The organism is Amycolatopsis echigonensis, assembly GCF_014174495.1.
GTDB classification, from domain to species: Bacteria; Actinomycetota; Actinomycetes; order Mycobacteriales; family Pseudonocardiaceae; genus Amycolatopsis; species Amycolatopsis echigonensis.
Window position 1 is genome coordinate 1 of record NZ_JACJHR010000061.1, and the last position, 55,689, is coordinate 55,689.

Annotated in this window: 55 protein-coding genes; 42 read left to right on the forward strand and 13 right to left on the reverse strand. The window is 70.0% G+C overall.

Translation table 11 applies throughout. From position 1 onward, the window contains the following. Together H5411_RS32380 and H5411_RS32385 are read right to left on the reverse strand one after the other, a co-directional pair. The coding region (locus H5411_RS32380; RefSeq protein ID WP_183126014.1) for a transposase at nucleotides 1–261 on the reverse strand (261 nt) is incomplete at its 3' end. A gap of 305 nt (nucleotides 262–566) precedes the next feature. Next, a complete protein-coding gene (locus H5411_RS32385; protein WP_183126015.1) occupies nucleotides 567–1,316 on the reverse strand; it encodes an IclR family transcriptional regulator domain-containing protein in 750 nt (249 codons plus the stop codon). Nucleotides 1,317–1,413: 97 nt separating this feature from the next. Between H5411_RS32385 and H5411_RS32390 the strand changes: the two genes are divergently transcribed. The 9 genes from H5411_RS32390 (at nucleotide 1,414) to H5411_RS32430 (ending at nucleotide 10,745) form a co-directional block, all read left to right on the forward strand. After that, the gene (locus tag H5411_RS32390) at nucleotides 1,414–2,670 is read left to right on the forward strand and encodes an aromatic ring-hydroxylating dioxygenase subunit alpha (protein ID WP_101438435.1); all 1,257 of its coding nucleotides are present in this window, start codon (nucleotides 1,414–1,416) and stop codon (nucleotides 2,668–2,670) included. After that, nucleotides 2,670–3,134: an aromatic-ring-hydroxylating dioxygenase subunit beta gene (locus tag H5411_RS32395; RefSeq protein WP_101438436.1), complete on the forward strand. Its 465-nt coding sequence runs from the start codon at nucleotides 2,670–2,672 to the stop codon at nucleotides 3,132–3,134. Before H5411_RS32390 ends, H5411_RS32395 begins: the two co-directional genes overlap by 1 nt. After that, a complete protein-coding gene (locus tag H5411_RS32400; protein ID WP_101438437.1) occupies nucleotides 3,131–4,102 on the forward strand; it encodes a PdxA family dehydrogenase in 972 nt (323 codons plus the stop codon). The genes H5411_RS32395 and H5411_RS32400 overlap by 4 nt, the downstream gene beginning before the upstream one ends. After that, nucleotides 4,099–5,106, forward strand: a complete 1,008-nt coding sequence (locus H5411_RS32405) for a 2Fe-2S iron-sulfur cluster-binding protein (RefSeq protein WP_101438438.1) — start codon at nucleotides 4,099–4,101, stop codon at nucleotides 5,104–5,106. Before H5411_RS32400 ends, H5411_RS32405 begins: the two co-directional genes overlap by 4 nt. Nucleotides 5,107–5,150: 44 nt before the next feature. Next, entirely contained in the window at nucleotides 5,151–6,497 is a 1,347-nt protein-coding gene (locus H5411_RS32410) for an MFS transporter (protein ID WP_101438439.1), read from the forward strand. 299 nt (nucleotides 6,498–6,796) lie between these two features. Beyond that, nucleotides 6,797–7,906 carry a coiled-coil domain-containing protein gene (locus tag H5411_RS32415; RefSeq protein WP_101438440.1) on the forward strand — a complete coding sequence of 370 codons (1,110 nt, stop codon included), beginning with the start codon at nucleotides 6,797–6,799 and terminating at the stop codon, nucleotides 7,904–7,906. A gap of 334 nt (nucleotides 7,907–8,240) precedes the next feature. Continuing rightward, the gene (locus H5411_RS47930; RefSeq protein WP_158242514.1) at nucleotides 8,241–8,504 is read left to right on the forward strand and encodes a multiubiquitin domain-containing protein; all 264 of its coding nucleotides are present in this window, start codon (nucleotides 8,241–8,243) and stop codon (nucleotides 8,502–8,504) included. A gap of 461 nt (nucleotides 8,505–8,965) precedes the next feature. Continuing rightward, the gene (locus H5411_RS49080) at nucleotides 8,966–9,754 is read left to right on the forward strand and encodes an IclR family transcriptional regulator (protein ID WP_101438442.1); all 789 of its coding nucleotides are present in this window, start codon (nucleotides 8,966–8,968) and stop codon (nucleotides 9,752–9,754) included. Nucleotides 9,755–9,863: 109 nt separating this feature from the next. Then, complete coding sequence (locus H5411_RS32430) at nucleotides 9,864–10,745, forward strand: fumarylacetoacetate hydrolase family protein (RefSeq protein ID WP_101438443.1); 882 nt, start codon at nucleotides 9,864–9,866, stop codon at nucleotides 10,743–10,745. On the opposite strand, the gene H5411_RS32435 is transcribed toward H5411_RS32430, so the two are convergent. Beyond that, nucleotides 10,732–11,910, reverse strand: coding sequence for a glycoside hydrolase family 88 protein (locus H5411_RS32435; protein ID WP_101438444.1), 1,179 nt, complete (start codon nucleotides 11,908–11,910; stop codon nucleotides 10,732–10,734). The genes H5411_RS32430 and H5411_RS32435 overlap by 14 nt on opposite strands. A gap of 265 nt (nucleotides 11,911–12,175) precedes the next feature. Here H5411_RS32435 and H5411_RS32440 point away from each other — a divergent pair, with 265 nt between their 5' ends. The 10 genes from H5411_RS32440 to H5411_RS32485 all read left to right on the forward strand — a co-directional run bounded on the left by H5411_RS32440 (nucleotide 12,176) and on the right by H5411_RS32485 (nucleotide 21,741). Next, the gene (locus H5411_RS32440; RefSeq protein WP_158242515.1) at nucleotides 12,176–13,099 is read left to right on the forward strand and encodes a dihydrodipicolinate synthase family protein; all 924 of its coding nucleotides are present in this window, start codon (nucleotides 12,176–12,178) and stop codon (nucleotides 13,097–13,099) included. After that, nucleotides 13,096–14,103: a LacI family DNA-binding transcriptional regulator gene (locus tag H5411_RS32445; RefSeq protein WP_101438446.1), complete on the forward strand. Its 1,008-nt coding sequence runs from the start codon at nucleotides 13,096–13,098 to the stop codon at nucleotides 14,101–14,103. Before H5411_RS32440 ends, H5411_RS32445 begins: the two co-directional genes overlap by 4 nt. A gap of 83 nt (nucleotides 14,104–14,186) precedes the next feature. Further along, nucleotides 14,187–15,503 carry an MFS transporter gene (locus H5411_RS32450; RefSeq protein ID WP_101438447.1) on the forward strand — a complete coding sequence of 439 codons (1,317 nt, stop codon included), beginning with the start codon at nucleotides 14,187–14,189 and terminating at the stop codon, nucleotides 15,501–15,503. Next, a complete protein-coding gene (locus H5411_RS32455; protein WP_101438448.1) occupies nucleotides 15,496–15,960 on the forward strand; it encodes a MaoC family dehydratase in 465 nt (154 codons plus the stop codon). The genes H5411_RS32450 and H5411_RS32455 overlap by 8 nt, the downstream gene beginning before the upstream one ends. Before the next feature lie 3 nt (nucleotides 15,961–15,963). Beyond that, nucleotides 15,964–17,154, forward strand: coding sequence for an acyl-CoA dehydrogenase family protein (locus tag H5411_RS32460; protein WP_101438449.1), 1,191 nt, complete (start codon nucleotides 15,964–15,966; stop codon nucleotides 17,152–17,154). Beyond that, nucleotides 17,151–17,900, forward strand: coding sequence for an enoyl-CoA hydratase/isomerase family protein (locus H5411_RS32465; protein ID WP_101438450.1), 750 nt, complete (start codon nucleotides 17,151–17,153; stop codon nucleotides 17,898–17,900). The genes H5411_RS32460 and H5411_RS32465 overlap by 4 nt, the downstream gene beginning before the upstream one ends. Next, nucleotides 17,897–19,087, forward strand: coding sequence for a CaiB/BaiF CoA transferase family protein (locus H5411_RS32470; protein ID WP_220817791.1), 1,191 nt, complete (start codon nucleotides 17,897–17,899; stop codon nucleotides 19,085–19,087). Before H5411_RS32465 ends, H5411_RS32470 begins: the two co-directional genes overlap by 4 nt. Further along, nucleotides 19,080–19,844: an SDR family NAD(P)-dependent oxidoreductase gene (locus H5411_RS32475; RefSeq protein WP_158242516.1), complete on the forward strand. Its 765-nt coding sequence runs from the start codon at nucleotides 19,080–19,082 to the stop codon at nucleotides 19,842–19,844. Before H5411_RS32470 ends, H5411_RS32475 begins: the two co-directional genes overlap by 8 nt. A gap of 138 nt (nucleotides 19,845–19,982) precedes the next feature. After that, the gene (locus H5411_RS32480; protein ID WP_183126016.1) at nucleotides 19,983–20,210 is read left to right on the forward strand and encodes a hypothetical protein; all 228 of its coding nucleotides are present in this window, start codon (nucleotides 19,983–19,985) and stop codon (nucleotides 20,208–20,210) included. 16 nt (nucleotides 20,211–20,226) lie between these two features. Beyond that, on the forward strand, nucleotides 20,227–21,741 hold the full coding sequence (locus H5411_RS32485) for an aldehyde dehydrogenase family protein (protein ID WP_101438452.1): 1,515 nt from the start codon (nucleotides 20,227–20,229) through the stop codon (nucleotides 21,739–21,741). 23 nt (nucleotides 21,742–21,764) lie between these two features. On the opposite strand, the gene H5411_RS32490 is transcribed toward H5411_RS32485, so the two are convergent. From H5411_RS32490 to H5411_RS32500, 3 genes are all read right to left on the reverse strand, one after another. Beyond that, nucleotides 21,765–22,022 carry a hypothetical protein gene (locus H5411_RS32490; RefSeq protein WP_143271451.1) on the reverse strand — a complete coding sequence of 86 codons (258 nt, stop codon included), beginning with the start codon at nucleotides 22,020–22,022 and terminating at the stop codon, nucleotides 21,765–21,767. A gap of 146 nt (nucleotides 22,023–22,168) precedes the next feature. Further along, complete coding sequence (locus H5411_RS32495) at nucleotides 22,169–23,326, reverse strand: acyl-CoA dehydrogenase family protein (RefSeq protein ID WP_101438453.1); 1,158 nt, start codon at nucleotides 23,324–23,326, stop codon at nucleotides 22,169–22,171. Between the two features lie 64 nt (nucleotides 23,327–23,390). Further along, a complete protein-coding gene (locus H5411_RS32500) occupies nucleotides 23,391–24,449 on the reverse strand; it encodes an alcohol dehydrogenase catalytic domain-containing protein (protein ID WP_244194784.1) in 1,059 nt (352 codons plus the stop codon). A gap of 116 nt (nucleotides 24,450–24,565) precedes the next feature. On the opposite strand from H5411_RS32500, the gene H5411_RS32505 reads away from it, so the two are divergent. Further along, nucleotides 24,566–26,554 carry an alpha-ketoacid dehydrogenase subunit alpha/beta gene (locus H5411_RS32505; RefSeq protein ID WP_101441159.1) on the forward strand — a complete coding sequence of 663 codons (1,989 nt, stop codon included), beginning with the start codon at nucleotides 24,566–24,568 and terminating at the stop codon, nucleotides 26,552–26,554. 12 nt (nucleotides 26,555–26,566) lie between these two features. Here the strand turns inward: H5411_RS32505 and H5411_RS32510 are convergent, their stop codons facing one another. Both H5411_RS32510 and H5411_RS32515 read right to left on the reverse strand, forming a co-directional pair. Beyond that, nucleotides 26,567–27,226 carry a TetR/AcrR family transcriptional regulator gene (locus tag H5411_RS32510; RefSeq protein WP_101438454.1) on the reverse strand — a complete coding sequence of 220 codons (660 nt, stop codon included), beginning with the start codon at nucleotides 27,224–27,226 and terminating at the stop codon, nucleotides 26,567–26,569. A 32-nt stretch (nucleotides 27,227–27,258) separates the two neighbouring features. Next, nucleotides 27,259–28,035 carry an enoyl-CoA hydratase/isomerase family protein gene (locus tag H5411_RS32515; protein ID WP_101438455.1) on the reverse strand — a complete coding sequence of 259 codons (777 nt, stop codon included), beginning with the start codon at nucleotides 28,033–28,035 and terminating at the stop codon, nucleotides 27,259–27,261. 136 nt (nucleotides 28,036–28,171) lie between these two features. On the opposite strand from H5411_RS32515, the gene H5411_RS32520 reads away from it, so the two are divergent. Genes H5411_RS32520 through H5411_RS32560 form a run of 9 tightly spaced genes read left to right on the forward strand, consistent with a single transcriptional unit; the run spans nucleotide 28,172 to nucleotide 37,214 of the window. Then, a complete protein-coding gene (locus tag H5411_RS32520; RefSeq protein WP_101438456.1) occupies nucleotides 28,172–28,438 on the forward strand; it encodes a hypothetical protein in 267 nt (88 codons plus the stop codon). Between the two features lie 28 nt (nucleotides 28,439–28,466). Then, a complete protein-coding gene (locus tag H5411_RS32525; RefSeq protein WP_101438457.1) occupies nucleotides 28,467–30,497 on the forward strand; it encodes a hydantoinase/oxoprolinase family protein in 2,031 nt (676 codons plus the stop codon). A 3-nt stretch (nucleotides 30,498–30,500) separates the two neighbouring features. After that, nucleotides 30,501–32,429, forward strand: a complete 1,929-nt coding sequence (locus tag H5411_RS32530) for a hydantoinase B/oxoprolinase family protein (RefSeq protein ID WP_101438458.1) — start codon at nucleotides 30,501–30,503, stop codon at nucleotides 32,427–32,429. 10 nt (nucleotides 32,430–32,439) lie between these two features. Beyond that, on the forward strand, nucleotides 32,440–32,838 hold the full coding sequence (locus H5411_RS32535; RefSeq protein ID WP_101438459.1) for a carboxymuconolactone decarboxylase family protein: 399 nt from the start codon (nucleotides 32,440–32,442) through the stop codon (nucleotides 32,836–32,838). Next, complete coding sequence (locus H5411_RS32540) at nucleotides 32,835–33,593, forward strand: SDR family NAD(P)-dependent oxidoreductase (protein WP_244194785.1); 759 nt, start codon at nucleotides 32,835–32,837, stop codon at nucleotides 33,591–33,593. The genes H5411_RS32535 and H5411_RS32540 overlap by 4 nt, the downstream gene beginning before the upstream one ends. A gap of 24 nt (nucleotides 33,594–33,617) precedes the next feature. Beyond that, nucleotides 33,618–34,403 carry an SDR family NAD(P)-dependent oxidoreductase gene (locus H5411_RS32545; protein WP_101438460.1) on the forward strand — a complete coding sequence of 262 codons (786 nt, stop codon included), beginning with the start codon at nucleotides 33,618–33,620 and terminating at the stop codon, nucleotides 34,401–34,403. Then, entirely contained in the window at nucleotides 34,403–35,908 is a 1,506-nt protein-coding gene (locus tag H5411_RS32550; protein ID WP_183126017.1) for an acyl-CoA synthetase, read from the forward strand. Before H5411_RS32545 ends, H5411_RS32550 begins: the two co-directional genes overlap by 1 nt. Next, complete coding sequence (locus H5411_RS32555) at nucleotides 35,905–36,648, forward strand: SDR family NAD(P)-dependent oxidoreductase (protein WP_101438462.1); 744 nt, start codon at nucleotides 35,905–35,907, stop codon at nucleotides 36,646–36,648. The genes H5411_RS32550 and H5411_RS32555 overlap by 4 nt, the downstream gene beginning before the upstream one ends. Nucleotides 36,649–36,662: 14 nt before the next feature. Continuing rightward, entirely contained in the window at nucleotides 36,663–37,214 is a 552-nt protein-coding gene (locus H5411_RS32560; protein WP_143271452.1) for a helix-turn-helix domain-containing protein, read from the forward strand. Here the strand turns inward: H5411_RS32560 and H5411_RS32565 are convergent. Next, complete coding sequence (locus H5411_RS32565; protein WP_101438463.1) at nucleotides 37,097–38,581, reverse strand: aldehyde dehydrogenase (NADP(+)); 1,485 nt, start codon at nucleotides 38,579–38,581, stop codon at nucleotides 37,097–37,099. The genes H5411_RS32560 and H5411_RS32565 overlap by 118 nt on opposite strands. Nucleotides 38,582–38,806: 225 nt before the next feature. On the opposite strand from H5411_RS32565, the gene H5411_RS32570 reads away from it, so the two are divergent. The 11 genes from H5411_RS32570 to H5411_RS32620 all read left to right on the forward strand — a co-directional run bounded on the left by H5411_RS32570 (nucleotide 38,807) and on the right by H5411_RS32620 (nucleotide 50,288). Beyond that, a complete protein-coding gene (locus H5411_RS32570; protein WP_101438464.1) occupies nucleotides 38,807–39,949 on the forward strand; it encodes a CaiB/BaiF CoA transferase family protein in 1,143 nt (380 codons plus the stop codon). Between the two features lie 37 nt (nucleotides 39,950–39,986). Next, nucleotides 39,987–41,117: an acyl-CoA dehydrogenase family protein gene (locus H5411_RS32575; RefSeq protein WP_101438465.1), complete on the forward strand. Its 1,131-nt coding sequence runs from the start codon at nucleotides 39,987–39,989 to the stop codon at nucleotides 41,115–41,117. Beyond that, nucleotides 41,114–42,298, forward strand: coding sequence for a CaiB/BaiF CoA transferase family protein (locus H5411_RS32580; RefSeq protein WP_101438466.1), 1,185 nt, complete (start codon nucleotides 41,114–41,116; stop codon nucleotides 42,296–42,298). Before H5411_RS32575 ends, H5411_RS32580 begins: the two co-directional genes overlap by 4 nt. A 34-nt stretch (nucleotides 42,299–42,332) precedes the next feature. Further along, entirely contained in the window at nucleotides 42,333–43,448 is a 1,116-nt protein-coding gene (locus H5411_RS32585; protein WP_101438467.1) for a zinc-binding dehydrogenase, read from the forward strand. Beyond that, nucleotides 43,445–44,560 carry a glycoside hydrolase family 88 protein gene (locus H5411_RS32590; protein ID WP_244194786.1) on the forward strand — a complete coding sequence of 372 codons (1,116 nt, stop codon included), beginning with the start codon at nucleotides 43,445–43,447 and terminating at the stop codon, nucleotides 44,558–44,560. Before H5411_RS32585 ends, H5411_RS32590 begins: the two co-directional genes overlap by 4 nt. A 45-nt stretch (nucleotides 44,561–44,605) precedes the next feature. Next, nucleotides 44,606–45,763 (forward strand): GAF domain-containing sensor histidine kinase, encoded by a 1,158-nt coding sequence (locus H5411_RS32595; protein WP_101438468.1) that lies wholly within the window; start codon nucleotides 44,606–44,608, stop codon nucleotides 45,761–45,763. Continuing rightward, nucleotides 45,756–46,391 carry a response regulator transcription factor gene (locus tag H5411_RS32600; protein ID WP_101438469.1) on the forward strand — a complete coding sequence of 212 codons (636 nt, stop codon included), beginning with the start codon at nucleotides 45,756–45,758 and terminating at the stop codon, nucleotides 46,389–46,391. Before H5411_RS32595 ends, H5411_RS32600 begins: the two co-directional genes overlap by 8 nt. Nucleotides 46,392–46,481: 90 nt before the next feature. Beyond that, nucleotides 46,482–47,411: an AMP-binding protein gene (locus H5411_RS32605; protein WP_101438470.1), complete on the forward strand. Its 930-nt coding sequence runs from the start codon at nucleotides 46,482–46,484 to the stop codon at nucleotides 47,409–47,411. 76 nt (nucleotides 47,412–47,487) lie between these two features. Continuing rightward, nucleotides 47,488–48,810, forward strand: coding sequence for an MFS transporter (locus tag H5411_RS32610; RefSeq protein ID WP_101438471.1), 1,323 nt, complete (start codon nucleotides 47,488–47,490; stop codon nucleotides 48,808–48,810). Between the two features lie 402 nt (nucleotides 48,811–49,212). Then, nucleotides 49,213–49,734 (forward strand): hypothetical protein, encoded by a 522-nt coding sequence (locus H5411_RS32615; protein ID WP_101438472.1) that lies wholly within the window; start codon nucleotides 49,213–49,215, stop codon nucleotides 49,732–49,734. 188 nt (nucleotides 49,735–49,922) lie between these two features. Next, entirely contained in the window at nucleotides 49,923–50,288 is a 366-nt protein-coding gene (locus H5411_RS32620; protein WP_183126018.1) for a hypothetical protein, read from the forward strand. A 384-nt stretch (nucleotides 50,289–50,672) separates the two neighbouring features. Here H5411_RS32620 and H5411_RS32625 read toward each other — a convergent pair whose 3' ends face one another. The 4 genes from H5411_RS32625 to H5411_RS32640 form a co-directional block, all read right to left on the reverse strand. Further along, a complete protein-coding gene (locus H5411_RS32625; protein ID WP_183126019.1) occupies nucleotides 50,673–51,374 on the reverse strand; it encodes a TetR/AcrR family transcriptional regulator in 702 nt (233 codons plus the stop codon). A gap of 35 nt (nucleotides 51,375–51,409) precedes the next feature. Continuing rightward, on the reverse strand, nucleotides 51,410–52,441 hold the full coding sequence (locus H5411_RS32630; protein WP_101438473.1) for an MBL fold metallo-hydrolase: 1,032 nt from the start codon (nucleotides 52,439–52,441) through the stop codon (nucleotides 51,410–51,412). Nucleotides 52,442–52,542: 101 nt separating this feature from the next. Next, complete coding sequence (locus H5411_RS32635; RefSeq protein ID WP_101438474.1) at nucleotides 52,543–53,490, reverse strand: esterase/lipase family protein; 948 nt, start codon at nucleotides 53,488–53,490, stop codon at nucleotides 52,543–52,545. Nucleotides 53,491–53,515: 25 nt separating this feature from the next. Continuing rightward, nucleotides 53,516–54,301: an alpha/beta fold hydrolase gene (locus tag H5411_RS32640; protein WP_208637458.1), complete on the reverse strand. Its 786-nt coding sequence runs from the start codon at nucleotides 54,299–54,301 to the stop codon at nucleotides 53,516–53,518. Nucleotides 54,302–54,554: 253 nt separating this feature from the next. Between H5411_RS32640 and H5411_RS32645 the strand changes: the two genes are divergently transcribed. Next, nucleotides 54,555–55,274 carry a hypothetical protein gene (locus H5411_RS32645; protein WP_208637459.1) on the forward strand — a complete coding sequence of 240 codons (720 nt, stop codon included), beginning with the start codon at nucleotides 54,555–54,557 and terminating at the stop codon, nucleotides 55,272–55,274. Further along, nucleotides 55,271–55,689 (forward strand): cytochrome c oxidase subunit 3 family protein (locus H5411_RS32650; RefSeq protein ID WP_220817792.1); only part of this gene is annotated, 419 nt, incomplete at its 3' end. The genes H5411_RS32645 and H5411_RS32650, both read left to right, overlap by 4 nt.

Sequence of the window (55,689 nt, forward strand, 5' to 3'; positions counted from 1 at the left end):
CCGGCGGTTCTCCCGCCGCAACCGGGCCAGCTCCTCCCGCTCGTCGCTGGTCAGCCCGTCGGTGCGGGTTCCCGCATCCAACTCGGCCTGGGCGACCCACTGCCGCACAGCTGTCTCGGTCAGGTCGAAATCCTTCGCGACCTGACCCACCGAACGGTCGCCGCGCTGGCACAGCTCGACGATCTCGGCCTTGAACTCCCGCGTGAACGAACGACGAGGTCGAGGCTTCTTCTTGCCCATGGTCTCCATGATGAGGGACATCCTTCCCGGAGGCTCGCGCCCCCTGATCTCCGATGTCCGTCAAAACGGGTCACGCCCACCTTGCGCGAGAATCCGGCTCCGATGTGTCGAGAGGCGGGCAGGGCCCGTCGTGCCAGTCGGCCGTCGTGGCGTGCACAGGGCAGGACCTGGACGAGCTGCAGCGACGCGTTTGCAGCGACCGTCCGGAAACCCGCCGGTTGGCCGTTGTGTCGCAGGCCGGCTGCCGCGGAATCCGCCGGCCAGGCTGTCCCGTCACTGCAGCACAGGACGTGACTCGGTTTGGTGGCGGTGCACCCGAAGCGACCTCAGAGCTGGCGGCCGAGCAGGCTCGCGTGCTGCTTCATGATCGGCCCGAACCGGGTTCGCAGCTCTTCGGCTGACGCTCGGGCGGCGGAGGTGCTCACCGACATCGCGGCGACCACGTGGCCGGCCGGGTCGGTGACTGGCACCGCGATGGAGAGCAGTCCCAGCTCGAGCTCCTCGTCGCTGATGGCCAAGCCTTCGGTGCGTGCGTGCTCGACGCGTCGTTTGATGTCCTCCGCGGTCACCGGCGTTTTCGGTGTGCGCGCGGGGAAGTCGCCTGAGTCGAGGTAATCGCTCAGCTCGTCGTCGGAGAGGCCCGCGAGCAGGACGCGCCCGGTAGCTGAGGCGTAGAGCGGCACCCGGGCCCCGACGCGTACGCCCGCGTTGACGATGCGCGTGCCCTCGCTTCGCGCGACAAAGAGCGATTCGCCCGCCGAGAGGACCGCGAGGGAGGCCGACTCGTCCACGGCGTCGCGCACGGCGGCGAGGTGCGGCCGCGCGAGCTGTGGCAGCTGGACGGACTCGTCGTAGGTCGCGCCGAGGCGCAGGACCCGTGGCGTGGGGGAGAAGAACTTGCCGTCGAAGGTGACGTACCCGAGCTCTGTCAGGGTCGTCAGGCAGCGGCGGGCGGCGGCCCGGCTCAGGCCGGTGGCGCGGGCGGCGTCGCTGATCGTCAGCCGCGGCGACGACGCTCCGAACGCCTCCAGTACAGCGAGCCCCTTAGCCAGTCCTGCCATTACCTCTGCGGTCATGCGCACATCTTTCCTTGACATCCGGGACAGCGGCGATTCTACTACATGGTGTTCGGATGATAGACACGTGTTCGGTATGCGAACAAGAAGGAGTGCGATGACTGTCACGACACCGTCCCGGCGAAGCTGGCCCAGGTCGCTGACCGAGGTGCCTTACTGGGTGTTCCAAGACGAAGACGTCTATGAGGCTGAGCAGGAGAAGATCTTCCACGGCCCGTTCTGGAGCTACCTGTGCCTCGAGGCCGAGCTGGCCGAGCCGGGCGATTTCTGCGCCACCTTCATCGGTGAACAGCCGGTGCTCGTGACCCGCGACGTCGACGACCAGATCTACGCCTTCGAGAACCGTTGCGCCCACCGCGGCTCGCTGATCGCCATGGAGCACTACGGACACGCCAAGGACTTCACCTGCGTCTACCACGCCTGGACCTACAACCTCCAGGGCGACCTCACCGGGGTCGCGTTCGAGGAGGGCATCAACGGCAAGGGTGGCATGGGCAAGGACTTCTGCAAGGCCGCGCACAGCCCACGCAGGCTGCGCCTGGCGAACGTCCACGGCCTGATCTTCGGAAGCCTGGACAACGACGTCGCCGAGATCGAGGAGTACCTCGGGCAGGAGATCCTCGACCGGATCGAACGAGTCCTCGGTGGACGGAGCCCCGTTGTGCTCGGACGCTTCACCCAGACGTTGCCGAACAACTGGAAGCTCTACATGGAGAACGTCAAGGACTCCTACCACGCCAGCATCCTGCACCTGTTCTTCACCACGTTCGGGCTCAACAAGCTGAACCAGAAGGGCGGCATCATCGTCTCCGAGAACGGTGGCCACCACGTGAGCTGGTCGGCGATCAACCGCGACGCGGAGAGCGGCGAACACTACAAGAGCCAGAAGATCCGCTCCGACAGCGAATACCAGCTCGAAGACCCGTCCCTGGTCGACAGCTTCAGCGAGGTCGGCGACGACATCACCTTGCAGATCCTCTCGGTCTCACCGGGCTTCGTGCTGCAGCAGATCCAGAACGCCATCGCTGTCCGCCAGGTGCTGCCGACCGGAGTCGACTCGACCAGCCTGAACTGGACCTACCTCGGGTTCGCCGACGACACCGAGCAGCAGCGGCTCATCCGGATGAAACAGTCCAATCTGGTCGGTCCGGCCGGGTACGTCTCGATGGAAGACGGTGCCATCGGCGGATTCGTCCAGCGGGGCATCGCCGGTGCGGGCAGCGAGTTCGCCACCGTCCAGATGGGGGGTGACCAGGCGGTCTCCAGCGAGAGCCGGGTCACCGAGGCGTCGATCCGCGGCTTCTGGAAGGTCTACCGCGAGGCGATGGGCTTCACCGTCGAGGAGGGCGCGTGATGGACCCGTTCACCATGATCACCCGGGCGCAGGGCAGCTATGTCCGCGCGATCGACGACGGCCCGATCGAAGACTGGCCGGAACACTTCACCGACGACGCCTTCTACAAGGTGACCACCGCGGACAACCACCGCCGCGGTCTGCCGGCCGGGATCATCTGGGCCGACAACAAGGCGATGCTCAAGGACCGGATCTCCGCGCTCAAGGAAGCCAACATCTACGAGCCACACTCCTATCGCCACCTGCTCGGCCAGCCCGCGCTCCTCGACGAGCGCGCGGACGGGGCGACCAGCGAGACCTCGTTCCTGGTCGTGCGGATCACCGGCAACGGACCCACCGACGTCTTCGCCAGCGGGCGTTACCTCGACGAGTACGTCTTCTCCGACGGCAAGGCACTGCTCACGAAACGGGTCGTGGTCTGCGACAGCTCCCGCACCGACACCTTGCTGGTGCTCCCGCTGTGAGCCGTCTTCTCCTCAGCACCGGTGACCCGAACGGCATCGGGCCCGAAATCGCCGCGAAAGCGGTGGCGCGACTCGGCACCGCCGCACCGGTGATCGTGGGGGACCGGTGTGCCGTTGAGGGGCCCGCCGAGGCCTGCGGGCTGCGGGTGCGCGAAGCCGAGCCTGGAGCGATCGCCGAGGCCGGGGTGTGCGACGTGATCGACATCGGCGTGCTCTCGGCCGGTGAGCTGCGCGTCGGGCAAGTCCGAGCCGAGGCCGGCGCCGCGACCATCGCCTACGCCAGGGCCGCCGTTCGGCTCGCGAGTGGCGGCGGCTTTCGCGGCATCGTCGCGGGCCCGCACTCGGAAACCGCCGTGCGCGACGCCGGCATCTCCTTCGCCGGATACCCGCCGCTGATCGCCGAGCTCACCGGCGTCCCCGAGGAGCGTGTCTTTCTCATGCTGGTCGGCGGCGGCCTGCGCGTCGCCCACGTCACGCTGCACGTCTCGATGGCAGAGTCCTTGCGGCGGTTGAGTGTCGAGCTGGTCACCGACGCCGGCCTCGCATTGCACCGCGCACTCGAATCGATGGGCATCTCAGCTCCCCGGCTCGGCATGTTCGGGATCAACTGCCATGCGAGCGAAGGCGGCCTGTTCGGCGAGGACGATCGCCGGATCACGACCCCGGCCGCCGGACGGTTGCGAGCCGCGGGCGTCGACATCTCCGACCCGGTCGGTGCGGACGTCCTGCTCGGCGCTCCGGATCGCGACGGCTACCTGGCGATGTACCACGACCAGGGCCACATCCCGGTCAAGCTGCTGGCCGGCCGTGGCGCGGTCGCGATCACCATCGGCGCCGGTGTCCCGTTTTCCAGCGTCGGCCACGGCCCGGCCTTCGACATCGCCGGCCAGGGCACCGCCGATCCGAGCGCCTTGCTGTCCGCACTGAGTTTGTTCGAGAACACACCGCAGGAGGCCGCGACGCGATGAACACCATCACCGTCACTGACACCGACATCGCATTCCCGTGCGAGCCAGGACAGACCGTGCTCGACGCCGCGGAGGCGGCCGGTTGGGCGATCCCGTACTCCTGCCGCAAAGGCGTGTGCGACACCTGCCTCGGTGGCATCACCGCCGGTCCGATCACCGTCCCCGGCACGGGCACGGTTCGTGGCCCCGTCGATGGCATCCGGCTGTGCCGGGCCAGCCCGGCCGGCGATGTCGAAATCAGCCCACGCCGCATCACGGCGAGCACGCCACCGATGCGGAAGCGCTTGACGACCACCGTTCACCGCAGGCGTCAGGTCGCTCCCGGTGTGACAATCCTCGACCTGCGCTACCCGATCGGGCGGCGAACCCCGTTCCGCGCCGGACAGTTCCTCAACATCATCCTCGACGACGGCGACACCCGGTCGTACTCGCTGGCCAACGTCCCGCACCACAACGACATGGCTCAACTGCATGTCCGCCACGAGCCGGGTGGTGTGTTCTCAGCGAAGATCCTGAGCCAGCTGGAATTCCACGACACCGTGGAGATCGAGGCGCCGTTCGGCGAGTTCGTCGTCGAGGACTCCGCCGAACCGATCCTGCTGCTGGCGACCGGAACCGGCTTCGCCCCCATGCGCTCCGTCATCCTCGACCGCATCGCCCGGCGGCTGACGACCCCGGTCCATTTGTACTGGGGCGGCCGGACCCCCCACGACCTCTACCTCGCCGACACGGTGGCGGAGTGGACCCGGCGTCATCCCTGGCTGCGCTTCACCCCCGTGCTCTCCCGCGCCGACGCCGGCTGGACCGGTGCCGCCGGCTGGGTGCAGGACGCGGTCCTGGCCGACTACGCCGAGCTGGGACAGCACCACGTCTACGCCTGCGGCAGCGAAAGCATGACTGTCACGGCTCTGGACACGTTGACGCGGGAACGCGGTCTCGATCCCGGACGATTCCACGCCGACGCTTTCGTCCCTGCCACCGGCGCCCGCGTGGCCGGCCGGTAAGCCACCGAGCTCGTCTCCCACTCCCACCCGCCGTGGAGGTTTCCATGTCAGCAAGTACCACCGGCCGGTCGCAGACGTTGCGGCTGCCCGGGTTCATCGACGAACGACGGTCAAGCTGGTTCCAGCGAGGCATCGTGCTGCTTTGCGGCTTGGTGATGTTCCTGGACGGATTCGATACCCAGGCGATCAACTACATGGCGCCGGCGATCACCAAGGAATGGGCGCTCAGCAAGGCCGACATGGGGCCGATCTTTTCCGCCGCACTGGTCGGCCTGATGGTCGGCTACCTGGTGATCGCGCCGCTCTCGGACAAGTTCGGGCACAAACGGCTCGTCGTCGCCGGAACACTGCTGTTCGCGCTCAGCACGCTCGCCTCGGTCTGGGTGCAGAACCCCGAGCAACTCCTGACACTGCGGTTCGTCACCGGCATCGGGCTGGGCGCGACCACCCCGAGCACGATCGCGCTCACCGCCGAGTACAGTCCCAAACGATTGCGGGCCAGTTTCGTGCTCGCGATCTACGTCGGTTTCTCGATCGGCTTCGTCGTGGCCAACTATGCGGCAGACTGGCTGATCCCCGGCTACGGCTGGCGTTCGGTTTTCGCGGTCGGCGCGGCGCTTCCGCTGCTTTTGGTGGTCGCGTTGGTGGCGTGGTTACCCGAGTCGCTGTCCTTCCTGATTCGCCGCGGCCGGCAGGCGGCGGCGTACCAGGTGTTCCGCAGGATCGATCATTCGCTGCCAGTGCTCAGCGACCCACAGATCGAGGCCGGGAACTTCACCGAGGGGAAACGGGTGAAGCTGCGTCAGCTCGTTTCGCGCGGGCAGCTGGTCGGCACCGTGCTGTTGTGGATCGTTTTCGCGCTGAACCTGGCGATGTTCTACGGCTTGCAAAGCTGGGTACCGACCATCCTCGCCGAGCACGGCTACTCCAGCGGAACGTTGGCGACCGCTTCATCGATGACCACGATCGGCGGCATCGCGGTGGCGTTCGCGGTCGGGCCCGCCATGGACCGGCTCGGCGCTTTCGGCAGTTTGGCGACGCTCTACTTCGCGGGCTGCGGCTTCCTGGCGCTGATGACTGTCGCACTGGGCGCGCCGGTGTGGGTGCTGCTGATCGCCATCTTCCTGATCGGGTGCGGCGTCAGCGGCGGGCAGAAGAGCGTGATCGCGCTGGCCACGGTCTTCTATCCGGTCGAGGTGCGTTCCACCGGCGTCGGCTGGGCGCTGGGCATCGGCCGGGTCGGCGGCATCCTCGGGCCGCTGATCATCGGCGCGGCACTCGGCGGTGGCTGGAGCGCCCAGCAGGTGTTCCTCGCGCTCGTGGTGCCCTCGGCGGTCTGCGGGGCGTTGGTGCTCTACCTCGGTCGGAGCAACAAAGCCGCCGCCCGCTGACCGGTCTCGACCGATGATCGCGCGGTTCACCGGACGTGCTGTGTACGCGCATCAGCTCGCACGCAAGGCGAGGAGCCGCGGAGGGTGGTCGCTGGTAGGTTCGTTGCGAGCCGCAGTGTTCCCGGAGGTGCGCTCTACGTCCCGTTCGTGGTCGGCACCGTGGCGGTCGCGTTGGGAATCGTCAGCCTGGCGACCGCTCACCGCCTGCTGCGTGACGCTCATCCCTGCTGGGCCGGCCTTACGGTCCAGCAGGGTGCGGCCAGCTCGGCCTCGACCTGCCCGGGTATCCCGATTTGCAGGTGACGCGAACTCTGAAACGAACCGGAGGCGCCACTTTCGCCGCGACTGTCGGCGGCGCCGCGATCGACGAGCCTCAGTACGAAGCGATTCTGCGTGAAGCTTGGTCGGCGCGGCCGAGCCTGCTGGATGCCCTCATCTTCGGCACCAGAACGGCGGGGAAAGACAGCGGGTTTCCCATCCGCGACCACCTCGCGGACGTCTTCGGTGTTCAGCCGCTTCTCGATGCCGCTTCACAGCTCAAAGAACGACGCGGCGCTTTGACTGCGAAGATCAAGTCGATCCGCGACGATCTCGTAGCGACCGACGAGGCCGTCGCCGAAGCCGACCGAGAGGTGGCCGCCCTCGAGCGCGGAGTCGAGGCTGCAGCTGCGGAACGAAACGTCATTGAAGCCCGGATTGGTGATCTCGAAGCCACTGCGGCGTGCGCCGCAGCGTGGGAGCGATATCGTCGCGACGCACAGGCCTACGGCGATCGGGTGCGCGAGCCGGTTGCGCAGATGACCGACGTGCTGGATGTCGGCACGCACGATCCGGCGCGCGCATTGGCCGACGGTGAGCGTGAAGCTGCCGCAGCTCTGCAGGAGAGTCCGGATGCCCGGCCGGCTGCCGAAGTCGCGTCGGCCGCAGCCGCGAACGCCTCCGATCTCCTCGGTGCCGCGACCACCGAGTGCCCAACCTGCCTGCGGCCACTCAGCGCGGCCGAGCGCGACGCCGCACTCGCCTCGCACGGCGACCTCGGCGTTCACGCACGCACCGAAGTCGAACGCCGGCAACGGGAAACCGCATCCGTCCGACAGCGGCTCGAAACGATCGCGGACTTCGGGCGAACCCTGAACGGCCTGCACACTCCGATCGAACCCGACAACGAGGACCCGGGCCCGGACGCAACCGTCGAGCTGGCCGAGGCACGCCGGCTGGCGTCCGAGCTCGCCGAGAAACACGGCGCACTCGGCGCTCGGCTGCCGGAAGCAAAGCGGAAGGCTGCGAACCTCCGCCGGGCCGGAAATGAGCAGAACGACCTTCTGACAGCGGCGCGCGAGGAAGCCGTCGCCGAGGTCACGGCCTCGGTGACCTCAGCGGAGGCGAACGCGCGACTGCCCTATTGGTGACCAGATTGCTCCTGACGAGGACGTTGGCGCGCGCATCGACGATCTGGTTCGACGAACCCCTCGAGCACCTCGACCCCCGCCGCCGTGCCACCATCGCACGAACGCTCCTGCTCGCCGCCGAAGCGGGTGCTGTCGACCAGGTGGTGGTCACGACCTACGAGGAAGGGCTTGCCCGCCGGTTGGCTGCGATCGCGCCGCGCACCGTCGAGCTCACGTACGCGCGAATGAGCAAAGAGTTGCAAGATCTTCCCGAAGAGGGGGTGTGGAACCGACGGGGCCGACGACCTCTTAGTGAAAGCCCGCAAACGGCGGGCCGATCAGAGGAGGCGACGACGTGTCAGCCACCCACACCGGTGCCGACATCGACGACACCCCGGGACGTCACCCTGGGGAACAGCGGACCGGGTTCGTGTTCGACGTCGACGGTACGACCTGCGAGCACAAGCATCCCACCATCACCGGCGCGGAGATCATGGTCCTCGCCGGAATCAGCTCGAGCGACGGACTGATCCAGATCCTGCCGGACGGGACCCGCAAGACCGTCGCACCCGATGAGACGGTTCACCTGGTGCCCGGAGCGCAGTTCAAGCGGGGCTGATGATGACGGAGCCGAATCGGCTCGCGGTGCGCCTGGCGCAGGAGGAAACCCTGCTGCGCCGGGCATACCCCGGAGCCCGCATCGATCGGCACCCAGGTCGGCCCCCGGCAAGTCGCCGGCCCGCGCGAAGGCTGTATCGATTGCGGCGGAATTCGCCGGCGGGCCGGCCGCCGGTCTTATTCGGCGGCCTGACTGGTCAGCGGCTGAGGGGCCTTGGACAACGCCGGCCGGAGAACGGCGCAGTGCCCGGTGGGGGAGTGATGCCCAGCACGCAGCCCTCAGTCAGGTGGACTTGATGATGCAGGCCGGCCTGGAAGGGAACTCGTCGACCGGGTGGTCCTGTCGGGCCCGCTCGGCTTGGGCCTTGAGCACGCCGATCTCCGCTGTTGTCCACGGACTGAACCGCGGCGGCTGCGTCCAGCTATACTGAATGCCATTCAGCAGCACAGGAAGGACCGGACGTGGCGGAATCACCGGTGCGCAGCGTGGACAAGGCGCTCGCCGTACTGCAGCTGCTCGGCGAGAAGGGACCGGACGGTCTGTCCCTTGTGGACATCGCGCAGGCACTCGGCAGTCCCAAGAGCGGGGCCCACCTCACCCTGTCCGCGTTGCGGCACCGCGGTTTCGTCACGCAGGACCGGGAAAGCGGCCGGTACCGGCTCGGCGGCGAGACGTTGCGGGTCGCCGCGTCCTACGAGGAAAAGCTGAGCTTCCGCACCAGCCTGCTGCCCTTGATCAGACGGTTGTCCGAGGAGATCCGGCAGGTGTGCCACGTCGGCATCCTGGACGGCGCGGACATCATCTACCTGGAGAAGGTCGATGCCGACCGGTCGGTGACGGTGGGCTCGAAGATCGGCGGCCGCAACCCGGCGGCGAGCACCGCGCTCGGTCGCGCGGTGCTCGCCTGCCACGAATGGAACAGCGGGGCGTTGCGAGCCCAGCTGGGGGGCACGAAGGCAGGTCCGCTGCCCGGACTCAGCTGGACCCACCTGCAGGACGCGCTGGAGCAGGCGCGGGCTCGCGGCTACGCGCTCGACCTCGAGGAGAACGAGCCAGGGATCGCCTGTGTCGCGGTTCCGGTGCTGCTCAACGGAGTTCCGTGCTGCGCGATCTCGATCTCCACTCTCGCCGGGGAAACCGGTCCCGCCACTCTCGCGGGCTACGTGGAGCGGCTGCATGCTCTCGCGGCGCAGTACCTCGTGCCTCCGCTCCAGCTCCCGCCCCGCCCGGTGGGCGCCCGGCCCCGCTGACCCGCCCCCTGCGTTGACGGGTTGCTCGTGGGCCCGTAGTGTCTGACTGATACTGAACGGCGTTCAGTATCGCTGAACTCCGAAGATGCTGAAGCATAAGGGGAAAAGCGTGACCCATCTTGTTCGATTCGCCGAGCCCGGCCATCCGGCGGACATCCGCGTCGGGGTGCTGGACGATGAAGGTGAGCGCCTGCGCGCCCTTCCCGTAGGCAGCATGAGCGAGCTGCTCGGCCGGCCGCTGACGGAAATCCGGGAGCTGGTCGCCGCGGCCGCCGGCGCACCGGCCGTGCCCGCGTCCGGTGCGCAGTTGCTGCCGCCCCTCGACGGGCGAATGGAGGTGTGGGCGGCCGGCGTGACCTACCGCCGGTCGGAGGAGGCCCGCCGCGAGGAAAGCGCGGACGAGGACATCTATGCCCGCGTCTACCACGCCCAGCGGCCCGAGCTGTTCTTCAAGTCTGCGGCCTGGCGGGTGGTCACCGAAGGCCAGCCGATCGTCATCCGGGCCGACTCGCCCAACAACGTGCCGGAGCCCGAACTCGGCCTGCTGCTGACGAGCCGCGGCGAAATCGCGGGCTACCTGGTGGTCGACGACGTCAGCTCGCGCAGCATCGAGGGCGAGAACCCGCTGTACCTGCCGCAGGCGAAGATCTACCAGGGCTCCTGCGCGGTGTCGGCCGGAGTGCGGCCGGTCTGGGAGATCGACGACCCGCTGAAGCTGGACCTGAGCATGCGGATCCTGCGCGACGGGCGGGAGGTGTTCAGCGGGCGCGCCAACACCGGTGAGATGAACCGCAAGCCGGCTGAGCTGGTCGAGTACCTCTTGCAGGACAACACCTACCCGGACGGCGTGGTGCTCTCCACCGGCACCTCGATCGTGCCCGAGCTCGATCTCGGCCTGGCCGAAGGGGACGTGGTCGAGATCGAGATCGGCGAGGTGGGCACCCTGCGCACCCCGGTGGTACGAGGTGCGGGCAAGCTCAATCGGGATTGATCGCCCGCTCCGGGACGAGGTCGGCCACACCGCGCACCAGCGCCAGCGCGGCGAGGTAGTAGTAGTCGCCGTACGGCAGGGGTCCGTCCATCCCGAGCCGGTGGGGCGCCGAATAGCAGGCGTGGGCGAGCACGCCGACCTCGTCCTGGAAAAGCGCGTCGCGCCGCAGCGCGCGCAACATGCGGGTCAGCCGGTCTTCCGCACCCACCAGACGAGCCAGGTCCGCGTCCCGCCGCAAGGTGAGAGCGAGGCCGTAGCAGACGATCGCGGCGGCCGACGAGTCCTGGATGCCGGTGTCCACCACCAGGTCGTACGGGGTCAGCGAGTCGATGTCGTGGCTTCCGCAGTAGAAGTCGAGCAGCCGCGCCGCGATCCGGCCGTACTCCGCCGAACCGGTTTCGCAGGCCATGGTGAGGTAGCCGGCGATTCCCCACGCCTGACCGCGGGCCCAGCAGGAGTCGTCGGCCGCGCCCTGGAACGTGCCCTGCCAGAACGCTTCGCCGTCGTCGCCGATCCGCGCCAGGTGGTAGGTGGAGCCGTCCGGGCGCAGCAGGCTCCGGGCGGTCCGATCGGCGTGCGCGCGGGCGATTTCGGCCCATCCCGGTGCCCCGGTGTGGTGGTGCGCCCACCACAGCAGCGGCAGGTTCATCATCGTGTCGATCGTGCTGGTGGGCCGGGACCGGTCCTCGCCGACCGCGCCGAACGCCTGCAGGTGGCCCGAACCGGGTACCCGTCGCTTCGCCAGGACCTCGGCGGCGCGCAACGCCGAGGACGCCGCGGCCGGATCGCCGAACAGCCGGGCGACCAGTGCCGCGCTCGGCCAGAAGATGAACCCGATGTCGTGCGTGCCGTGATCGTCCACCCGGCAGTCCAGCTTGGCCGACAGCGTCCGGGCTCGCTCGACGAGGCCGTCGTCGGCGCAGCCGAGCTGAGCGAGGTGCAGCATCGCCCCCGCCCAGAACCCGGTGGTCCAGTTGCCGTGGTCGTAGTCCGTGCCGACCCACCGGCTGGCCTCGTCGATGGGGCGGTAGACCCAACGGCCGTGCTCGGCGTAGTGCGCGGCCCGGTCGGCGCCACCACCGAGCACCGCGCCGGTCACCCGCCTGCCCATTTCCTCGATTTCTTCCCGGGTCGGCAGGAATTCGCCGGTGAATTGACTGTCCATGACTCTCCTGTGGCTGAAGCGAGGTCGACGAAGCGACGGATGTCGCTTTTCGGGAAAGGGCGGCCGCGATCAGGACGGTTCAGCAATGCTGAACGGTATTCGGCCGTGATGATCAAAGGTTAGGCACCCCCCTGCGTCCGAGTCAACCCGCTCGGCGGTCGCCGGGCAGGCGTCGAGTGAAGGTCGAACTGCCTCTTGACAACTTCAGTGTTCGTCAAGGTATGGTCCACGCAATCCATTGCGCAACCGATTGCGGAGAGAGTCAGTGGACCTCAACGGAGTAATTCCGGCCAACATCCTCCCCCTCGACGACGACCTCTCGATCGACGTCGAGGCCTACCGCAGGCACGTACGGCACCTGGCCGGCGTCGCCGGCGTCGTGGCCATCACCTGCAACGGACACGCCGCCGAAGTGAGCAGTCTGGACCGGGCGGAACGGCGGAAAGCCGTCGCGCTCGCCGCGGAGACAATCAACGGAAAAGTGCCGCTGATTTCCGGCGTCTACGCGGACAACCACATCCAGGCGGTCGAGTACGCCCGGGACGCGAAAGACGAGGGCGCGGACGCGCTGCTCGTCTTTCCGCTGCCGGCACTGGCGCTGGGTGGCAGCCAGGAGATGGCCTATCGGCACGTGGCCGAGCTCGCCGGCGCGACCGGCCTGCCGCTCGTGCTGTTCTCCTACCCCGAGTTCACGGGGATGCACTACGGCTTGGACACCCTGGCGCGCATCTGCTCGCTCGAGCAGGTCGTCGCGGTGAAGGAGTGGAGCCTCGACCTGCGCAAGCACGAGGAGACCCGCCGCGTGCTGCGCGAGCTGGACCGGCCGGTCTCGCTGCTCACCAGCTTCAGCACGAACCTGCTACCGGCACTGGTCTCGGGCGCGGACGGTATCCTGTCCGGGCACGGTAGCGTGATCGCCGACCTGCAGGTCCGCCTGCTGGCCGCGGTCCGGGCGCACGACCTCGCCGAGGCCGAGCGGCAGTACGCCCGCATCCAGGCGCTCACCAGGGTGATCTACCGGGCGCCGATGGCGAACATGTACGCCAGGATGAAGGAGCACCTGATCATGCTCGGGCACGAGCTCACCCCCGCGGTGCGTCCGCCGCTGGAACGGGTGAGCGAGGCCGAGCGCGGGCAACTGAGGCAGGCGCTCGCCGAGGCCGGGCTGCTTCCGACAGGCGCACGATGACCGGAGCCGCTCGACCGGGCACCGCAAAGGCGGTCGCCGAACTGGCCGGGGTCTCGGTGACCACCGTCTCCCGGGTGCTCAGCGGCCAGGCCTCGGCGATCCCGCAGGAGACGCAGGACCGGGTGTTCGCCGCCGCGCGCCAGCTCCGCTACCGGCCGAACTCCCTGGCGCGCGCCCTGCGCAAGGGGACGACGCAAAGCATCGGCCTGATCGTGCCGGACATCTCCGACGCCTACTTCCACCAGGTGGCCCGCGGGGTCGAGGACGTCGCGCAGGCCGCGGGCTGCGTGGTCATCCTGACCAACACCGATCGCGTGCCCGCCCGCGAGGAAGCCTGCGTGAACCTGCTGCTGGACAAGCGGGTCGACGGCATCGTGTTCGCCGGCGGCGGGATCGACGACGACACCCACCTCGACGGCTTCGACTGGAGCTCGACCAGGGTGGTCACGATCGGGCCGCACCAGCTGCCCTTCCCGTCGATCACCGTGGACGACTCCGCCGCCATCTCCGACGCCGTGCACCACCTGGCGGAGATCTCGTGCCGCCGCATCCTGTGCCTCGCCGGGCAGCCCAACTGGCTGGTCACCCAGCGGCGGCTCGCGGGCTACCGGCAGGCGGTCGCGGAACTGGGCCTCGACACCGACCCGGATCTCGTCGTCTACGGCGATTTCACCGAGTCGGCCGGCGAAGAGCTCACCGCCAAGGCGCTCGCCGCCGGCTCGTTCGACGGCGTCATCGCGTTCAACGACTACACCGCCATCGGCGCGATGCACGCGCTGGCGTCGGCCGGCGTCCGGGTGCCGGACGACGTCGCCGTCATCGGCTGCGACGACATCCCGGTGGCCCGGATGGTGCACCCGGCGCTGACCAGCGTCAGCTTCTCCCAGTACGAATTCGGCCGCAACGCCGCGGAGATGATCCTGGGCTCGGTCCCGCTCCCGGCCGGCCAGCGCATCACGTTCCCGCACGAACTCCTGCGGCGGCACAGCACAGCCCGCCGCTGACCGGTCCGTTCCGGACCGTTCCGTCACCTCCGACCCCCGATCCACACCGACACTGCCCTTCAGTGTGGAAGGAGCACGCCCTCATGTCCTTGCAGACAGCCATGTCCAATCGCCGGTACCGGGTGGCCATCGCCATCTCCTTCGCGTTCTTCGTCGCCTACTTCGACCGGACCAACGTGTCGGTCCTCATCGCGAACCAGGAGTTCACCGACAGCCTCGGCATCACCGGCAACAAATTCGCCCAGGGCCTGCTGATCACCGGGTTCCTGTTCCCCTACGGCCTGTGCAACTTCTTCACCGGACCGCTCGGCGACAAGATCGGCGGCCGGCGCGGGGTGATCTGGTCGATCATCGCCTGGACCGTCCTGATGTGCGCGATGGGCCTGGTCTCGAACTTCGTCGTGATGCTCGTCCTGCGCATCGTGCTCGGGCTCGGCGAGTCCATCATGACCCCGTCCTGCAACATGATCGTCGCCGAATGGTTCCCGGACCGGGAACGCGCCCGGGCGAACTCGGCTTGGCTCGGCGGCCTGTTCCTGGCGCCCGCCGTCTCCTTCCCGGTCATCGTGTGGATCGTCAACGTCTTCGGTTGGCGGGAAAGCTTCTTCGTGCTGGCGGCGGTCGGCGTGCTCGTCGCCTTGCCGATGATGTGGCGCTGGACCGCCAACCGCCCGGAGGAGATGGCCGGTGTGTCCCCGGCGGAACTGCGCCACATCCGGGACGGCCAGGCGAAACCGGCCGACCCCGAGCCGGTCAAAGCCAGCCTGCGCAGGCTGTTCGCGAACTACCGGTACTGGCTGTGTGTGTTCTCCTACATGGGATACGGTCTCGGCTTCTGGGGCATCAGCACGTTCGTGCCGTCCTACCTGGAGCACGAACGCCACCTGGGCTTCACCTCGTCCGGCACCTTCGCCGTGATCCCCTGGCTGACCGCCGCCGTGCTGAACCTGGTCGGCGGGATGATCGGCGACCGGATGCCCCGCGGCCGGGTGCTGCTGTGGTCCGGCGGCTACGTCCTCGGCGCGCTGCTGTCCTACCTCGGCGTGGCCACCGGGACGGTCGGCATGTCGGTGGTGTTCATCTCCGCGGCGGTCGGCTTCCTCGGCTTCACGCTGGCGCCGATGTGGTCGGTCATCCAGGAGCTCACCCCGCGCGGCACCACCGGTCTGGGCACCGGCATCGCCAACGGCGTCTCCTACATCGCCTCGGCCTTCGGCCCGGCACTGGTCGGCGCGCTGGTGGACAGCTCCGGCTCCTACAACCTCGGCTTCTTCCTGTTGGCCGGCTTCCTCGTGGTCACCGCACTGGCACTGGCGCCGTTGTGGCGCGGGCACGTCAGGCGCGGCGACCTGGCAGAAGTCCCTTCCACCGCAACGAAAACGGAGGCTCACCATGACTGACGGCAACACCGCCACCAAGCTGGTGCCCATCTCGCCCGAACTCGCCGAAGGTGCCTTCGCGATCGGCCGCACGACCACCTTCACGAAGACTGTCGGCGAGAGCGATATCTACCTTTTCGCCGGTGTGAGCGGAGATCTCGGCCCGAACCACGTGGACGAGGAGTACATGAGCAAGACCCGGTACGGGCGCCGGATCGCGCACGGCGTGCTCATCGTCTCCTACATGTCGACCTGTTCGTCGAAGCTGATCGAGGAAGCGGGCAACGAACCCGCCGTGTCCTACGGCTACGACCGGGTCCGGTTCGTCAAACCCGTTTTCATCGGCGACACCGTGACGGTGACCTACACCGTCGCCGAACGCGACGACGAACGCGGTGAGATCAGGTCCCAGGTGACCGCGAAGAACCAGCACGGCGACGTGGTCGCGGTCGCCACCCACATCCTGCGGAGGGTCTGAACCATGGCTTCCACCACCCCGTCCATCCCCCTCGGCGAGCTGAGCGAGGAACACGAGCTGCTGCGGCAGACCGTGCGCAAGTTCGCCGAATCCGAGGTCGCGCCGCGGGCGTTCGAGATCGACCGCGAGGACGAGTTCCCGCACGATCTGTACCGGCGGATGGGCGAACTGGGCTTCCTCGGGCTCAACGTGCCCGAGGAGCACGGCGGCAGCGGAGCCGACGAGCTGAGCATGTCGATCACCCTGGAGGAGCTCGCCAGGGTCTCCGGCACGGTCGCCAACGCCTGCCTGCTCGCGAAGCTGCAGTCGGAGCTGATCGTCAAACGCGGCACACCCGAGCAGATCCGCACCTACGTGCCCCGGATCGCCGCCGGCGAGCTGATCTGCCTGATCGCGGTCACCGAGCCCGGCGCCGGGTCCGACGTCGCAAGCGTCAAGACCAGCGCGAAGCGCACCGGCTCGGGATGGAAGCTCAACGGCACCAAGGCGTTCATGACCGCCGGCGCGGTGGGCGAGCTGGCCGTCGTGCTGGCCCGCACCGATCCGGCAGCGGGCAGCAAGGGACTCACCACGTTCCTCGTGCCCAAGAGCCCCGACGGCGACCCGGCCAAGGGCTTCCTGGCCGACCACAAGGAACAGCTGATGGGCATGCGCGGCCTGGCCACGGCCGGGATCACGCTGCAGGACACGCTCGTCTCCGACGAGCACGTGCTCGGGGAACCCGGCCGCGGACTGGGCAACGCGCTGGGCTCGTTCAACAACGGCCGCATCGTGATCGCTTCGCTGGCTCTCGGCCTCGCCGCGGGAGCGCACGACGCCTCTCTGCGGTATTCGCAGGAGCGTGAGGCGTTCTCGCAGCGCATCGGCGACTTCCAAGCGGTGCAGTTCATGCTCGCCGACGCCTGCGTCGAGATCGACGCGGCGCGGCTGCTCGTCCGCCGGGCGGCCCAGCTCAAGGACGCGGGCGCGCCGTTCGCACTGCAGGCGTCCCAAGCGAAACTGTTCGCCTCCGACGTCGCGGTCCGGGTCGCGACCAACGCCGTGCAGATCCACGGCGGTTACGGCTACACCAAGGACGCCGTGGTGGAGCGGATCTACCGGGACGCGAAGCTCACCCAGATCTACGAGGGCACCAACCAGATCCAGCGGGTGATCATCGCCCGGCACCTGCTGCCGAAGGCCGGCGGGAAGTGACCGTCCACTGCGGACTGGACAACGGCGTGGCCGAGCTGGTGGTGGACAACCCGCCGCTCAACCTGCTCACGCTCGCCGTCCGCGCCGAGCTCGCGGCGCACGCCCGCCGTCTGGCGGGGGACGAGTCCTGCCGGGTGGTCGTGGTGCGTGGGGCGGGGGACCGGGCCTTCTCGGCCGGTTCCGACATCCGGGAGTTCCCCTCGGACGAGGCGCGCGGCTTCGAACGCGCCGATCTCGAACACGGCTGGTTCGCCGCGCTCGCCGAGCTTCCGCAGCCGACCATCGCCGCCGTGCACGGCCACACTCTCGGTGGCGGCCTGGAACTCGCGTTGACGTGCGATATCCGGGTGGCCGACGAACAAGCACACCTGGGCTTCCCGGAGGCGGGGCTCGGGCTGGTGCCCTGTGGCGGTGGCACCGCCCGGCTGCCGCACCTCGTCGGCGCGGCCAGGGCGCAGCTGCTGTTGCTGTCCACGGAGCGGATCACCGCCGGTCAGGCGCTGGCGTACGGGCTCGTGGACAAGGTGGCTCCGGCGGGCCGGCTGCGCGAGACGGTGGCCGAGCTGGCGGCGTCGATCGCGGCCGCACCGGGCGCCACCACCCGTGCCATCAAGGCCGCGGTCCGGACGAGCGTGACCGAAGGCGTCGACGCGGGGCTGGCCGCCGAGCGGCGTCTCGGCGGCCCGCTTTTCGCGACCGAGCGCGCGCAGCAGGCCGTGCGCGGCTTCCTGAAGGAGAAATCATGAAACCCCTGCAGATCCTGCGTGACGTCAAGATCGTCGCGTTCACCCAGTTCCTCCTGGGCCCGGCGAGCGTGCAGTACCTCAGCGACCTCGGCGCGGACGTGATCAAGGTGGAGCAACCCGGGCGGGGCGCGTACGAGCGGTCGTGGTCCGGCGGCAACACCTACGTCGAGGGGGTAAGCGCTTTCTTCCTGTTGTCGCATCGGAACGTGCGAAGCGTGACGATCGACCTGAAGTCGCCGGAGGGGCAGCGAGCCGCGCTCCGGCTCGCGTCGAGCGCCGATGTCGTGGTGGACAACTTCCGGCCGGGCGTGCTGGACCGCCTCGGCGTCGGTTACGCAAAGCTGTCGGAGCTGCGCCCTGACCTGATCTACGCCTGCGGGTCCGGCTACGGCTCCGACAGCCCTCACCGCGACCTGCCCGGGCAGGACCTGCTCCTGCAGGCGATGACCGGGCTGGCCGCGGCGACCGGCCGTGCCGGTGACCCGCCGACCCCGGCGGGCGCGGCGGTCGTCGACCAGCACGCCGCGGCTCTGCTGGCGATGGGCATCCTCGCCGCGCTGCACCACCGGCAGCGCACCGGCGAGGGCCAGCGGGTGGAGGCGACGATGGTGCAGGCGGCGCTCGACCTGCAGCTGGAGCCCGTGGTGTACCACCTCAACGGCGGCCTCGTTGAGCGCCCGGCCGAGCCGCTCGGCTCCAGTTTCCACGAGGCGCCCTACGGGGTGTACGAGACGGCCGACGAGTTCATCGCGCTGTCGCTCAGCCCGGTCGCCAAGGTCAGCGCGGCACTCGGTGATCCGGCCGAACTGCGGGAGTTCCTGGACCCGGCGGTGAAGTTCAGCCGGCGCGAACAGATCCGGAGTGCGCTCGGCCCGTTGTTGCGCAACCGCTCCGCGAAGGAGCTGCTCGCGTTGTTCCGCGAGCACGGGATCTGGTGCGCACCCGTCAACGACTACGACGCCGTCTTCGCCGACCCGGTGGTGACGCACCTGGATCCGGTGCTGGAGTTCGAGCATCCCCGGGCGGGCAAGGTGAAGATGCTCAAGCATCCCGTGCGGTTCAGCTCGGGCGAACCGGAACTGCGCACCCCGCCGCCCGAACTGGGCGAGCACACCGACGCGGTGCTGAGCGAGCTCGGCTATTCGGCCGAGGAGATCACCGAGCTCCGGGAGGCCGGCGTTGTCTGAGAGCCTGTTTTCCTTGCAGGGCAGCGTCGCCGTCGTGACCGGTGGAGCGCGCGGAATCGGGAAGGCGGCGGCGCGGGCGCTCGCCCAGCACGGGGCCGGGCTGCTACTGGTCGACCGGCTCGAGGCGGAGCTGGCCTCGACGGCGGCCGAGCTGGCCGAGGCGGGCGCCGCGGTGGACACCCTGCTCGCCGACGTCACGGCGGACGACATCGGCGAACGAGTCCGCGCCGCGGCGACCGCCGCCGGGCCGGTCACGGTGGTGGTCAACGCCGCCGGGGTGATGGTGCGGTCCGCGATCACCGAGCTCACCGTGACCGAGCTGGACACCCTGTGGCGGGTGAACGTGCGGGGGACCGTGGAGGTCACCCAGGCCCTGCTTCCCCAGCTGATCGAGCGCGGCTACGGCAAGATCATCAACGTCGGCTCGCTGGGTTCGGTCCGCGGCCTGGAACGGCGGACGGGGTACGCGACCACCAAGGGCGCGGTCGCGCAGTACACGATCAGCCTCGCCAGCGAGGCCGGTGCGTACGGGATCAGGGCGAACGTGGTGGCGCCCGGCTACGTCGCCACGGACATGGCCTCTCCGTGGATCTACGGCGACGCCGACCGCACCGAACGGCTCCGGGCCCGGATCCCGCTCGGGCAGTTCGCCACGCCCGCGGACCTGGCCGGCACGTTCGTGTTCCTCGCCGCCCCGGCGTCGGACTACGTCACCGGCCAGATCCTGCTCGTCGACGGTGGCTGGACCACCACCTGAGCCGGAGCCGGGCTTCGGTGAAGCGCCGGCCGCGGTCGGCCACGCGGCGCTCGCTCCGACCCCGTCGCTTCGACCTTTCCCGGGCACTCGACCGACGCCATGCCGGTCGCCGCCCCGGCCTGATTCAGGAGCACCACCATGGCTTTCGTGATCACCGATGCGTGCCTCGACGTCCTCGACCCCTCGTGCACCGGGGAATGCCCGGTCGGCTGCATCTACGAGGGCCTCGGTCGCCGACCGGACCCTGACCGGCACCGAGGTGGCACTCCCCGGCCGCGAGTCCCCGCTCGGCGCGCCGGCGGGGCTTCCCACCTCGGTGCCGTGGGCGCCGATACCGCCGCCGTCGCCGCATTCCCGCGCCGCTGACCCCCGAAGGAGCACCGTGACCGCCGCCCTGACCACCGGACGAGACCCGCGCACCGGCGCCGCACTGCCCGGTGGGGAACCGCTGAGCGATGACGCCGCCGTCGAGCGGATCGTCGCCGCGGCGCAGGCCGCCGCACCCGCGCTCGACGCGCTCGGCCGCAGCGGCCGCGCCAGGCTGCTGCGCGCCTTCGGCCACGCCCTGGACAACCGACGCGACGACGTCGTGGCGATCGCCGACCGGGAGACCGCGCTCGGCGCGGCCCGGCTCGGGGGAGAGCTCACCCGGACGAGCTACCAGTTCACCTTCTTCGCCGACGTCCTCGAGGAGGGCAGCTACCTCGAGGCGACCGTCGACCACGCCGGCCCCACCCCGATGGGGCCGAGGCCCGACCTGCGCCGGATGCTCGTGCCGATCGGCCCGGTCGCGGTCTTCGGCGCGAGCAACTTCCCCCTCGCCTTCTCCGTCCCCGGCGGGGACACCGCGTCGGCGCTCGCCGCGGGCAACCCGGTCGTGGTCAAGGCCCACGGCTCGCACCCGGCCACCTCCCGGCTGGTCCACGACATCCTGCGGACGGCCGCCGCCGAGGCCGGCGCTCCCGAGGGCACGATCGGCATCGTCTTCGGCCGCACGGCCGGCGAAGCCCTGGTCCGCCACCCGGCGGTGCGGGCGGTGGGCTTCACCGGATCGCTCAGCGGCGGCCGGGCGCTGCTGGATGCGATCAACGGCCGCGACGACCCGATCCCCTTCTACGGCGAGCTGTCCAGCCTCAACGCCCTGGTCGTCACCGAGGCCGCCGCGGCCGGGCGGGCGGCCGAGATCGGCGCCGGGCTGGCCGCCTCGGTGACCGGGTCCGCGGGCCAGCTGTGCACCAAGCCGGGGCTCGTCCTGATCCCGGCCGGCGCCGCCGGGGACGCCGTGGTCGCCGCGGCGGCGCAGGGACTTGAGGGCACGGAGGTCGTGCCCCTGCTCAACGAGCGCATCCACGCCTCCTACCTCGCCGACACCGGCCGGCTCCGCGCTGCCACGGGGGTGTCCGCGGTGGCCGAGGGCGACGCCGAGCGGGGTGGCTTCCGGGTGGCTCCGTTGCTGGTCTCCGTCGAGGCGAGCCGTCTGCCGGAGCAGGCGCTCGCCGAGTACTTCGGCCCGGCGACGGTGCTCGTGCGCTACCGCACCGAGGACGAGCTCACGGCCGTGATCGGGCGCCTGCCGGCCTCGCTGACCGCGTCGGTGCACCTCGGCGCCCGGGAAACCGCGCCACGGTGGATCGGCGCGCTGCGGGACAGGGCCGGACGTCTGGTGTTCAACGGCTACCCGACGGGCGTCGCGGTCAGCTGGGCCCAGCACCACGGGGGACCGTGGCCGGCCACCAACAGCCTGTTCACCTCGGTCGGGGCGACCGCGATCCGCCGGTTCCTGCGGCCGGTGACCTGGCAGGACGCCCCCGGGCAGGCACTGCCCGATGAGCTGCGCGACCACCCCGCCCGCCCGGTGCCCCGCAGGGTGGACGGCGTGCTGCGGCTACCCGGCTGACCCGGCCACGCAGGCCGGGTTCCTCAGCGGAACCGGCTCCCGCCGTCCGCCACCGGGGCGGAGACACCTGGCCCGGCCGCGCCCTCGGGTACTGCCGTCCACGAGCCGAGCGCGTCCACCGGCGGCGACGCGGGCAGGCCGGATCGAAATCGGGTCTCGATCGGCGCAGAGGTCGGCATGTGGGCGACCGGGGCCGGCTGCTCGCGGGCCAGGTCCGTCGCCTGGCTCGCCAGCTTGCGTTCCGGCTGCCGGTGAGTCCGCGATCGCGGAACTACCCTCATCGGCCATCTGGGGAAATCGGGCGCGATGGTCGATGGGTGAGTGGTCCGCCGTTCGCGCGTCGCGAGCATGACTGGCGTGAAACAGACCGGGCGACGTCGCTTGGTTCGTCGCCGCCCGGTCGGTACTTGGTTGTGGGCTCCGCGGCTCAGCTTGTGCTGCGGGTGAGTGCCCGGGCGATGACGTTGCGCTGGACTTCGCTGGTGCCTTCGCCGATCTCCAGGATCTTGGCGTCGGCGTAGAAGCGGGAGATGGTGGATTCGCGGATGAAGCCGTAGCCGCCGTGGATCTGTACGCTTTCGCTGGCCGCGCGGTTCGCCACTTCGGACGCGTACAGCTTCGCCATCGCCGCGGCGGTGCCGAAGGGGCGGCCCTGGTCGGCGAGCCAGGCGGCGTTGTAGACCAGCCAGCGGGCCGCGGCGATTTCGGTCGCCATGTCGGCGAGTTTGTGGCCCACGGCTTGGAAGCTGTGCAGCGGCCGGCCGAACTGCTCGCGTTCACCGGCGTGGCGGACGGCGAGGTCGAGGGCCTTCTGGGCGAGGGACAGCGACAGGGCGGCGACGCTGATCCGGCCACCGTCGAGGACTTCGAGGAACTGGCGGAGTCCGTTGCCTTCTTCGCCGATCATGTGGTCGTCGCCGATCCAGCAGTCGGTGAAGACCAGTTCGCGGGTGTCGAGCGCGTGCCAGCCCAGTTTTTTCAGCGGCTGGCCCTTTGCGTAGCCGTCGGTGCCGTCGGGGACGAAGAAGGTGCCGAAGCGCTTCGAGCCATTCGAGTTTTCGCCGGTGACGGCCAGGACAGTCACGCCGAGGCTCATCTCGGTGCCGGCGTTGCTGATGAACATCTTGGTGCCGTCCAGCACCCAGCCGCCGTCGACCCGGCGGGCCCGGGTCCGGATCCCCGCGGCGTCGGAGCCCGCGGTCGGTTCGGTCAGGCCGAACGCGCCGAGTGCCTCGCCCTCGGCGAGCGGGCGCAGCCAGCGTTCCTTCTGCTCGTGGGTGCCGAACGTGGCGAGCGGGAGAGCGGCGATGGTCGAGTGCGCGTTCCAGGCGGAGGCCACCGACTGGTCGGCCGCGCCGAACTCCTCCATGGCGGCGACGTAGGAGACGAACCCGGCGTCCGCGCCGCCGTACTTCTCGTCCACCAGCATGCCCATCAGCCCGAGCTCGCCGAGCCGGCGGAAAACGCCGGCCGGGAACTCGCAGCGTTCGGACCAGTCGGCGGCGAAGGGGGCGATCTCCTTGGCCGCGAAGTCCCGGCAGAGCTGCTTCAGTGCGAGGGTCTCTTCGGGCAGGTCGAAGTCCATCAGTCCTCCATGCGGTGTCGTGCGGCCCCGGGAGGCTGCGTGGGGTCGGTCGTGTTCGGCGGCATCAGGGCCGCCCGGGTTCGAGGAGGATCTTGAGGTGGTTGCCGCGATCGGCGGCCAGCTCGGCGAAGGCGTCCGCGCCCGCGGAGAGGGGGCGCACCCCGGTGAGCAACGGGGTGGCGTCGAGCCGTCCGGTGGCCATGAGGTCCAGGACGCGGGGGATGTCGTGGTTGTAGCCGAGCGAGCCGAGGATGGTGCGTTCGAACGGGACGATCTGGGTGATCGGCAGGGCCGTCTCGGCGCCGCTGATCCCGCAGAGCACGGCTCGTCCGCCGCGGCGGACGGTCGTCACCGCCAGCTGGACCAGTTCCGGGCGGCCGGTGGCTTCGACCACGACGTCGGGGCCGACCCGGCCGGTGCGCAGGAACACCTCGCGCCGCACGTCGGTGGTGGCCGGGTCGTAGACCTCGGTGGCGCCCAGTTCGGCGGCGGTGCGGGCGCGCGCGTGCACCGGCTCGCTGACGTAGATCCCAGCGGCGCCGGCGAGCTTCGCGGCCAGCAGCGCGGCGACGCCAATGGGGCCGGCGCCGAGCAGCAGCACGTTGTCGCCGGGCTGGACGGTCGTTCGCCGGATGGCGTGCAGGCCGACGGCCAGCGGCTCGGCGAGCGCGGCGAGCTGGTCGGAGACGCCGTCGGGGATCGGGACGAGGCCCTCGACGGGGACCGTGGCGTGCGAAGCGAAGCCGCCGTCGGAGGCCAGGCCGACCGAGCCGCCCTTCGCGCAGATGTGGTACTCGCCGTGCAGGCACCAGCGGCAGACGCCGCAGCGAAGGCAGGGGTCGACCGCGACGCGGGTGCCGACTTCGATCCCGGGCACGGGAGAGCCGAGCGCGACGACGGTGCCGCTCATCTCGTGCCCGAGGGTGATCGGCGGCTTCACGCCGGTGAGGGGATGGGCGCCGGTCCGGATGAGGTTGGGTCCGTGGACGAACTCGTGCAGGTCCGTGCCGCAGATCCCGCAGAACGACACGGCGATGACCGCCTGCCCTGGCTTCGGTGCTGCCGGAGCACCCACATCGTCCAGGCACAGCTTGCCCTTCGCGTGCCAGCGCAACGCCTGCACGCCGATCACCTCCGACCGCGAGTTGTTTTTTCGACCAATCGGTACAAGAATCGTCGTTCCCGGCGCGATGTCAAGAGGCCGGGCGGAAATCGATGGACGGCAAGGGCAGGAGCGCGATGACTTCCACCCGGGTGAGCGACCTGGCAACGGCTTTCGACGGTGAGCCGGACACACTGGTGGGGATGTACCGGCGGATGCGGCTGATCCGGCAGTTCGAGGACCGCGCGTCCCGGCTGTACCGGAACAACGAGATCCCCGGCTTCCTGCACCTGTCGATCGGGCAGGAGGCGTCGGCGGTCGGCGCCTGCTGGCCGCTGGACGACCGTGACGTGATCACCTCGACCCACCGCGGGCACGGGCACTGCATCGCCAAGGGGATCGACGTCGAGGGTATGTTCGCGGAGCTCATGGGCAAGGAGACCGGCACGTGCCGCGGGCGTGGCGGCTCGATGCACATCGCCGATCCGCGGCGCGGGGTGTTCGGCGCCAACGGCATCGTCGCGGCCGGCGTGCCGATCGCGGTCGGTGCCGCGACCGCCGCCCAGCTGCGCGGTGACGGCGGCGTCGCCCTGGCGTTCTTCGGCGACGGCGCCGTGGCCCAGGGCATGTTCCACGAGGCCGCCAACCTGGCCTCGGTGTGGCAGCTGCCGGTGATCTTCTTCTGCGAGAACAACAAGTACGCCGAGTTCTCCCCGATCGCGACGCAGACGCGGGCTTCGCTCGCCGACCGCGCGCCCGGCTACGCGATGGATTTCCATCAGGTCGACGGCAACGACGTCGTCGCCGTGGCCGACCTCGTCCGGCGCCTTGCCGGTGACCTGCGAGCGGGAGCCGGCCCGGTGATGGTCGAGGCCGAGACCTACCGGTGGCACGGTCACTACGAGGGCGACCCGCTGAAGTACCGGGACCCCGGCGAACTGGCCGAGTGGAAGGAACGCGATCCGCTGGTCCGGCTGGCCGCCCGGTTGCGGGAGCTGGGCGAGGACCCGGCGGTGGTCGACGCGGCCGTCGACGCCGAGATCGACGCCGCCGTGGAGAAGGCCCGCGCCGCCGCCCAGCCCGCCGAGGAGACGCTGCACCACTTCGTGGGTGTCCCGCGCGAACCGGTGCCCGAGCCGGCCGAAGCGACCGGCGAGGTCTTCCGGACGATGGATGCGGTCCACGACGCACTCGAGCACGAGCTGGAGACCGACGGCTCGGTGTTCCTGGCCGGGATCGACGTCGGCGCCGGTGGCAACGTGTTCGGCCTGACCAGGGGCCTGGCCGGGAAGTTCCCGGGCCGGGTCCGCGACACGCCGATTTCGGAAAGCGCGATCATCGGCGCGGCCGTCGGCGCGGCCATGGCGGGGCTGCGCCCGGTCGTGGAGGTCATGTACTTCGACTTCATCGGCGTCTGCCTCGACCAGCTGATGAACCAGGCGGCCAAGCTGCGGTTCATGACCGGCGGCGCGGTCAGTCTGCCGATGGTGGTCCGCACCCAGTTCGGTGCCGGGAAGTCCTCGGGCAGCCAGCACTCGCAGAGCCTCGAGGCCCTGCTCGCGCACATCCCCGGCCTGACCGTCGTGATGCCCTCGACGCCGGCGGACACCTACGGGCTGCTGCGTGCCGCGATCCGCGACCCCAACCCGGTCGTGTTCATCGAGAACCGCCTGATGTACGGGCGCAAGGGCCCGCAGCCGCCGGCGTCGCACCTGATCCCGCTGGGCAAGGCCGCGATCCGCCGGGCCGGCACCGATGTCACGCTGGTCTCGTACTCGAAGCTGGTGCACGACTGCGCCGACGTCGCCGAGGAGCTGGCCGCCGAGGGCATCAGCGTCGAGCTCATCGACCTGCGGACGATCGCGCCGCTGGACACCGAGACGGTGCTGCGCTCGCTCGCCAAGACCGGGCGGCTGGTCGTCGCGCACCAGGCGGTGGGCGAGTTCGGCGTCGGCGCGGAACTGGCCGCGGTGGCCGCCCGTGAGGGGTTCTGGACGCTGGACGCCCCGGTCATCCGGCTGGGCGCGGAGCGGACCCCGGCGCCGTACAGCCCGTCGCTGGAGCGCGTGTGGCTGCCCTCGAAGGACGCGATTGCCGCGGCGGTGCGGGAGGCTGCCGGCGCCTGAGCGGGCGTGGCCTCAGGCGGAGGAGCGGTCGCGGTAGTCCGCGAGCCGTTTCTCCAGCCCGGCCACGTCGTAGCCGCTGTTGCAGAACCCCGAGAAGAGTGTTGCGCAGTACTCGCGCGACAGGAACTCCGCGTCCCACTGGCCGTCACGATGCGCCCACTGGTAGGTGTGGTTGTGCAGGTTGAGGAACTGCAACATGGCCAGCCGGGGGTCGAGGCGGCGGAACGCCCCGGACTCCATCGCCTCGGCCAGCAGATCCAGCACGATCTTCTCGAACTCCCGGCGCTGCCGCAGCAGGCGGGCCCGGTTGGCGCCGCGCAGGTGCCGGTAGTCGTGCTCGTAGACCCAGATGTGGTCGAGCCGGGCGAGGATGTTCCCGAGCAACGTCTCCGACAGCAGCCGCAGGCGCAGCACCGGGTCCTCGTCGAGCGCGGCGATCTGCCGGGCCGCGGTCAGCAGCGGCCCCAGGACCCGGTCCTGGATCTCGACGAGCAGGTTCTCCTTCGAGCCGATGTAGTAGTACAGCGCGCCCTTGGCGAGGCCGGCGACCTGTCCCAGCTCCGCGATGCCGGTGGCGGCGTAGCCGTGTTTGGCGAACAGCGCGGCGGCCTGGTCGATGATCTCCTGGCGCTTGATCTCGTAGCCGGGCCCGTGCCCCGGTGGTCTCGGCATCGTTCCCCTCCGTCGGTGACAGGTTGTTCACTTTAGGCGGGATCACCGAACCTCGCCTTGCCCGGTCCGTGCTGCAGGAACGATGCCATGCCCGTGTCCCGGTCGGTCGTCGCGAACAGACCGGCGATCAACGAGCGCTCCAGCGCCAGCCCGCCCGCGATCGGCAGGTCGATCCCCTGGTCGACCGCCTCCTTGATGGCCTGGATCGCGAATCGGGGGCCGGCTGCGAGCTCGTGTGCGAAGCCGAGCGCTGCCTCGTAGGGATCCTCCGCGAGCCGGTCCACAATGCCCAGGTCCAGGGCTTCTTGCGCGGGTACCCGCCGCCCGGTCATCATCAGTTCCTTCGCCTTGCCTCGCCCGACCAGCCGGGTCAGGCGTTGCGTCCCGCCGGAGCCGGGGATGATCCCCAGCAGGACCTCGGGCAGCCCGAGGACGGCGTCTTCGGCGGCGATCCGGAAGTCGGCGGTGAGGGCGAGTTCCATCCCGCCGCCCAGCGCGTAGCCGGTGACGGCCGCGACGACCGGCACCGGCAGTTCGGCGAACCGCGTGAACGTCTGCTGCAACGCCCGGTTCCAGCCGGTGATGTCCTCGAAGCCGAATGCCGCGAGCTGCTTGATGTCCGCGCCCGCGGCGAAGCACCGTGGACCGCCGTAGAGCACCACGGCGTGGACTCCGGGATCGGCCTCGAGCGTGGCGGCCGCATCGGCCAGCGCGCGCTGCATCCCCGTGTCGAACGCGTTCAGTGGTGGCGCGTCCAGGCGGACGGTCGCCACGCGGTCCGCGATCTCCAGCTGTACCGGTGTCGTCATCGCCGAAGCTCCCCTTCTCACCCGGTCCGGGCTTGTCAGGCCGCAGCCGGAGACCTACAGTGCTCACCATCACGGTTTCGTAGACCGATTGGTACACGAAACTCGCCAGCGGCACAACACACCGGAGTGATGGCCCATGGATGCAGTCGAAACACCCGTCCCGGAGGGACTCGCGGTCACCCGGGAGGAAGTCACGGCGGACGAGCTGGCGGCGCTGGGCGTCGACCTCGAACGCGATTTCCCGGGTTCTTCAGCGGCCGACTTCCGCCGCTACCCCGTGCTGACCGAAGGCGGCTGGTTCACCGTCGTCAAGCACCAGAAGACGCTCGAATCGGTGAGCCGTGAACGCGGGCCGCTGCTCGGCCCGATCGTGCTGACCTCGGACGGCCTCGACGTCTACTGACCACCACTTGCGAAAGGCGGGAAGTTTCATGATCGGAGTAGACGTCGGAGGCACGTTCACGGACGTGGTGGCGATCGCGGACGGAGAGATCCGCACGGTCAAGGTGTCCACGGACGTGCGCACGACCGAACGCGGTGTGCTGCGCGGCGCCGAGGAAATCGGGGTCGCGGATTCCGCGGTCTTCAACCACGCGAGCACGCACGGCTTGAACGCGATCATCACGCGCCGGCTGCCGAAGATCGCGTTCCTGACCACGTTGGGACACCGGGACATCCTCGACATCGGCCGCACGTGGCGACCGGTGGAGGGCCTGATGAACCCGTCGTGGCGCCGCTCCTACGGCGACGCGAACCAACCTCTGGTGCCGCGTTATCTGCGGCGCGGGATCCGGGAGCGCCTCACCGCCGACGGCGGCATCCTGATCCAGCTCGACGAAGACCACGCTCGCGAGGAACTGCGGATCCTGCGTGGCTGCAACGTCGAAGGCGTCGCGATCTGCTTGATCAACGCCTACGTCAACAACCACCACGAAGAACGCCTGCGCCAGCTCGTGCACGAAGAGCTGGGCGACATCCCGGTCTCCATCTCCAGCGAAGTTTCCCCGCTGGCCAAGGAGTTCGCCCGCGCATCGACCACCGTGGTCGACGTGTTCATGCGGCTGACCTACGACGAGTACACCCGCCGGCTCGACTCCGGTCTGCAGGAGCTGGGCTTCACCGGCGACCTCAACTTCGCCGACTGCGCCGCCCAGCTGGTGCGCTCCGACGTCGCGATGGAACACCCCTTCCGCATCGTCTTCGCCGGCCCCGCGGCCGGCACCGTGTCCAGCGCCCACTTCGGCAGCCTGATCGGCGCGGGCAACCTGCTGTGCGCCGACGTGGGCGGAACTTCGTGCGACATCAGCATGGTCACCGAGGGGCGTCCGTTCGTGAACACGACGTTCGAGCTCGAGCACGACCTGATCGTGAACGCGCTGTCGAACGAGATCTCGAGCATCGGCGCCGGCGGCGGCAGTCTCGTCACGATCAACGCGGCGGGCGAGCTGAAAGTGGGCCCGGGCAGCGCCGGTGCCGACCCCGGCCCGGCCTGCTACGGACTCGGCGGGACCCAGCCCACGACCACCGACACCTGCCTGCTGATGGGCATCATCGACCCGGACGGCTTCGCCGGTGGCCGGATGAAGCTGAACCCGGACCTGTCCCGGCAGGCCTTCGACGCGCTGGACTCCAAGCTGTCGTTCGACCAGCGGGTCAGCTACGCGTTCAACATCGGTATCAACAACATTGCCGAGGGTGTCGTCAACATCGCCATCCAGCACGGCGTCGACCCGCGCGACTACAGCCTCGTCGCGTTCGGCGCGGCCGGACCGATGCTGCTGCCCGCGGTGCTCGACCTGGTGCACGCGGCCGAGGTCATCGTGCCCCCGCACCCCGGTCTGTTCTCCGCCCTCGGCCTGGTCAGCTCGGACCTGGTCTACGCCGACAGCCGCAGCGCCTACACACTGCTCACCGCCGAGGCGGCCGAACAGGTCGACAAGGTCTACCACTCGATGGAGGAGCGGCTCCGCGAACGGCTGCAGGAGAAGGACCGCGGCAACGTCACCTTCGTCCGCAGCTTCGACGGCCGCCTCGCCGGCCAGACCTGGGAGACGCCGTTCGTCGGCGTGCCCGACGGCGAGATCGACGCCGACGCGATCGCGACGATGGTCGCCAACTTCCACGACGCCTACGCGGAACGCTCCGGCAACCGCTTCGAGGCGCTGCCCGTGCAGGGTGTCACCTACCGGGTCCAGGCGGTCGTGCGGGCCGACAAGGTCGAGTACCCGACGCTGCCCGAGCGCCCGGCCGGCGAGTCCGCCGAGCCGACCCGCACCCTGCCGATCCGCTACCTCACCGACGAGGTCCTCGACGCCGGTGAGTACCAGCGCAGCGACCTGCGGGCCGGTGACCGGGTCCCCGGCCCCGCGGTGATCCGCGAACCGCTGTCCACCACGTTCCTCGTCCCCGGTCAGGTCGCGACCGTCGGGGCCCACGGCGAGCTGCGCATCCGGAAGGCGTGAACCATGACTTCTCTCAAGGACCTCGACGACGCCCAGTTCACCGAGCTCTACGGCTCCGACCGGTTCACCGCGTCGGTGCTGGCGAGCCGGATGCGGTACATCGTGCAGCACATGTGCACGGGCCTGCTGAACAACGCGTTCTCGCTCATCCTGCGCGACTGGTACGACTTCGCGGCCACGATCTCCGGCCCGCCGGAGCAGAACTACCCGATGTCGTCGGTGAGCAACAGCCTCGCGATGTTCCTCGGCACCATGTCCGAAGCCGTGCGCAACACCATCGAGGAGTACGGCCCGGAGAACCTCAACCCGGGTGACGTGGTGATCTGCAACGATCCGTACCGCGCGGGCAACCACGTCAACGACGTCTGCTTCATCCGCCCCGTCTTCCACGAGGACAAGCTGATCTCGTTCGTCACCCTGCGGGCCCACCAGCTCGACATGGGCGGCGTCGTGCCGGCCGGGTTCAGCGGTACGAAGCGCAATGTCTACGAGAACGGTCTCGTGATCGCGCCGACGCTGCTCTACCGCGACAACAAGCCGGTCAAGTCGGCGTTCAACCTGATCTTCGACAACGCCCGCTTCTGCGCGCTGCTGCTGCCGGACATCAAGACGATCTACCAGAACCTCCTGCTCGGCGAGCAGCTGATCCTGGAAAGCGTCGAGCGCTACGGCGTCGACGCCTACCTCGGCGCCGTCCGCTACGCCACCGACGTCTCGGCCGAGTCGATGCGGACCGCACTGGCCGGGCTGCCCGACGGCGTCTACGAGGCCGAGGAAGGCATCGACTGCGACGGGGTCGACGACTCGATCGAGTACCGGATCCGCCTGAAGATCACCAAGGCCGCCGACCGGATGGAACTCGACTTCAGCGGCACCTCACCGCAGGCCCGCACCAGCATCAACGCGGGCATCCTCGACACCAAGACCGCGGTCGGTGTCGCGCTGAAGTTCCTCGTCGACCCGGCCACGCCGTTCACTTCCGGGGCGTATCGGCCGATCGACATCGTGCTGCCCGCCGGCACGTTCATCAGCGCCACGCCACCGGACGGCGCTGTGTTCCTGTACTGGGAGAGCACCGGCCCGGTGCTGCTGGCGGTGTTCCGCGCACTCGAGAAGGCGCTGGGCCGCAAGGCGGTCGGTGGCGACTACGGCTCGCTGAACATCCACAACGCCAACGGCGTGCTCGCCGACGGGACCCCGTGGGTCACCACCGCCCAGTGCGGTGGCGAGCACGGGCCGTGGGGCGCGACCGAGGCCGGAGACGCCGACAGTTACTCCGTCGTCTACCAGGCCAACAACCTCGACCCGGCGACGGAAGCCATCGAGTCCGAGGTGCCCGCCGTCGTGCTGCGCAAGGAGTACGTGCCCGACAGCTCCGGCGCCGGGGAGAACCGTGGCGGCGCGGCCGTTCTCAAAGACACGCTGTACCTGACCGCGGCGGAGCACTGGTCGAGCCCGCTGCACACCAAGTCCGCCAGCGGCGTGGGCGTCTACGGCGGGCGGGCCGGTGCGCTCGGCGCGACGTGGGTGTTCGACCCGGACTACAAGAACGTGCCGAAGGACAAGGACCTCATCGGCACCGGCCCCGAGGTCTACGCCGGCTCGACGCCGGTGGCCGGGATGCTGGACCCGCGGACCAGGACGGTCGACCCCGGTGGTGAGTACTTCTACTTCGCCAGCACCCCGGTCTGGCACACCAAGCCGAACGCGGTGTTCCGCTACCTCACCAACGGTGGCGGCGGCTGGGGCTCACCGCTGCAGCGCAGCCCCGAGCGCGTCTGTCGCGACGTGCGCGACGAGTACGTGACGATCGAAGGCGCCTACCGCGACTACGGCGTCGTCATCACCGGCGACCCGCACGGCGACCCCGAAGGCCTGAAGATCGATCACGACGCGACCGCCGAGCGCCGCGCCGAGATGGCCGCGAAGTAAGGAGGATCGGGTGTCCGACAACGGAACAGATGTCGCCCGCCAGAACGCATTGCGCGACGCGTTCATCAAAGAGCGCGGCTATTGGAACCCCTTCTGGGAGGGGTTGCTGAGCCTCGATCCCGACTTCTTCGACGCCTACCGCGAGTTCTCGGCCGTGCCGTGGCGCAAGGGCGTTCTGGAACCGAAGATCAAGGAACTGATCTACACCGCGATCGACGCGTCCACGACCCACCTGTACGAGCCGGGGTTGCGCCAGCACATCCGCAACGCGCTCGGTTACGGCGCCACCAAGGAAGAGATCATGGAGGTGCTGGAACTGACGAGTGTGCTCGGCATCCACACCTGCACCCTCGGCGTGCCCGTGCTGATGGAGGAGCTGGCCGCTCACGAGCAGCAGAAGGCGACGTGACGCCCGGTGTTCTCGACCCGCGCGGCCCGGCCTCCCTGGCCGGGCAGCGTGCGGTCGTCACCGGGGCCGCGCGCGGGATCGGCAGCCGGGTTGCCGTCGAACTCGCCCTCGCCGGAGCCCACGTCACGGCGCTGGACCGGCACGACCCGGCCGGCACCGTCGCCGAAATCACCGAGCTCGGCGGCAGCGCGGCCGGCCTGCAGGCCGACATCACCGATCGCGAAGCCATCGCCACCGCGATGGCCGAGGCCGCCGGGCCACCGCGGCGGCTCGACGCGCTGGTGACCTGCGCCGCGGTCTACGGCGAGACCGTCGCGCTGGACGAGCTGTCCGAGTCCGAAGTGGACCTCGTGCTCGGCGTGAACATCAAGGGCACACTGTGGTGCATCAATGGTGCGCTGCCGTTCCTGCGAGGGCACGATTCGCGAGTGGTGTGCATCGGCTCGGTGGCGGGCAAAGTCGGGGGCGTGCTGGCCGGGCCGCACTACGTGGCCAGCAAGGGCGCCGTGCACGCGGTCGTGAAGTGGCTCGCCAAGACCGAAGCCGGCAACGGAATCCTGGCCAACGCCGTCGCCCCCGGCGTCGTCGACACCGAGATGATCCGCGGCAAGGGGTATTCCGACGACTACAACCCGCTGGGCCGGCTGGCCCGGCCCGAGGAGATCGCCCGGGTGGCGGCCTTCCTCGCCTCGCCGGCGGCCAGTTACATGACCGGCGCGGTCGTGGACGTCAACGGTGGCTATGCGATGGGCTGAGGCCCGAAGAACAGGAGGTCTGCAGTGGATACAGCGGGATGCGCGGTCGTCACCGGCGCGGGTTCCGGAATCGGCCGCGCCTGCGCCATGCGGCTCTCGGAGTCCGGACTCGCCCTCGCCCTGCTCGACGCCAACGGCGAAGCCGCGGAGAAGACGGCGGCCGAATTGCCCGCCGCGGCCGCGTTCGGCGTCGACGTCACCGACGAGACCCAGGTCGCCGACGCGGTGCGCGAGGCCGCCCAGCGGTTCGGAGCGCCGAAGGTGCTCGTCAACGCGGCGGGGATCATCGTCCGCAAGACGCTGCTGGAGTCGAGCGTCGAGGAGTGGCGACGGGTGCTGGACGTCAACCTCACCGGCTACTTCATCCTGCTCCGGCAGGTGGTCCCGCTGATGGCAGCCGGTGGCGGCGGAAGCATCGTCCAGATCGCCTCGATCGCCGGGCACACCGGCTACGGGTTCTCGTCCTACACCGCCGCAAAGGGCGGTGTGCTCGCCCTGACCCGCCAGCTCGCGGCGGAACTGGCGAAGGACGGCATCCGGATCAACTCCGTGAGCCCGGGCGTCGTCCACAGCGGACTCAACCGCGACACGCTGTCGAACAGCGCGATCCACGCGGCCACCGTGGCCAACACGCCGCTCGGCCGCATCGGCGAGCCCGACGACATCGCCCGTGCGGTCGCCTTCCTCGCGAGCCCCGACGCCGGCTACGTCACCGGCACCGACCTGGTCGCCGACGGCGGCATGATCAGCACGATCCACTGGGGCCCGGCCGGGGACGAGCTGCACAGCTTCCACGCCCAGGAGCGCTGATGGCGAACTTCGCGACGATCCTCGACCACAACACCGGCCGCGACCCGGGCCGGACCGTGCTCAGACAGGGCGAGCGCAAGCTCACCAACCGCGAGCTGCTCGACCGCGTCGACGCGGTCGCCGCCGGCCTCGCCGGACTCGGTGTCGGCCGCGGCGACGTCGTCGCCATCCTGCTCTACAACCACCTGGAGTTCCTCGAGACCGCGTTCGCGGTCAACCGGGTCGGTGCCGCGTTCCTGCCGCTGAACTATCGGCTCTCCCCAGAGGAGTGGCGCTACATCATCGACCACTCCGGCGCCGTGGCGCTGCTGACCGAGCCGGAGTTCCGGCCCGCGATCGAGCAGCTCGCCTTGCCGGCGTTGAAGCACCGGCTGCTGCTGGACGGCGCTGCCGACGGGTGGACGGGCTACGCCGATCTGCTGGCGGCCAACGAAGGGAAGTCCGTCGTTCCCGTGCCGGTCGCCCCGGACGAGCTGCAGCGGCTGATGTACACCTCCGGGACGACCTCCCGCCCCAAGGGCGTGCGGATCACGCACGGCAATCTGGCGTGGAAGAACCTGGCGCACATCGTCGAGTTCGGCATCACCGCCGCCGACACGACGCTCGTGTGCGGGCCGCTTTACCACGTCGGCGGGTTCGACCTGCCCGGCGTCGGGACACTGCACGCCGGGGGTTCGCTCACGGTGCTCCGCAAGTTCGACGCGGCGGAGGTCGTGGCGGCCATCGAACGCGAGCGCCCGACGAACATCTGGCTGGCCCCGGCGATGATGAACGCGATCCTGCAGCTGCCGGACCTGGCCGGGCGGGACACGTCCTCGATCCGGTTCATCATCGGTGGCGGTGAGAAGATGCCCGTCCCGCTGGTCGAACGGATCCTCGCCGCGTTCCCGAACGCGTGGTTCGCCGACGCCTACGGGCTCACCGAGACCGTCTCGGGCGACACGTTCAACGACTACGAGCACATGCTGGCCAAGGTCGGCTCCGTCGGGCGCCCCGTCGTCCACCTCGAAGTCCGCATCGTCGACGAGACCGGCACGTCCGTCGGACCGAACGAGCTGGGTGAGATCACTCTCCGCGGCCCCAAGGTCAGCACCGGGTACTGGCACGACGACGAGGCCACCGCCAGGGCCTTCCGCGACGGCTGGTTCCACACCGGCGACATCGGCCGCGTCGACGAGGACGGCTACCTCTACGTGGAAGACCGCAAGAAGGACATGATCGTCTCCGGCGGCGAGAACATCGCCACCCCCGAAGTCGAACGCGTCCTCTACGAGCACCCGGACGTCGTCGAGGCCGCCGTCGTCGGCATGGGACACCCGCGGTGGGGCGAAGTCCCGCAGGCGTTCGTGGTCCTGCGCCCCGGCGCCCCGGCCGATCGCACCGCGTTGATCGAGTTCTGCCGGGCCCGGCTCGCCAAGTTCAAAGTCCCCGCCGACCTGGTGTTCCTCGACGCGCTGCCCCGAACACCGTCCGGCAAGGTGCTGAAACGGAACCTGCGCTCATGACCGCGTTCGACCTCACCGGAAAAGTCGCCTGGATCACCGGCGCCGGCAAGGGCCTCGGCCGGGCCGTCGCGGAAGCTCTCGCCGGGGCCGGCGCGACCCTCGCCGTCACTTCCCGCACCCGCGAGGACCTCGACCGGCTCGCCGCCGACCTCGGTTCGGCGTTGGTGCTGCCGGGCTCGGTGTCCGAGCCCGCCTTCGCCGAAAGCTGTGTGGAGGCGATCGTCGGACGCTTCGGCCGGCTCGACGTGGCCGTCACCGCCGCGGGCATCAGCCCGACGTTCCGGCGCAGCGAGAACAGCGCCGACCGCGACTGGGCCCAGGTACTCGACGTGAATCTCTCCGGCACCTACTACTGCGCGCGGGCCGCCGGACGTCACATGCTCGAGCAAGGCTCCGGTTCCATCATCACCGTCTCGTCGGTGCACGCACGAACCGGGTTCGACCGGATCGCCGCCTACGCCGCCAGCAAGGGCGGCGTCGAGGCGCTCAGCCGCGTCCTCGCCGTCGAATGGGCGCCCCGCGGCGTGCGGGTGAACGTGCTCGCCCCGGGGTACTTCCACACCGATCTGTCCGAAGGACTGGTGACGAGCAAGTGGGGCCAGCGGATCCTGGCCCGCATCCCGCAGAACCGGGTCGCGAACCCGCCGGAGCTCGGCGGCGCCGCGGTCTACCTGGCCTCGGACGCCGCCGCCTACACCACCGGGAGCACTCTCACCGTCGATGGCGGCTGGACCGCCTGAGAAGTCCGCGAACGATGGCCTTCCCGGTCGCGTTGGACATCCGCCGGAAGCCGAGATCGCCCGATGGTGCGACGACCTTGACGACGAGACCGCTTCCGCTGGTGATCCACCGCAGCACCCTGCGCCACCGGCGGGGCCGGATCCAGGAGCTCACGGACCTCGACCTGGATGACGTCGACAGCAGGCTCGACCTGCACGTGGCCACCAGGCGTGTTCGTCGACGCGGCCGAGGACGTCGGCGAATGCACTCGGCACGGGGGTCGCGCCCGAGCAGGCGCGACCCCCGTGCCGCCGCAGTGCGTACCACCGGAGATGCCCTGGCCGGTCCGGTTGCCCCCTGCTCCGCCGAGCAGGTCTCCTCGTCCCGGCGGCGGGCATTCCGTTCCTGCTCCCGGTGCCACGCGCGGTCGTGCGGCCGGCCCCGGTCGTGCTCGCCGAAGACGGGCCGCTACCGCGGCGCGGTCACCGGTGCGGCTGTGAGCGCACCGTCCACCCGCCGCGGGATGCGGAGGTCGTTCGCGTCGCGCAGCGCGGGCGGCAGCACCGTGTCGGGCACCGACTGGTAGGCGACCGGGCGCAGGAACCGGCGCATCGCGGTGACGCCGACCGAGGTGTGCACCGAAGTCGTTGCCGGGTACGGGCCGCCGTGGTGCTGCGCCCAGCCGACCGTCACGCCGGTCGGCCAGCCGTTCCAGATGACGCGGCCGGCTCTGCCGGTCAAGGTGCGCAGCAGGGCCGGTGCGACCGGGTCACCGCTCTGTTCCCCGTGCACAGTAGCGGTGAGGTTGCCGTCCACCAGGTCCGCCGCGGCAGGCAGCTCCGCGTCGTCGGTGTAGGTCACGACCAGCGCGAACGGTCCGAAACACTCGACGAGCAACTGCCCGGGACACCGGGCGAGCTCCGTGGCGGTGGTGCTGACCAGGACCGGCCGGACGACCGACTCGTCCGCGGCGTCCTGCTCGGGGACGCTCAGCGGCCGGACCGCCGGGTGGGCGGCGAGCCGCGCGGCCTCGGCCCGGAAGGCGGTGCCGATGCCCTCGTGCAGCAACCGCATCGGCGCCGTGGCCGCCTCGGCGGCGATCAGGTCTTCCAGTCCGTAGCCCGCCGGCACGAACAACACGCCCGGTTTGGTGCAGAACTGGCCGGCGCCCAGTGACATCGACGCCAGGAAGCCGCCGGCGATCTCCTTGCCGCGGACCCGGGCGGCTTCGCGGGTGACGAACACCGGATTGAGGCTGCCCAGCTCCCCGTAGAACGGAATGGGGGAGGGGCGCGTCGCGGCCAGGTCGGCCAGTGCCCGTCCGCCCGCCGTGGAGCCGGTGAAGGCGACGGCGGCGATCCGGGCGTCGGTCACCAGCTTGCGCCCGTTCTCCATCCCGTGGACCACGGCGAACGTGCCCTCGGGCGCGCCGGCGGCGTGCAAGGCGTCGACGACCACCCGCGCGTAGGCCCCCGACAGCCGGGGCTGTGCGGGATGTGCCTTCGCGACCACCGGGCACCCGGCGGCCAGCGCCGCGGCGGTGTCGCCCCCGGCCAGCCCGAAGGCGAACGGGAAGTTGCTCGCGCCGAACACCGCGACCGGACCGAGCGGGATCAGCATCCGCCGCAGATCCGGGCCGGCGCCGCTCGCACCGGCGCGGTCGATGATCGCCTCCAGCCACGAGCCTTCCTCGACGGCATCGGCGAACATCTCCAGCTGCCCGGCGGTTCGTTCGACCTCGCCGGTGAGCCGCGGCACGCCCAGAGAGCTGTCCGCGTCGGCCAGCGGCACCAGCTCGTCCGCCTGCGTGCGCAGCGCACCGGCGACGGCGCGCAACAAGCCGGCGCGCTCGGTCAAGGGCATCGCCGCGAGCACCGGGGCGGCCGCCTGGGCCGCCGTCAGCACTTTCTCGTACTCCTGGCAGGTGGTGTCCGCGGTCGCGGGGGCAGGCATCATCGCTCCTCTTGCTCGCCGAATGGCCGGAAGTTTCTGGCTGCACGGGAATCCGTGGCTCCTCACGATCACAGGCGGCCCGCCGGAACCGGTACCTCCAGCTGGAGGTACCGGCGTCGTGGCGCCCCGGGTGAGCATCGATCCATCGCGGCGACCCGCGACCTCGCTGAGGAGGACAGTTTTGCTTCATTCCGCAGTTCTTTCCCGGTCTGCCGGGGGTGCTCGATGACCGGCCGGGCGGCCGGACCGCTCGCCGGAATCCGGGTGCTCGACATGACCAGGCTCGCTCCGGGCCCGTACGGCAGCATGCTGCTGGCCGATCTCGGCGCCGAGGTGATCGCGATCGGCGGCGGCCGTTCCGGCCTGCCGGTGCCGGCGCTTTCCCGGGGCAAGGAATTCGTCACGCTCGACCTGAAGACCACCGAGGGCCGCACCGCCCTGCACCGGCTGGTCGCCGAGTCCGATGTGGTCATGGAGGGCTTCCGGCCCGGGGTGGCCGACCGCCTCGGCGCGGGGTACGCGGAGCTCAGTGCGCTCAATCCGCGCCTGGTCTACTGCAGTGTCACCGGCTACGGCCAGACCGGCCCGCTCTCGCAGCGGGCCGGCCACGACATCAACTACCTCGCGATCGGCGGTGCGCTGGGCACCTTCGGGCCGGCCGGGAGCCCACCGGTGCCCCCGCTGAACCTGGTCGCCGACTTCGCCGGTGGCGGCCTGCTCGCCGCGTTCGGCATCGTCGGTGCGCTCTACGAACGGGAGCGCTCCGGCCGCGGGCAGTACCTCGACGCGGCCATGGTCGACGGCGTGCTGTCCATGATGGGCATGAACTTCACCGACTGGGGCCGGGGTGCGCTGCCGCGGCGCGGCGAGGGTGTGCTCGCCGGGTCGATGCCGGCCTATCGCTGCTACGAGTGCGCCGACGGCCGGTACGTGGCGGTCGGCGCGCTGGAGAACGCGTTCTTCGCCAACCTCTGGCAGGCACTCGACCTGGGTGAGGTGCCCGACCACTTCGACCCGGCGAACTTCGCCGGGATCGAGGCACGGCTGAGCGACGCCTTCCGGCAGCGCCCGATGGCAGAGTGGACGAAGTTCTTCGCCGAGATCGACGCGTGCGTCACGCCGGTTCTCGAACCACACGAGCTGGACGGGTTCGCGCAGATCGCCGAGCGTTACCAGGGATTTCACCCGCAGTCCGTGCCGGCGGTGCCGGTGTTCTCCCGGACCGCCGCGGCGCCCGGGCCGACCGACACCGCCGACGCGACCGAGCGGGTGCTCGCACGGTTCGGCCTCTCCGCCGAGGAAGCGGGCAAGGCGGCGGGCGCCCGCGACGGCAGCGCCGTCACGGGCCTGCGCTGGCCACCGATGTGAACCGGTACTTCGAAAAGCCTTGAGGAACAGGAAGAACATGAACACCGAGTACGAGGACTTCCGGGCGAGTGTGCGCCGGCTGGCGGCGGACAAGATCGCGCCCCACGCGGCGGACGTGGACGACAAGGAGCGTTTCCCCGAGGAGGCCTGGGCAGCGCTGCGCGCGGCGGACCTGCCGGGCCTGCCCTACGACGAGAAGCTGGGCGGTTCCGGCGCCGATCTGCTCTCCCAGGTGATCGCCGTCGAGGAGGTGGCGGCGGCCTGTGCCAGCTCCGCGCTGGTGCTGCTGGTCAACTGGGCGGGAACGTCCACGGTGGTCAGTCATGGCTCCGACGAGCTGCGCGCCGAGGTGGTGCCGAGGGTCGCCGGTGGCGAGGCGGGTGCCGCCTGGTGCATGACCGAACCGACCGTGGGCTCCGACCTGTCCGGCATCAGGACCACCGCGACCCGGGATGGTGGCGACTGGGTCCTCAACGGACAGAAGCGGTTCATCAGCAACGCCCCGTGGGCCGAGTGGTACGCCGTGCTCGCCCGGACCGGGGAGAAGGACTTCGGCGTCTTCATGGTCCACAAGGACGATGCCGGCATCTCCTTCGGACCGCACGAGAAGAAGATGGGCATGCGGGGCAGCCCGACCACCGACGTCGTCCTGGCGGACTGCCGGATCCCCGGCAGGCGTGTCGTGGCCGACCCGACGCAGGGCTACCGCTACATCAACGGCGAGCTCAACGTCAGCCGGGCCCTGATCGCCGCACAAGCACTCGGAATCGCACAGGGCGCCTTCGACGCCGCCGTCGCCTACACGTGCGACCGCCGGCAGTTCGGGCAGGCATTGTCCCGGTTCCAGCTGCTGCGGGGGATGGTCGCCGACATGGCGGTGAAGATCGAGTCCGCCCGAGCGCTGCTCCACGACGCGGTCGCGCTCATCACCGCGGGCGACCCGCGGGCGCGGTCCCGGGTCTCCATGGCGAAGCTGCTCTGCAGCGACAACGCGATGTCGGTGACCACGGACGCCCTGCAACTGCACGGCGGCTACGGGTTCATCCGCGACTACCCGGTGGAACGCATGATGCGCGACGTGAAGATCACCCAGATCTACGAGGGGACCAACCAGATCCAGCGGCTGGTCATCGCGAAGGACGTCTACGCCGGGCAGGTGCGGTCATGAGCCGGGTACTCGACGGAATCCGCGTCCTCGACCTCGGCGAGATCATGCAGGGTCCGCTCGCGGCGCAGGTCCTCGGTGACTTCGGCGCCGACGTGATCAAGGTCGAGCGCGGGATCGGCGGCGACATGATGCGGTCGCTGGACCGCGCGGCGGGGGAGGCGGGGGAACCCTGCTCCTACTTCGTCGCGGTGAACCGGAACAAGCGCAGCGTCTCGCTCAACCTCAAGACACGCGAGGGCATGGACGCGCTGCACCGGTTGCTGGCGCGGGCCGACGTGCTGGTGCACAGCTACCGGCCGGCCGCGGTGCGCCGGCTCGGCCTGACCTACGCAGAACTGGCCGAGCGCTACCCGAAGCTGGTCTACGCTTCGGCTTCCGGCTTCGGCGAGAGCGGACCGTACGCGCACAAGGCGGGACAGGACATGCTCGCCCAGTCGCTGAGCGGCATGGCCCGCACCGTGGGCGACCCGAACCTGACGGCGCACATCCTGCCGGTTCCCGTGGTCGACTACGCGTCGGGAATGGCGCTGGCACAAGGGATTCTCGCCGCCCTGCTGGAGCGTGAACGTTCCGGCCGGGGGCAGCACGTGAGCGTCAACCTGCTCGACACGGCACTGGCGCTGCAGACGCTGGAAAGCGCGTCACTGCTGATGTACCAGCGTGAGACGAACTGGGTCACCGACTGGTACAGCGGGATCTTCGAGACCAGTGACGGCATGGTCACCGTGCTCGGGCTGTTCCGGGAGAACGCACTGCACCTGGTGTGCAAGGCGCTCGAAGTGGAGGACCTCAGCCGTCGCCCCGAGTTCGCCACCGCCGAACTGCAGGCCCGCAACAAGGACAAGGCCAACGAGTCCCTGCGGGACACCGTCCGTGCGCTCACCACGGACGACGCGATCGCGCGGTTCGACGCCACCGATCTGCTCTCCGCGCCGCTGCTGACGCTCGAGGAGGCACTGGCACACCCGCAGGTGCTCGAGAACGGCACGATCACCCAAGTCGAGGTCGGCGGGCGGCGGACGACCCGCATTCTCGGCAACCCGGTCAAGCTGTCCCGGACCCCGGCCACGACCAGGCGGGGCGTCGCCGACGTGGGCGAGCACACCGAACCGGTATTGCGCGAGTTCGGCTTCACCGACGACGACCTCGCGCGACTGCGCGCGAGCGGGGCCGTCCGATGAGGACGATCGAACGAACCCAGCGAGGAGGATCCCGATGAACGAGCGCAAGGCCGTGGTGCTGAAGGAGTTCGGTGCCGACCTGGAGGTCATCCGGTTCCCCGGGGTGCGACCCGGACCGGGCGCGGTGGTGGCCGACGTCACCCACGCCGGTGTCTGCGGCACCGACATGCACCTCCAGCAGGGCCGGATGGCGATCCCGCTGCCGGTCGTGCTCGGCCACGAAGCGGTCGGCCGGGTCCGCGAGCTCGGGGAAGGGGTGTCGGCCGACGCCACCGGCGCGCCCCTGCGCGAAGGCGACCTGGTGTCCTGGGCGTCGAACATCCCGTGCGGCACCTGCTTCCACTGCACTACCGCGGGCGAGCCGTCGCTGTGCGAGACCCGCAAGGTCTACGGCATCAACCAGAGTTGTGCTCAGCCCCCGCACCTGTCCGGCGGCTGGTCGGAGCAGATCTACCTGCAGCCCGGCTCCACCATCGTCAAGCTGCCCGAGGGCATCCGGCCGCAGCAGGTGATCGCGCTGGGTTGTGCCGGTCCGACCGTCGTGCACGCGGTGCTGGACATCGGCAAGCCCCGAGAAGGCGATGTCGTGGTGGTCCAGGGCAGCGGGCCGGTCGGCATGGCGGCGGCCATGTTCGCCGCCGTCGCCGGCGCGAGCAAGGTGATCATCGTCGGCGGGCCGGCCAACCGGCTCGAAGTCGCACGGGAGATCGGCGTCGGCGACGTGCACCTCGACATCTTCACCGAGACCGACCAGGAGGCCCGGCTCGCCAAGGTGCTGGCGGAGACGCCGGACGGGCGTGGCGCCGACCTCGTGATCGAGGCGACCGGGGTGCCGGCCGCGGTTGCCGAGGGCATGGCCATGACCCGGCGCGGCGGCACGTACCTGGTGGTCGGCCAGTACACCGACCACGGGCCGACGATGCTCAACCCGCACCACATCACCCGCAAGCAGTTGCGGGTGCTCGGCAGCTGGGCGTTCTCGCCGCGGAACCACCTGGACTACGTGCTGTCCCTGCCCGATCTCGCCGCGCGCTTCGACCTGGAGCGGCTGGTCACCGCCTATCCGCTGGAGCGGGCCGACGAGGCGCTGGCGGACATGCGCGCGGGCCGGACGCTCAAGCCGGTGCTGGTGAGCGGAGACCGGTCGTGAGCGGGCGGTGGGACGCAGCTTCGCAGCGGATGCTGCTGCGGATCGACGAGACCGCGGCCGACGTGGCGACGGGCTTCCCGAACTACGCCGACACGGACACGGGCGAGTGGACCCGCAGCGCGGACGGGTTCTGGACCGGCGGCTTCTGGGGCGGCCTCCTCGCGCTGGCGGCCGTCGACTCCGGTGCGCGGCGGTACGCGCGGCTGGCCGATGACGTCGCCGAGCGGCTCACGGTCCGGGCGAGCTCGGACACGGCGTTCCGCGGTTTCCTGTTCTTCTACGGCGCCGGGGTCGCACACCTGACCGGGAAGAGCGAAACCACGCGTGAGGCGGCGCTCGCCGGTGCGCGGGCGCTCGCGTCGAGCTTCAACCACGACGCGGGGCTGATCCCGCTCGGCAGTCAGGCCGAGGAGTCCGACGCGGTCGGCGCTGGTGCCGCCAACATCGACGCCGTGCCCGGCACCGTCGCGCTGCTCGCCTGGGCCGCGCGGGAGACGGACCGGCCGGAGCTGGCGGACATGGCCCGCGCGCACGCGCAGCGCCACGTCGAGTACTGCCTGCGCGAGGACGGTTCCGTGTGCCAGTCCGCTGCGTTCGACGAGTGGGACGGGACCCTGTTGCGGCGCTACACCCACAAGGGACGCTCCGACGACAGCACGTGGGCCCGCGCCCAGGCCTGGGCGATGCTCGGCTTCGCCCAGGCCGCCCGCTGGGTGGGTCCCGAGTTCGCCGGGCCGGCGACGACGGCCGCGGACTGGTGGCTCGATCAGCTGCCCGCCGACCGCGTCGCACCCTGGGATTTCAGTGCCGGACCGGACGAGCCGCGGGACACCTCCGCGACCGCCATCGCCGCGGCCGCACTGCTCAAGCTGGCCGCGCTCCTCCCGGACCGCCCGCGGTACCGGGAGCACGCCGCCGCGATGGTGGACACCCTGACCACGTTCGTCACGCCGACCGGTGTGGGGGACCACCGCCGGCCGGGCATGTTCACCGGGGGCTGTTTCGACCCCCGGCGCGGGGTCGCCACCGACGCGGAGCTGGTCTGGGGCGACTACTTCCTGCTGGAGAGCCTCCTGGCGCTGCGGGGCGTGCTCGAACCTGCGGAGTTGTAGATCACCCCGGTTATCATGATCACACGTGGACCAGGAGAGGTCGCAATGACGGATGTGCCGGAAACCCCGGTGGAAGCTCTGCTGGAGCAGCTCGCTTCGCGGCATTCCGAGTTGCTCGTCCTGTCGGACGGCTCACTCGCGATGAAGTCGGTGGCCCGCCGCATCCGGGAGCTGGGCGAGTTCGACATGTCCCTGGTCGGCCGGCTCGAGCCGGGGCGCCGGCTGGTGCACCGGAGCTGGCAGGGCACGATGAGCACGGCCCTGCACCGGCTCGTCGTGCCCGAGGGCGTCGGGCTGGGCGGTAAGAGCATCGCCGAGCGACGGCCGGTCTGGGTGCGCGACTACCGCACGTCGGACACGATCACCCACGACTTCGACGAGCTGGTCGCGCGGGAGGGGCTCGGCGCCATGCTGGCCGTCCCCATGATCTACGGCGGGGAAGTGCTCGGTGCCGTGTACGTCGGCATCCGCGACGAGGCGTCCTTCGGCGACCGGGTCATCGCGCGGGTGGAAGAGGTGGCGGCCGTCGCTTCGGTGACCCTGGTCAGCTCCGAGCGGGCGAAGCTGCAGACGGGAGTCGCGCTGGACGCCGAGCGGGGGCGGATGGCGGCCGACCTGCACGACTCGGTCAGCCCGGTGCTCTTCCGCATCGGCGCCGAGCTCCGCAGCCTGCGGTCGATGGACGACCTCGACCGGATCCGGGACCGGCTCGACGAGGTGGAACGGCAGGTCACGTCGGTGAGCGCGCTGCTGCGCAACTCGCTGGCCCGCCTCAACGAACAGCCCCCGGAGCGCCGGCTCGCGGTGGCCATCCAGGAGGACTGCGAAGCCTTCGAGGAGCGGACCGGCCTGCCGGCCTCGTTCGTGGCGCTCGCGGAGATCCCGGAGCTGGCGCCGGGGCGTACGGAGGCGCTGACCAGCGTCGTGCGCGAGGCGCTGGTCAACGTCGAGAAGCACGCCCAGGCTTCCACCGTGGTCGTGAGCGTCGTGGTCGCGGGCGGGCGGCTCACCGTCGTGGTCGCCGACGACGGGCACGGCTGGGCCACCGGGGACCTGGCCAAGGCGGGCCACCTCGGCCTGCCGCTGTCCGAGCGCCGGATGGAGCGGGTGGGCGGCGGCGTGTCGGTCGTCGGCAACGAAGACGGCGGCACGACCGTGCGGGCCTGGGTGCCCTGCGAGGCCGAGAGCACCGGCGATGGGTGAGCACACCGACATCCGGGTGCTCGTGGTGGACGACCACCCGGTGATCCGCGGCGGCGTCGAACTGCTCGCCGCCGAGGACCTGGCGATCACCGTGGTGGGCGGCGCGAGCACGGGGCACGAGGCGATCAAGGTCGCGCAGGAGGTCGCCGCCGACGTGATCCTGCTGGACCTGCGCCTGCCGGACATGCCGGCGCCCGAGCTGGTCACCCGGCTGCGGCGGGTCGCACCGCGCGTGAAGATCCTGCTGTTCACCGCGTTCGCCGACCACGGCGCGATCGACGTGCTGATCGAGGCGGGCGCGGACGGCTGCCTGGTCAAGGACATCACCGGCGGCGACTTCGCCACGGCGGTGCGGCGGGTGGCCCGCGGGGTCCGGGTCGTCGATCCCCGGCTGGCCGGCCGGCACGCCTCCGCGACCCCGGAACTGCTGTTCCGGGTCGGCCTCACCAGGCGCGAGTACGAGGTGCTGCGGCTCGCCGCGATGGGACACAGCAACCCGGAGATCGCCGAGCGGCTCGCGCTCGCCCGGAACACCGTGAAGACCTACCTGCAGACCGCGATGCAGAAACTGAACGCGCGGAACCGGGTCGAGGCCATCGCCAAGGCGCACGAGCTCAGGCTGCTCTAGCCGGTTCGCTTTCCCCGTTCAGCCGGTTCCGCTTTCCCGGCGATTTCCACGAGTCGCCGTGCTGTCACGAATTCGGTGAGGTGTTTCGTCATGAGTGCGTTCCTGGACTACTGGGGAAAACACGGAGGCAGGCCGGCGATGGTCTGGGTGGATCGGGCCGGGCGCCATCGCCTGCTCCCTTATTCCCATTTCGCCGGCCGCGCCGCGCGGTTCGCCGGCCTGCTGGACGACCTCGGACTCGCGACGGGGGAGTCGGTCGCGGTACTGCTGCCGCCGGTGCCCGAATGGTGGGAGGTCGCCGCCGGGACGATGCGGGCCGGGGTTCCGTTCGCGCCGATGCCGTGCGGCGAGCTGGACGGCGACCGGTTGCGATCCGCCGGAGCGGCTGTGGTGGTGGTCGACGAGGCACGCCTCGAACCCGCGCTGGCGCTCCGGCGGGCGGGCGTGGTGCGGCACGTGCTCTGTGTCGGCGGCCTGCCGCACGCCGAAGCGATGAACTACCGGGCCATGATGTTCCTGACGGAGCCGGACCACGAACCGGAAGCCGCGGACGGCCCGGTCCTGCTGACCGGCGACGAGAGTTACAGCCACGCCGATCTGGGACGGCTGGCGGACGGACTCGGCCTGGCGTGGCTGGATCGGAGCCACGACGACCTGCACTGGAGTCTCACCCCACGGCACACGGCCGCCGGCGTCCTGCTCGGCTTGATCGAGCCGTGGTCGGCGGGGGCGGCGATCCTGGTCGACGAAGCCGGTGGTGACCCGACGCGGGTACGCGGCCTGGTGGCACGGTTTCCGGTAACCACGATGTCCGCCCCCGGAACGTCCTATGTGGAGCTCGCGGCAGCGGGAGTGGGTGGTCTGCGGAACTCGTCGTTGCGCCGCGTGCTCGCCACCGGCGCGCAGCCGGACGCCGACGCCGCGCGGACGTGGTTCCGGCAGACGGGCCTCTGGATCCATCCCGGCCCCGCACCCGCCGCGGAGCTGACGACCTGCGCGACTTTTCCCGGCGCCTTTTGACCTCTCCAGGTGGAGGTACCACGTGGTGCCCGCCGCGAAGAGGCTTTCGGAAACCCTCCGTTGAAAAGGAACACCGATGTCCCTGATCTCGCGCAGCGGAAAAGCAGGATTCGCCAGCGCCGTCGGCACGACCGTGGAATGGTACGACTTCTTCATCTACGGCACCGCGGCCGGACTCGTCTTCAACAAACTTTTCTTCCCCCAGTTCGACGCCGTGGTCGGCACGTTGTTGTCGTTCGCGACGTTCTCCGCGGCATTCGTCGCGCGGCCGATCGGCGGAGTCCTGTTCGGACACTTCGGCGACCGGATCGGCCGCAAGTCCATGCTGGTGCTGACCCTGAGCATCATGGGGACCACGACCTTCGCCGTCGGCGTGTTGCCCAGCTACGGGACGATCGGGGTGGCCGCCCCGATCACCCTCGTCACGCTGCGGTTCGTCCAGGGCCTCTCGCTCGGCGGTGAATACGGTGGCGCGGTGCTGATGACGGTCGAGCACGCGCCGTCCCACCGCCGCGGCTACTACGGGAGCTGGGTGCAGATGGGTGTGCCGGCAGGCCTCATGCTCGGCAACGCGGTGTTCCTCGCCTTCGGTGCGATGTCGCCCGAGAGCTTCCTGTCCTGGGGCTGGCGCGTGCCGTTCCTCATCGGCGGCGTGTTCGTCCTCGCCGGACTCGTCGTGCGGCTGAAGCTCGGTGAAAGCCCCAGCTTCGACCGTCTGAAGGGCAAGGAGAACGTGGTCAAGCTGCCGATCGCCGTCGTGGTCCGGCAGTATCCGAAACAGGTCCTGCTGACCGGCGGTGCCTACCTCTCGATCGGGGTCACGTTCTATCTGACCACGGTGTTCGGCCTGAGCTACGGTGCCCAGCAGATCGGTTTCAGCCGAAACTCGATGCTGTGGATCGTGCTGGCGGCGATGGCACTCACCTTCGTCACCCTGCCGCTCTTCGGCGCCCTTTCCGACCGCATCGGCCGCAAGCCGGTCTTCGCCGCGGGGACGGTGGCGATGGGTGTGCTGGCGTTTCCCTGGTTCTGGCTGCTCGGCACCGGTTCGTTCCTGCTCGCCACAGCCGGTTATCTGTTGATCTGCACCGGTTTCTCCGCCGCGTTCGGTCCACTCGCCGCGTTCTTCGCAGAGGCCTTCGAGACGAAGATCCGGTATTCGGGCATCTCGTTCGGCTACACCCTCGGCACGTTGGCCAGCAGCGCGCTCGCGCCGATCATCGCCACCTGGCTACTGGACCGCACCGGCGGCGTCATGGCGGTGGCGTGGTACATGGTCGGCACCGCCGTGCTCTCGCTGCTGTGCACGTTCGCCTTGCGCGAGACCAACGGATCAAACCTGTCCGGCCGGCCACGAACGGCGTCGCGGAGCGAGTCGCCACTGCTGCCTGCCGAGTGAACCACGGCGCCGACGTTGTCTCCCCGGAGGAGGCGGACGCCGACCGGTCGGTGACGGGCGAAGGACGGCGTCGCAACCCGGCGGCCGCCGCCCTGGTGCTCGCTTACCGGGAACGGGACAGTGCGGTGTTGGGCCCAGCGGGGGCACGAAGGCAGGGCCCCTGCCCGGCCTCAGCTGGGCCACCTGCACGACGCGCGGCAGAGCTGGGGCCGGCTCGGGGCGATGTGCTCGAGCCGCCCAGCGCGGTGCCGGGCGCATCGGACCGCACCCTCGGGTGCCTCGGGTGTTTCGTAACAAATCGACACGATCAGGTCACGGCGAGGCTCTCGGTGTAACAGCGATCGCCCGATCGGCGACCTCGCACACGCACCATGATCCAAGGGGAATTTCATGCGAATGAGAATGATCGTCGCTGTCGCCGGGAGCGTCCTCCTCGCCGGCTGCAGCATGCCGAATGCCAACACCGGCAGTGTCAGCCCGGCCTCGGCCGGTGCACCCAGCGCGGCAGCGCCGGCCGAGCAGAAGCCCGCGCCCACCTGGGGACAGCGCTATACGTGGAAGTCGGGGCTGGCCATCGAACTCGCGGCGCCGGTGGCGTGCAAGCCGTCGTCCTATGCGTCGCCGCCGAATGTCGAGCGTGCCGTCAAAGTCAAGTTCACGATCGTCAACGGCACCGACAAGCCGTACGAGGCCGCCGGGCTGTCATTCGGGAACGACGTGCAATTCTCCGGTGCGAAAGCCGAACCGATCTTCGACAGCAACGGTAGCTGCGGTGGTGGTGGACTCGATGCCGCCACGGTGATGCCGGGCAAGACCTACACGTACGAACAGGCTTACTCGGTCGGCAAGGCGAAGGGCGAGTTGCAGATCGCTCTTCAGCCGGACTTCGGGTCCGACAAGGCCGTGTTCGTCGGCCCGGCCTGACAGTCAAGGGGCGTTGAACGCGATCGTCAGGTGCGACGGCCCGCCGGAGTGGGACGATCGAAGCCGTCGCCGGCGGGCCGGAGCGGTCGTCGTGGGTGCGACGGGTGTGGATCCGGACCCTCCACGGGTGCCGAAGGGCTTCCGGCCGGGATGTGGGCGGCCTGATGCGGCGGCGAGCAGTGCCACGCTTGCCGCCGGGCAACGGCACCGTCGTGGCGACGCGGCCCGTGGCGGTGTCGAGCAACGCGAGCCGGTCCGGGTCGCGCACGCCGACCGCGACGCGATGGGTGACGCCGTCGGCGACGATGCCTTCCCGCGGCGCGCCGACCGGCATGACCTCGCCCGCCGGTGCTGCTGTAACCGGTGCCGGTGCGGGCTTTGCCGGCGGCCAGCGCGAACATCGCGACGGCGGTCAGGCCCGTCCAGACCACGCCGCCCAGGCTGTGACCGGGCCGGAAGCCGGTCGCCAGCGCAAGGGAGGATTGGACGGCGAGGTAGACCGCGAGCAGTCCGAAGGCGATGCCGATCAGGCGCAGCGCGCGATCCCGGCGTAGGGTGCCGGAGCCGGACAGCTCCCAGACGACCACGATCGACGCGCCGATCTCGATCAGCGAGTCCACGCCGAACCCGGCCAACGCCACCGAGCGCGCGGTAATGGCGGTGACGGCCAGCACCGCGATGCCGACGACGTTCCAGTCCAGCGTGAGGTACTCCAGCAGGAGCCCTCGACGCAGCAGGGCGGCGCGGTGCTCTGATCGCGACGCTCATGCTTCGCATGATGGCAGGCCGGCCAGGCAGCGCGGGCCGGCGGCGGGGTGCTCGGCACCGGCGGTGACCGTCGTGGCGGTGTACTAGGTGCGCCGGTTGTAGACCGCAAACGACAAGGTCCGTGAAGCAGGCTTCCTGCTCGTCGCGACCAGCAGGGTTCGATTGGCCTGTCAGCGGTTCGAAGCCGTTTTGGCCGGCTTGCGCGCTCGTGAACGCTGCGGCTTCCGCATGGGCTCGGCTTCGACGGCCTCGGGGACGGCCAAGCCCGCACGCACAAGCGACTTCGCTGTGCGGATCACTTGGTCGAGGGTGCCGCGGCGAGGGTTCCACCACTCGGCGGCCCAGTTGAGCGCCCCGAGTACGAGCATGCGCGCCGCCCGTGCGTCGAGGTCGGGGCGGAGGGCGCCTTCGCGCTTGGCGGCGTCGAAGAGCCGTCGCCAGACGTCACCGTAGCGATTGGCCTCGGCTTCGTACCGGGCTCGCATGTTGTCCGGGAGCTGGCCGGCGTTGCGGATCGCCGCGGTCGTGTAGTCCGAGGTCTCGAGCTGGTACCGCAGGTGGGACTCCACGGCAACCTCGATCCGATCGAGCGGACCCGTTTCCGGCGGGAGCGCGTCGAGCTGCTGCTGCACGTGGTCGGTCATGTTCGCGATGCCCGACCACATGACCTCCTCGATGAGCTCCTCGCGGGACGGGAAGTGGTAGTAGATCGCCGGCGCCTGCAGCTCGGCGACCTCGGCGACGTCGGTCAGCCGGGTACCGGCGAACCCTTTCCGGCTGAGCACGTGCGCGGCCGCGTCGAGGATGCGCTGGCGCGTGCGCGCCGACTTGCCGCCCGCGCTGCTCGTCGTGTTTGCCGGTTTTCTAGCCACGAGTCGATCCTAACGGCCGCAGGCCGCCAACCTGGTCAAGCAGCCCGGTAGCGGCGGGTGGCGGGCGTTTCGTCCACGGTGACGCGGCCGAGGTGGGCCAGCACGTCGAGGTGGGCCTCGATCTCCATGACGGCCGACATCTGGTGGTCCAGCTGGAGGTTGTCGAGCCGCCGGCGGTGCCGTGTCCACGGCAGGCGCTGGGCGACCTCGTACGCGTTGGTGGCGCCCGCCACCAGCAGGCCGTTCACCTCGTCGAGCCGCTCGCGGTGGTGGTCGAGGATCTCGTGCACGCGGGCGTGGGTGCTCGCGCCGACGGGACCGTGCGCGGGCAGCAGGATCATGTCCGGCCTGCTCAGCAGCAGCTTCAACGAGGAGATGAACGAGCGGAGGGGAGTGGCCTCGGGTGCGATCTCGAAGCCCAGGGAAGGCGTGATCGTCGGGAGCACGTGGTCGCCGGCGATCAGCACGCCGGCGTCGGCGTGCGCGTAGACGACGTGTCCCCGGGTGTGGCCAGGGGTCGCGACGGCTTCGAGCTCGCCTTGACGCAGGGGGATGCGGTCGCCGTCCTCGAGCCAGCCGTCCGGCGGGCCGTACGGTGTCGCGACCTCGTATTCGGGCATTTCGTCCGTTCGGAGGCGCTCCGCCAGCTCCTCGGCCCCGCAGCGAGCCAGCAGCGCCGGGTGCTTCGGGAACCTGCTGGTCCCGTCGAAGCCGTTGATGCTGAAGCGTTCGTTCTCGCCGATGAAGAGCTTGAGGCGCAGAGTCTCACGCCACGCGAAGGCCTGGGTGTAGTGATCCCAGTGGTGGTGCGTCGCGAGGCAGATCTTCACGTCGTCGAGCCGGTGGCCGAGTTCGGACAGCGCGGCGGCGACAGCTCGTTCGTTTGCGGCGCTCACCCAGCCCGGGTCGACCAGTACCAGGCCGTCGTGCCCTTCGAGCAGGTAAGCATTGACGGCGGACAGCCCGTTGATCGGGAGCGGCAGCGGAATGCGGTGGATCCCGGGTCCGACGGCATGCGCTCCGGGGGTGGTCCAATCGTCCGCCTGGTCGATGGGATTCGCGGCCATTCGCCTGTCCTCGTCTAGTTGTCGCCCGTACGCAACGACTTTAACATTAATTAGATTAAGGAGACGGGCATGTCATGCACGTCGTCCTCGTCGGCAGCCGGTCAGCCGGCGAGGGCGTAGTCCCGCAGCGGTGGCTCCGACGGAGTGCACGGAAGGGAGTAGAAGGCGCCTGCTGCCGCAACCGCCGTGTTCAGCAGCCGCGCGCGGCCGGCCTGGTCCAGTCCGGGTAGGTCCGTGGCGAAGCAGGTCGACGCGGCGACGCGCGCGGGCATGGCCGGTCCAGCGTGGGTCAAGGCGTCGGCCACGAGGGCGTACGCGACCGCGTCGGAGAGCATGCCGAGGTGTCCGACCAGCCGGTCCGGGCAGACGTCCTGGACGAAGATGTCGGTCGCGCCGGGGAAGCGGGTCGCGGTCGGGGCGGGGAACACCACTTCGTCCGAATAGGAGCCGATCGACGTGAAGGCCACGCCGTCGAGCGGTTCGCGGACGAGGGCTCGCATCCACTTCGAACCCGCGCTCAGCTGGTGGGCGACGTCCGGGCACCTGCCGGGCACGCAGACGCCGTTCGCCAGCCGAGTGCCGTCCTGCGGGCCGGACAGTGCGATGGCGTCGTCCACTTCGGCCGCCAAGTCGGGCCAGAACCGCAACGCCCACGGGATGAGGCCCCCGCCCTGGCTGTGCCCGATGACTGAGACCTTGCGTTCCGCAGAGCTGTACACCGACCGGATCGCGTGCACGACGTACTCGACGCTCACCTGCATGTCGATCTCGGCGCGATGGGGCAGCTGGACGGTGCACACCGGATAGCCCGCCGTCCGCAGCGCGCGCTGATAGCCCCACCTCCACGTTTCCTCAGGCGTGGTGAACGTGCCGTGCACCAGGATCACCGGCGTCTTGGCCGGAGAGCTGACATCGGCGGAACAGCTCAGCGCCTGGCTGAGGGAGCTGGTGGGTTCTTGCAGGACGGGGCCGGAGGCGGCCGACGCCGGGACCGTGATCAGCGCGGAAACGAGGGCAGTGAACAGTGTCGCGAGAACGAACTTCGCCATTGAAGCTCCTTTGTGGACTTTGATCTCAGCCGTTGCCGATGAGGCCGTGTGCGCGGCACCAGTCGGTCATGGCGGCCATGACCTCGGCACGGTTGGTTTCGTTGAGGATCTCGTGCCGGGCACCGGGGTAGGCGACCACGGTGACGTCCTTGAGGCCGGCTTCGCGGTAGCGCTGCTCGAGCGGGTGGAGGAGGGCGAGACCGCCGTTCACCGGGTCTTGGTCGCCGACCGCGATGTAGAGCGGCAGGTCGGCACGGACCTCGTCCGTTCGCGTGGCCGCCAGTGCGGCGCCTTCGAACACCGCCTTGATGCCATCGGGATCCAGGCTGAAGCCACATCGCGGGTCGGCGATGTACGCGTCGACAGCCGAGTCGTCCCGGGAGAGCCAGTCGAAGTCGGTCCGCGCCGGCTGGAACGGCGCGTTGAACATGCCGGGCTCGAGCGGGGCGTCCGCGGGTAACGCGGCCGCCAGCAGGTCGACGGCCGCGGTTCCCGTGAGGATGACGGCATCCACGTCGGCGCTGTGGTCGACGAGGTACTGCTGGGTCGCGAACGAGCCGAGGCTGTGTGCGAGGAGGGTGAGAGGCAGGCCGGGATGCTCCCGGCGAGCATAGCTGCCGAGGACTCCGATGTCGGCGACCAAGGCGGGCCAGCCGTCCGTTCCGAGCACCCCGAACTCCTGGGGCGACGACGCACTCGCACCGTGGCCACGGTGATCCTGCGCGTAGACGACCACGCCTTCGGCGGTGAAGCGTTCGGCAACTTCGGCATAGCGCAACGCGTGCTCGCCCATGCCGTGGGTGATCTGCACTCTCCGATCCGCCGGTGAGCGCCCGCACCCCAGTGTCCGAGCGTGAAATTTAACCTAACATAGAAGGTGGCCGAGGCGTGCCTGGTCGAGCCCGGCGAATCGAGGGCACATCGTCGGGCTCCTGACGGGTTGGAGCTTCCCCCTTGCGGGATCGCTCGACGCTCAATAATCTAGTCGAGATTAAAATCGGTCGACGCGGACCGGCTGTCGTGATGTGGCCGGGTCCGTTCGCCGGACACGTCGGGAGCGTGCCATGAACACGAAGATCAAGCTGCTGTGCGCCTGGAGTGGGCCCGCCACGGTGGTTCTCGCTCTGACGGGCTGGTTGATCGCCGGGGTGCTGCCGATGCCGCCCGCGGCACATCAAAGCGCGACGGAGATAGCCAACTTCTACGGCGACTCGTCGAGCAAGGTCCTCTTCGGGCTCATCCTGTCCGCGCTCGCGGTCGGTTTGGTCTTCCCGCTGATCGCGCTCATCGGGGTGCACATGGTGCGGATGGAGGGCCGGACCCCGCTGCTGACCTTCCTTCAGCTCGTCACGGGCGCCGCGACCGGCGTCCTGCTGCTCATTCCCCTGCTGATGATGGCGGTCTGCGCCTTCCGTCCGGACCGTGCGCCGGACCTCACCCTGATGCTCAACGACCTCGCGTGGCTCTTGTTCATCACTCCGATCGCGCCGTTCATGATCCAGAACATCGCGATCGGCCTGGCCGTGCTCCGCGATCGCAACCCGGAGCCTGTCCTGCCGCGGTGGGTCGGCTACCTGAACTTCTGGGTCGCGTTCCTGTTCGTCCCCGACGTGCTCGCGTACTTCTTCTACAGCGGGCCATTCGCGTGGCAGGGCATCTTCGTCTTCTGGCTCGCCCTGACCGCCTACGCGGTGTGGCTGGTCGTGATGGGCCTCGTGCTTCGCCGGGCGGTCCTGCGCGCGGAGGTACCGTCCGGCGAAGCTTCGGAACCGGTTCCCTCGTGACGGAGGTGAGTCGCGTCGACGACGAGCTTCCGGACTTCCTGCAGCCGGAGCCGTTTCGTGCGGCCACGCGAAGGCCTCGGCGCCAACCCGTGGATCGGCCGCCCGGGGAGTACGGGCTCTGGATCTTCATCTTCGGAGATCTGACGCTCTTCGCTGCCTTCTTCGTGGTGTTCACCTGGGAGGCCGGTCACGACCGCGCTCTCTTCGGCGACTCGGCGCGCCGGCTGCTGGTGCCGCTGGGGGCGGTGAACACCCTGGTCCTGCTCCTGAGCTCGTTGCTCGTGGTCGCCGCTGTCCGGGCCTACGCGGCCGGAGCCGCGGCGGTCGCGTCACGCGCCTCGGCCGGCGCCATCGGTTGTGCGGCCGTGTTCGTCTCGATCAAAGTGACCGAGTACGGGCACGCAGTGGGAGCGGG

What these genes read in the sequence shown, in the direction of transcription:
- H5411_RS32385 (WP_183126015.1), bottom strand. Translation starts at nt 1,316, where the DNA reads ATGACCGCAGAGGTAATGGCAGGACTGGCTAAGGGGCTCGCTGTACTG.
- H5411_RS32390 (WP_101438435.1), top strand. Translation starts at nt 1,414, where the DNA reads ATGACTGTCACGACACCGTCCCGGCGAAGCTGGCCCAGGTCGCTGACC.
- H5411_RS32395 (WP_101438436.1), top strand. Translation starts at nt 2,670, where the DNA reads ATGGACCCGTTCACCATGATCACCCGGGCGCAGGGCAGCTATGTCCGC.
- H5411_RS32405 (WP_101438438.1), top strand. Translation starts at nt 4,099, where the DNA reads ATGAACACCATCACCGTCACTGACACCGACATCGCATTCCCGTGCGAG.
- H5411_RS32410 (WP_101438439.1), top strand. Translation starts at nt 5,151, where the DNA reads ATGTCAGCAAGTACCACCGGCCGGTCGCAGACGTTGCGGCTGCCCGGG.
- H5411_RS32435 (WP_101438444.1), bottom strand. Translation starts at nt 11,910, where the DNA reads ATGGACAGTCAATTCACCGGCGAATTCCTGCCGACCCGGGAAGAAATC.
- H5411_RS32445 (WP_101438446.1), top strand. Translation starts at nt 13,096, where the DNA reads ATGACCGGAGCCGCTCGACCGGGCACCGCAAAGGCGGTCGCCGAACTG.
- H5411_RS32450 (WP_101438447.1), top strand. Translation starts at nt 14,187, where the DNA reads ATGTCCTTGCAGACAGCCATGTCCAATCGCCGGTACCGGGTGGCCATC.
- H5411_RS32455 (WP_101438448.1), top strand. Translation starts at nt 15,496, where the DNA reads ATGACTGACGGCAACACCGCCACCAAGCTGGTGCCCATCTCGCCCGAA.
- H5411_RS32460 (WP_101438449.1), top strand. Translation starts at nt 15,964, where the DNA reads ATGGCTTCCACCACCCCGTCCATCCCCCTCGGCGAGCTGAGCGAGGAA.
- H5411_RS32470 (WP_220817791.1), top strand. Translation starts at nt 17,897, where the DNA reads ATGAAACCCCTGCAGATCCTGCGTGACGTCAAGATCGTCGCGTTCACC.
- H5411_RS32480 (WP_183126016.1), top strand. Translation starts at nt 19,983, where the DNA reads ATGGCTTTCGTGATCACCGATGCGTGCCTCGACGTCCTCGACCCCTCG.
- H5411_RS32490 (WP_143271451.1), bottom strand. Translation starts at nt 22,022, where the DNA reads ATGAGGGTAGTTCCGCGATCGCGGACTCACCGGCAGCCGGAACGCAAG.
- H5411_RS32495 (WP_101438453.1), bottom strand. Translation starts at nt 23,326, where the DNA reads ATGGACTTCGACCTGCCCGAAGAGACCCTCGCACTGAAGCAGCTCTGC.
- H5411_RS32505 (WP_101441159.1), top strand. Translation starts at nt 24,566, where the DNA reads ATGACTTCCACCCGGGTGAGCGACCTGGCAACGGCTTTCGACGGTGAG.
- H5411_RS32510 (WP_101438454.1), bottom strand. Translation starts at nt 27,226, where the DNA reads ATGCCGAGACCACCGGGGCACGGGCCCGGCTACGAGATCAAGCGCCAG.
- H5411_RS32515 (WP_101438455.1), bottom strand. Translation starts at nt 28,035, where the DNA reads ATGACGACACCGGTACAGCTGGAGATCGCGGACCGCGTGGCGACCGTC.
- H5411_RS32520 (WP_101438456.1), top strand. Translation starts at nt 28,172, where the DNA reads ATGGATGCAGTCGAAACACCCGTCCCGGAGGGACTCGCGGTCACCCGG.
- H5411_RS32525 (WP_101438457.1), top strand. Translation starts at nt 28,467, where the DNA reads ATGATCGGAGTAGACGTCGGAGGCACGTTCACGGACGTGGTGGCGATC.
- H5411_RS32530 (WP_101438458.1), top strand. Translation starts at nt 30,501, where the DNA reads ATGACTTCTCTCAAGGACCTCGACGACGCCCAGTTCACCGAGCTCTAC.
- H5411_RS32550 (WP_183126017.1), top strand. Translation starts at nt 34,403, where the DNA reads ATGGCGAACTTCGCGACGATCCTCGACCACAACACCGGCCGCGACCCG.
- H5411_RS32555 (WP_101438462.1), top strand. Translation starts at nt 35,905, where the DNA reads ATGACCGCGTTCGACCTCACCGGAAAAGTCGCCTGGATCACCGGCGCC.
- H5411_RS32560 (WP_143271452.1), top strand. Translation starts at nt 36,663, where the DNA reads ATGGCCTTCCCGGTCGCGTTGGACATCCGCCGGAAGCCGAGATCGCCC.
- H5411_RS32565 (WP_101438463.1), bottom strand. Translation starts at nt 38,581, where the DNA reads ATGCCTGCCCCCGCGACCGCGGACACCACCTGCCAGGAGTACGAGAAA.
- H5411_RS32570 (WP_101438464.1), top strand. Translation starts at nt 38,807, where the DNA reads ATGACCGGCCGGGCGGCCGGACCGCTCGCCGGAATCCGGGTGCTCGAC.
- H5411_RS32575 (WP_101438465.1), top strand. Translation starts at nt 39,987, where the DNA reads ATGAACACCGAGTACGAGGACTTCCGGGCGAGTGTGCGCCGGCTGGCG.
- H5411_RS32580 (WP_101438466.1), top strand. Translation starts at nt 41,114, where the DNA reads ATGAGCCGGGTACTCGACGGAATCCGCGTCCTCGACCTCGGCGAGATC.
- H5411_RS32585 (WP_101438467.1), top strand. Translation starts at nt 42,333, where the DNA reads ATGAACGAGCGCAAGGCCGTGGTGCTGAAGGAGTTCGGTGCCGACCTG.
- H5411_RS32595 (WP_101438468.1), top strand. Translation starts at nt 44,606, where the DNA reads ATGACGGATGTGCCGGAAACCCCGGTGGAAGCTCTGCTGGAGCAGCTC.
- H5411_RS32600 (WP_101438469.1), top strand. Translation starts at nt 45,756, where the DNA reads ATGGGTGAGCACACCGACATCCGGGTGCTCGTGGTGGACGACCACCCG.
- H5411_RS32605 (WP_101438470.1), top strand. Translation starts at nt 46,482, where the DNA reads ATGAGTGCGTTCCTGGACTACTGGGGAAAACACGGAGGCAGGCCGGCG.
- H5411_RS32610 (WP_101438471.1), top strand. Translation starts at nt 47,488, where the DNA reads ATGTCCCTGATCTCGCGCAGCGGAAAAGCAGGATTCGCCAGCGCCGTC.
- H5411_RS32615 (WP_101438472.1), top strand. Translation starts at nt 49,213, where the DNA reads ATGATCGTCGCTGTCGCCGGGAGCGTCCTCCTCGCCGGCTGCAGCATG.
- H5411_RS32630 (WP_101438473.1), bottom strand. Translation starts at nt 52,441, where the DNA reads ATGGCCGCGAATCCCATCGACCAGGCGGACGATTGGACCACCCCCGGA.
- H5411_RS32635 (WP_101438474.1), bottom strand. Translation starts at nt 53,490, where the DNA reads ATGGCGAAGTTCGTTCTCGCGACACTGTTCACTGCCCTCGTTTCCGCG.
- H5411_RS32645 (WP_208637459.1), top strand. Translation starts at nt 54,555, where the DNA reads ATGAACACGAAGATCAAGCTGCTGTGCGCCTGGAGTGGGCCCGCCACG.